General features: G+C 66.4%; 47 protein-coding genes (1 of these 47 running past the window's edge). 16 read left to right on the top strand and 31 right to left on the bottom strand.

The genetic code is table 11. The annotated features are described in order from the left end of the window. Together QX073_RS32625 and QX073_RS32620 are read left to right on the top strand one after the other, a co-directional pair. A protein-coding gene (locus tag QX073_RS32625) for a glutathione S-transferase family protein (RefSeq protein WP_315751149.1) crosses the window boundary here: on the top strand, positions 1-534 show its 3' portion. Its footprint begins 123 nt before the window's first position; only the last 534 of its 657 coding nucleotides appear in the window; the start codon falls outside the window, past its left edge; the stop codon is at positions 532-534. 177 nt (positions 535-711) lie between these two features. After that, positions 712-1,503 (top strand): helix-turn-helix domain-containing protein, encoded by a 792-nt coding sequence (locus QX073_RS32620; RefSeq protein WP_315827916.1) that lies wholly within the window; start codon positions 712-714, stop codon positions 1,501-1,503. Here the strand turns inward: QX073_RS32620 and QX073_RS32615 are convergent. Then, positions 1,473-4,055: a cation-translocating P-type ATPase gene (locus tag QX073_RS32615; RefSeq protein ID WP_316226989.1), complete on the bottom strand. Its 2,583-nt coding sequence runs from the start codon at positions 4,053-4,055 to the stop codon at positions 1,473-1,475. The two genes, QX073_RS32620 and QX073_RS32615, sit on opposite strands and share 31 nt — an antisense overlap. A 186-nt stretch (positions 4,056-4,241) precedes the next feature. On the opposite strand from QX073_RS32615, the gene QX073_RS32610 reads away from it, so the two are divergent. From QX073_RS32610 to QX073_RS32595, 4 genes are all read left to right on the top strand, one after another. Further along, a complete protein-coding gene (locus QX073_RS32610) occupies positions 4,242-5,108 on the top strand; it encodes a 3-keto-5-aminohexanoate cleavage protein (protein ID WP_316195105.1) in 867 nt (288 codons plus the stop codon). 119 nt (positions 5,109-5,227) lie between these two features. Further along, a complete protein-coding gene (locus QX073_RS32605) occupies positions 5,228-6,823 on the top strand; it encodes an AMP-binding protein (protein WP_316165650.1) in 1,596 nt (531 codons plus the stop codon). Positions 6,824-6,963: 140 nt separating this feature from the next. Next, complete coding sequence (locus QX073_RS32600; RefSeq protein WP_316185575.1) at positions 6,964-8,580, top strand: acyl-CoA carboxylase subunit beta; 1,617 nt, start codon at positions 6,964-6,966, stop codon at positions 8,578-8,580. A gap of 17 nt (positions 8,581-8,597) precedes the next feature. Next, positions 8,598-10,553 carry an acetyl-CoA carboxylase biotin carboxylase subunit gene (locus tag QX073_RS32595; RefSeq protein WP_316227007.1) on the top strand — a complete coding sequence of 652 codons (1,956 nt, stop codon included), beginning with the start codon at positions 8,598-8,600 and terminating at the stop codon, positions 10,551-10,553. A 227-nt stretch (positions 10,554-10,780) separates the two neighbouring features. On the opposite strand, the gene QX073_RS32590 is transcribed toward QX073_RS32595, so the two are convergent. The 5 genes from QX073_RS32590 to QX073_RS32570 all read right to left on the bottom strand — a co-directional run bounded on the left by QX073_RS32590 (position 10,781) and on the right by QX073_RS32570 (position 15,565). Continuing rightward, positions 10,781-11,143, bottom strand: coding sequence for a response regulator (locus tag QX073_RS32590; RefSeq protein ID WP_315717065.1), 363 nt, complete (start codon positions 11,141-11,143; stop codon positions 10,781-10,783). Continuing rightward, positions 11,130-12,512 carry a PAS domain S-box protein gene (locus QX073_RS32585; protein ID WP_316165647.1) on the bottom strand — a complete coding sequence of 461 codons (1,383 nt, stop codon included), beginning with the start codon at positions 12,510-12,512 and terminating at the stop codon, positions 11,130-11,132. Before QX073_RS32585 ends, QX073_RS32590 begins: the two co-directional genes overlap by 14 nt. Before the next feature lie 331 nt (positions 12,513-12,843). Beyond that, positions 12,844-13,149 (bottom strand): cytochrome c, encoded by a 306-nt coding sequence (locus QX073_RS32580; RefSeq protein ID WP_316226988.1) that lies wholly within the window; start codon positions 13,147-13,149, stop codon positions 12,844-12,846. Positions 13,150-13,161: 12 nt separating this feature from the next. Further along, positions 13,162-13,911: a CBS domain-containing protein gene (locus tag QX073_RS32575; protein WP_316226987.1), complete on the bottom strand. Its 750-nt coding sequence runs from the start codon at positions 13,909-13,911 to the stop codon at positions 13,162-13,164. 91 nt (positions 13,912-14,002) lie between these two features. Continuing rightward, positions 14,003-15,565 (bottom strand): AMP-binding protein, encoded by a 1,563-nt coding sequence (locus tag QX073_RS32570; RefSeq protein ID WP_315717069.1) that lies wholly within the window; start codon positions 15,563-15,565, stop codon positions 14,003-14,005. A 319-nt stretch (positions 15,566-15,884) separates the two neighbouring features. Between QX073_RS32570 and QX073_RS32565 the strand changes: the two genes are divergently transcribed. After that, positions 15,885-17,072 carry an ABC transporter substrate-binding protein gene (locus QX073_RS32565; RefSeq protein ID WP_316226986.1) on the top strand — a complete coding sequence of 396 codons (1,188 nt, stop codon included), beginning with the start codon at positions 15,885-15,887 and terminating at the stop codon, positions 17,070-17,072. 59 nt (positions 17,073-17,131) lie between these two features. Here QX073_RS32565 and QX073_RS32560 read toward each other — a convergent pair whose 3' ends face one another. Genes QX073_RS32560 through QX073_RS32545 form a run of 4 tightly spaced genes read right to left on the bottom strand, consistent with a single transcriptional unit; the run spans position 17,132 to position 21,741 of the window. Continuing rightward, on the bottom strand, positions 17,132-17,524 hold the full coding sequence (locus QX073_RS32560; RefSeq protein ID WP_316226985.1) for an MAPEG family protein: 393 nt from the start codon (positions 17,522-17,524) through the stop codon (positions 17,132-17,134). 26 nt (positions 17,525-17,550) lie between these two features. Then, positions 17,551-18,633, bottom strand: coding sequence for a lipocalin-like domain-containing protein (locus QX073_RS32555; RefSeq protein ID WP_316226984.1), 1,083 nt, complete (start codon positions 18,631-18,633; stop codon positions 17,551-17,553). Beyond that, positions 18,623-21,085: an ABC transporter permease gene (locus QX073_RS32550; RefSeq protein WP_316226983.1), complete on the bottom strand. Its 2,463-nt coding sequence runs from the start codon at positions 21,083-21,085 to the stop codon at positions 18,623-18,625. Before QX073_RS32550 ends, QX073_RS32555 begins: the two co-directional genes overlap by 11 nt. Next, the gene (locus QX073_RS32545; protein ID WP_315717075.1) at positions 21,082-21,741 is read right to left on the bottom strand and encodes an ABC transporter ATP-binding protein; all 660 of its coding nucleotides are present in this window, start codon (positions 21,739-21,741) and stop codon (positions 21,082-21,084) included. Before QX073_RS32545 ends, QX073_RS32550 begins: the two co-directional genes overlap by 4 nt. 256 nt (positions 21,742-21,997) lie before the next feature. Here QX073_RS32545 and QX073_RS32540 point away from each other — a divergent pair, with 256 nt between their 5' ends. Further along, positions 21,998-23,302: an MFS transporter gene (locus QX073_RS32540; protein ID WP_315717076.1), complete on the top strand. Its 1,305-nt coding sequence runs from the start codon at positions 21,998-22,000 to the stop codon at positions 23,300-23,302. Between the two features lie 60 nt (positions 23,303-23,362). Next, on the top strand, positions 23,363-24,238 hold the full coding sequence (locus tag QX073_RS32535; protein ID WP_316226982.1) for a tetratricopeptide repeat protein: 876 nt from the start codon (positions 23,363-23,365) through the stop codon (positions 24,236-24,238). 4 nt (positions 24,239-24,242) lie between these two features. On the opposite strand, the gene QX073_RS32530 is transcribed toward QX073_RS32535, so the two are convergent. From QX073_RS32530 to soxX, 9 genes are all read right to left on the bottom strand, one after another. Next, entirely contained in the window at positions 24,243-25,958 is a 1,716-nt protein-coding gene (locus QX073_RS32530; RefSeq protein ID WP_316226981.1) for an N-acyl-D-amino-acid deacylase family protein, read from the bottom strand. A 206-nt stretch (positions 25,959-26,164) separates the two neighbouring features. Then, positions 26,165-27,382, bottom strand: a complete 1,218-nt coding sequence (locus tag QX073_RS32525; protein WP_315751164.1) for an MFS transporter — start codon at positions 27,380-27,382, stop codon at positions 26,165-26,167. Positions 27,383-27,844: 462 nt separating this feature from the next. Next, on the bottom strand, positions 27,845-28,882 hold the full coding sequence (locus QX073_RS32520; RefSeq protein WP_315751165.1) for an MBL fold metallo-hydrolase: 1,038 nt from the start codon (positions 28,880-28,882) through the stop codon (positions 27,845-27,847). A 105-nt stretch (positions 28,883-28,987) separates the two neighbouring features. Next, entirely contained in the window at positions 28,988-30,736 is a 1,749-nt protein-coding gene (soxB, locus tag QX073_RS32515; protein WP_315827931.1) for a thiosulfohydrolase SoxB, read from the bottom strand. Positions 30,737-30,871: 135 nt separating this feature from the next. Then, positions 30,872-31,174, bottom strand: coding sequence for a hypothetical protein (locus QX073_RS32510; protein ID WP_315801652.1), 303 nt, complete (start codon positions 31,172-31,174; stop codon positions 30,872-30,874). A 23-nt stretch (positions 31,175-31,197) separates the two neighbouring features. Further along, positions 31,198-32,046, bottom strand: a complete 849-nt coding sequence (gene soxA, locus QX073_RS32505) for a sulfur oxidation c-type cytochrome SoxA (RefSeq protein WP_316226980.1) — start codon at positions 32,044-32,046, stop codon at positions 31,198-31,200. Then, the gene (gene soxZ / locus QX073_RS32500) at positions 32,043-32,354 is read right to left on the bottom strand and encodes a thiosulfate oxidation carrier complex protein SoxZ (protein WP_315717084.1); all 312 of its coding nucleotides are present in this window, start codon (positions 32,352-32,354) and stop codon (positions 32,043-32,045) included. The genes soxA and soxZ overlap by 4 nt, the downstream gene beginning before the upstream one ends. A 15-nt stretch (positions 32,355-32,369) precedes the next feature. Further along, positions 32,370-32,864, bottom strand: a complete 495-nt coding sequence (soxY, locus tag QX073_RS32495; protein WP_316226979.1) for a thiosulfate oxidation carrier protein SoxY — start codon at positions 32,862-32,864, stop codon at positions 32,370-32,372. Positions 32,865-32,882: 18 nt separating this feature from the next. Further along, a complete protein-coding gene (gene soxX / locus QX073_RS32490) occupies positions 32,883-33,176 on the bottom strand; it encodes a sulfur oxidation c-type cytochrome SoxX (protein WP_315717170.1) in 294 nt (97 codons plus the stop codon). A 186-nt stretch (positions 33,177-33,362) separates the two neighbouring features. On the opposite strand from soxX, the gene QX073_RS32485 reads away from it, so the two are divergent. Then, positions 33,363-34,040 (top strand): DUF938 domain-containing protein, encoded by a 678-nt coding sequence (locus QX073_RS32485; protein WP_316226978.1) that lies wholly within the window; start codon positions 33,363-33,365, stop codon positions 34,038-34,040. A gap of 120 nt (positions 34,041-34,160) precedes the next feature. Here the strand turns inward: QX073_RS32485 and QX073_RS32480 are convergent, their stop codons facing one another. After that, on the bottom strand, positions 34,161-36,227 hold the full coding sequence (locus tag QX073_RS32480) for a prolyl oligopeptidase family serine peptidase (RefSeq protein WP_316226977.1): 2,067 nt from the start codon (positions 36,225-36,227) through the stop codon (positions 34,161-34,163). A 210-nt stretch (positions 36,228-36,437) separates the two neighbouring features. On the opposite strand from QX073_RS32480, the gene QX073_RS32475 reads away from it, so the two are divergent. Further along, on the top strand, positions 36,438-37,655 hold the full coding sequence (locus tag QX073_RS32475) for an MFS transporter (RefSeq protein WP_316226976.1): 1,218 nt from the start codon (positions 36,438-36,440) through the stop codon (positions 37,653-37,655). Positions 37,656-37,952: 297 nt separating this feature from the next. Here QX073_RS32475 and QX073_RS32470 read toward each other — a convergent pair whose 3' ends face one another. Next, entirely contained in the window at positions 37,953-38,498 is a 546-nt protein-coding gene (locus QX073_RS32470; protein WP_316165627.1) for a carboxymuconolactone decarboxylase family protein, read from the bottom strand. A 174-nt stretch (positions 38,499-38,672) separates the two neighbouring features. Between QX073_RS32470 and QX073_RS32465 the strand changes: the two genes are divergently transcribed. Both QX073_RS32465 and QX073_RS32460 read left to right on the top strand, forming a co-directional pair. After that, entirely contained in the window at positions 38,673-39,857 is a 1,185-nt protein-coding gene (locus tag QX073_RS32465; RefSeq protein WP_316193465.1) for an acyl-CoA dehydrogenase family protein, read from the top strand. Between the two features lie 152 nt (positions 39,858-40,009). After that, positions 40,010-41,149: an acyl-CoA dehydrogenase family protein gene (locus tag QX073_RS32460; protein ID WP_316193464.1), complete on the top strand. Its 1,140-nt coding sequence runs from the start codon at positions 40,010-40,012 to the stop codon at positions 41,147-41,149. Positions 41,150-41,364: 215 nt separating this feature from the next. Here the strand turns inward: QX073_RS32460 and QX073_RS32455 are convergent, their stop codons facing one another. The 10 genes from QX073_RS32455 to QX073_RS32410 all read right to left on the bottom strand — a co-directional run bounded on the left by QX073_RS32455 (position 41,365) and on the right by QX073_RS32410 (position 52,884). Beyond that, complete coding sequence (locus tag QX073_RS32455) at positions 41,365-41,820, bottom strand: fasciclin domain-containing protein (RefSeq protein ID WP_315828017.1); 456 nt, start codon at positions 41,818-41,820, stop codon at positions 41,365-41,367. A 1,064-nt stretch (positions 41,821-42,884) separates the two neighbouring features. Beyond that, positions 42,885-43,922, bottom strand: a complete 1,038-nt coding sequence (locus QX073_RS32450) for an amino acid ABC transporter substrate-binding protein (RefSeq protein WP_315827938.1) — start codon at positions 43,920-43,922, stop codon at positions 42,885-42,887. Positions 43,923-43,988: 66 nt separating this feature from the next. Then, complete coding sequence (locus tag QX073_RS32445; protein WP_315717095.1) at positions 43,989-44,582, bottom strand: L,D-transpeptidase; 594 nt, start codon at positions 44,580-44,582, stop codon at positions 43,989-43,991. Positions 44,583-44,693: 111 nt separating this feature from the next. Then, positions 44,694-44,819, bottom strand: coding sequence for a DUF2474 family protein (locus tag QX073_RS32440; protein ID WP_315827939.1), 126 nt, complete (start codon positions 44,817-44,819; stop codon positions 44,694-44,696). Beyond that, positions 44,819-45,829 (bottom strand): cytochrome d ubiquinol oxidase subunit II, encoded by a 1,011-nt coding sequence (gene cydB / locus QX073_RS32435; RefSeq protein ID WP_315751177.1) that lies wholly within the window; start codon positions 45,827-45,829, stop codon positions 44,819-44,821. The genes QX073_RS32440 and cydB overlap by 1 nt, the downstream gene beginning before the upstream one ends. Continuing rightward, on the bottom strand, positions 45,826-47,232 hold the full coding sequence (locus QX073_RS32430; protein WP_315827940.1) for a cytochrome ubiquinol oxidase subunit I: 1,407 nt from the start codon (positions 47,230-47,232) through the stop codon (positions 45,826-45,828). Before QX073_RS32430 ends, cydB begins: the two co-directional genes overlap by 4 nt. A 368-nt stretch (positions 47,233-47,600) precedes the next feature. Continuing rightward, a complete protein-coding gene (locus QX073_RS32425) occupies positions 47,601-48,212 on the bottom strand; it encodes a sigma-70 family RNA polymerase sigma factor (RefSeq protein WP_315751179.1) in 612 nt (203 codons plus the stop codon). 231 nt (positions 48,213-48,443) lie between these two features. Beyond that, positions 48,444-49,187 carry a response regulator gene (locus QX073_RS32420; protein ID WP_315717100.1) on the bottom strand — a complete coding sequence of 248 codons (744 nt, stop codon included), beginning with the start codon at positions 49,185-49,187 and terminating at the stop codon, positions 48,444-48,446. Next, positions 49,184-50,929 (bottom strand): DUF3369 domain-containing protein, encoded by a 1,746-nt coding sequence (locus QX073_RS32415; protein WP_315751180.1) that lies wholly within the window; start codon positions 50,927-50,929, stop codon positions 49,184-49,186. Before QX073_RS32415 ends, QX073_RS32420 begins: the two co-directional genes overlap by 4 nt. Then, a complete protein-coding gene (locus tag QX073_RS32410; RefSeq protein WP_410051870.1) occupies positions 50,899-52,884 on the bottom strand; it encodes an ATP-binding protein in 1,986 nt (661 codons plus the stop codon). The genes QX073_RS32415 and QX073_RS32410 overlap by 31 nt, the downstream gene beginning before the upstream one ends. A 520-nt stretch (positions 52,885-53,404) precedes the next feature. On the opposite strand from QX073_RS32410, the gene ugpB reads away from it, so the two are divergent. The 3 genes from ugpB to QX073_RS32395 all read left to right on the top strand — a co-directional run bounded on the left by ugpB (position 53,405) and on the right by QX073_RS32395 (position 57,529). Then, positions 53,405-54,730 carry a sn-glycerol-3-phosphate ABC transporter substrate-binding protein UgpB gene (ugpB, locus tag QX073_RS32405; RefSeq protein WP_316165621.1) on the top strand — a complete coding sequence of 442 codons (1,326 nt, stop codon included), beginning with the start codon at positions 53,405-53,407 and terminating at the stop codon, positions 54,728-54,730. Between the two features lie 2 nt (positions 54,731-54,732). Continuing rightward, positions 54,733-55,683, top strand: a complete 951-nt coding sequence (locus QX073_RS32400; protein ID WP_315717103.1) for an aminoglycoside 3'-phosphotransferase/choline kinase family protein — start codon at positions 54,733-54,735, stop codon at positions 55,681-55,683. A gap of 223 nt (positions 55,684-55,906) precedes the next feature. Beyond that, positions 55,907-57,529, top strand: a complete 1,623-nt coding sequence (locus QX073_RS32395) for an ABC transporter substrate-binding protein (RefSeq protein WP_316165620.1) — start codon at positions 55,907-55,909, stop codon at positions 57,527-57,529. Positions 57,530-57,671: the final 142 nt, after the last annotated feature.

Here is a 57,671-nt window from a genome sequence, read left to right as displayed (position 1 = left end):
TATCTGGCGATCAATCCGCTCGGCACGATCCCGTTCATGATCGACGGCGAGACGAAGATGACGGAGTCCTCGGGCATCTGCCATTATCTCGGCATCAAGCACGGCCCGACGCCGCTGATGGTCGGGCCTGAGGAAAAGGACTACGGCGCGTTCCTGAACTGGATGTATTTCTCCGACGCCACGCTGACGTTCCCGCAGACGCTGGTATTGCGATACACTCAGCTCGAGCCGGAGGAGCGTCGCTCGCCGCAGGTCGCCACGGATTATGCCAAGTGGTTCCTGGGACGGCTGCGCGCCGTGGAGGCAGCGACCGCGAATGCCGAGTTCTTGTGCGGGGGTCGTTTCACCGCGGCCGACATCGTGATCGGCTATGCATTGCGTCTCGCAGACACGCTTGGGCTCGCCAAGGATTTTGGGCCGAATGTGGCTGCCTATTGGGTGCGATTGCAGCAGCGCGAGGGCTATCAGAGGGCACGCGCCGCCGAGCAGCGCGCGGGCGTGGAGCAGGGCATCGAGCCGCGGGTAAGGCCGTAGCTTTAGGCACGTCATTCCGGGGCGATGCTCACGCGCGCCCCGGAATGACGATCATCTCGGATCGGTGAGTTAACCGCGACAAAAATCGGCAATCGTCGCCGATGACAGGGGCGCGAATTGCGCTATGGTTCTTCTCCAAAGAAGCGGCCGACAGAGCCGCGCCTCAGGAGGAAGACCATGGATGTGACCCGCCGGGACTCCGGCCATCTCATGCTGATCACGCCCGAGCGCGTCTTCTACGCCGGGCTGCTCGGCCGTCCGCGCCAGCGCTGCTCGGGCGCGTGCCATATCTACGTCGCGCTCACCGGCAGCCTGCGGCTGATTCCCGATGGCGGCGAGGAGCGTCGCGGCGAGCTGCTGGTCGTGCCGCCCAACAGGCCGCACACGATCGAGAGTGACTATCGGACCGTCATCGTCGTAACGATCGAGCCGGAGAGCGTGCCGATCGGCACCTTGGATCGCTTCGCGAGCAAGGTCACCCGCGAGGCGGAGGCCTATGCTGGCCGCATCCGCGCCGCCTATGAGGAGCTGGTGCAGCGGCCGCTGAGCGGCGACGTCACCAGCGCCGTGTTCGACCGGCTGTGCTTCGGCGAGGTGCTGCCGCAGCGGACGCTCGATCCCCGCGTGGTCAAGGCGATCGGCCTGATCAGCCGCTTCTCCGGCGAGCCGGCCACGGCCGAGAGCTGCGCCGCCGCCGTCGGGCTCTCGACGTCGCGCTTCCTGCATCTGTTCAAGGAGGAGACCGACATCTCCTTCCGCTCGTTCCGCGCCTGGAAGCGCGCGCGGCATCTGCTCAACTACGCCAACCAGGACCTCAACCTGGCGCATCTCGCGCAGGACATCGGTTATCCGGATTCCACGCATTTCAGCCACTCGATCCGCCGCTTCTACGGGCTGAAGCCGCGCGCGATCTTCTCCGGCTCGCGCGATCTCGCGATCTACCGCGCCGGCGAGGTCGCCTTGACCTGACCTTTCCTGGCTGCGTGCCGCGCGAGCGCGGCGCGCAGCGGAAACTTCGACAGTTCGAGCAGGATCAGCGTGGTCAGCGCGGCTGTCGCGGTCAGGGCGAGATCGTCGGCGTGCAGCGGTCCGAACCGGAACAGCGCCGCGGCGGCGGGCAGCGTCAGGCTGGTCGCGAGCACGGCGACGACGAAGCCGATCACCAGCAGCAGCATGCGGTTCGGCCGCAGCAGCGCCTCGCGCAGCGAGCTCGAGAACGAGCGGTTGACGAAGATCAGGCTGACGATCACCGACACCAGGGTGAAGAACACCAGCGCGCGGAGCTCGTCGTCCGGCATGCCGTTGCGGTGTGCCAGCAGCAGGACGCCGCCCGTGGTGAGCATCGCCAGGATGCCCTGCAGCGCCCCCCACAGCACCAGCGGCCGCGGCAGCAATGGCTCCTGCGGATCGCGCGGCGGCCGCCGCATGATGTCGCTTTCCTCGGTCTCGGCCTCGAACACCAGCGAACAGACGGGATCGATGATCATTTCGAGAAAGGCGATGTGCACGGGTCCGAGCAGCAGCGGCAGGCCCGTGACGAGCGGCAGCAGCGCCAGCCCGGCGATGGGAAAGTGCACGGCGAGGATGAAGCTCATCGCCTTGCGCAGATTGTCGTAGATGCGCCGGCCGAGCCGGATCGCCTTGACGATCGAGCCGAAATCATCGTCGAGCAGCACGATCGCCGAGGCCTCGCGCGCGACGTCGGTGCCGCGGCCGCCCATCGCGATGCCGATATGCGCGGCCTTGAGCGACGGCGCGTCGTTGACGCCGTCGCCGGTCATCGCGACGATCTCGCCACAGGCCTTGAGCGCGGTGACGATGCGCAGCTTCTGCTCCGGCATGATGCGCGCGAACGCCGTCGGCGCGCGCGCCGCAAGCGCCAGGGCGTCGTCGTCGAGATCGGCAAGCTCGGGGCCCGCGATGACGCGCTCGGGATCGATCCCGGCCTGCCGCGCAATGGCGGTGGCCGTCGCGGGATAGTCGCCGGTGATCATGATGACGCGGACGCCGGCGGAGCGGCACTCGGCGACGGCATCCTTCACCTCCGGACGCAGCGGGTCGGCGAAGCCGACGAGACCGCGGAACGAGAACGCGAAGTCCTGCTGTGTGTCGGGGAGCGCCTCGCCGCTCCAGCTCGCCTGGGCGACGCCGAGCACGCGCAGGCCCTCGGCGGCGAGCGTCTCGACGCGCGCCTGCAGCGCCGCCAGCTCGCCGCCATCGACGCCGCAGAGCGATGCGATCGCTTCCGGCGCGCCCTTGGCCGCAGCGACGCCGGCGCCGTCGCGCGACCAGACGTTGGTCATCGCCAGCAGGTCGGGGCGCAGACCGTAGCGCCGCTGCAACGTGGCGCCCGCGGTGGCGTCGGCGCCGAGCGCGTGCAGCGCCTGCTCCATCGGATCATGCGACTGCGGGTCGCAGGCGAGCACGGCGGTGGCGACGAGATCGCGGAAGGGCGGTGCGATGGCGTCCGGCGTCGCCGTCGCAGGCTGCAGCGCGCCGCCGTCCGGCAGCACCAGCCTGGCCACCATCATGCGGTTCTGCGTCAGCGTGCCGGTCTTGTCGGAGCACAGCACGGTGGCGGCGCCGAGCGATTCGATCGCCGAAGCGCGCCGCGTCAGCACCCGCGCCTGCGAGATGCGCCAGGCGCCCATCGCCAGAAACACCGTCAGCACCACCGGGAATTCCTCCGGGAGCATCGACATGCCCAGCGCGATGCCGGCGAGGATTCCCTCCAGCCAGCCGCCGCGGTACACCGCATAGAGCACGACCGTGACCGCAACCACGATGGCGCCGGCGATCGCGAACGCCAGCACCAGGCGCCGGGTCTGCTGCCGCAACCGCGGCGTCTCGGTCTCCAGGGCGGTCACCGACTGGCCGATCCTGCCGATCGCCGTGTGCGGCCCGGTCGCCATCACCTCGGCAATGCCGCCGCCGCGCACCACCAGGCTGCCGGAGAACACGAAGGGCTGGTCGTCGCCGCCGGCCACGGTTGCCGCGTCCATCGCTTCGCCGGCGGCCGGCCGCTTGCGCACCGGCACGGATTCGCCTGTCAGCAACGATTCATCTGTCAGCAGATCGTCGCATTGCCGCAGCACCGCATCGGCTGCGACGCGATCACCTTCCGCCAGCACGATGAGATCGCCGCGCACCACCTCGCGGCCGGCGATGCGGATGCGCTCGCCGTCGCGGATCACCAGGGCGCGCGGGCTTGACAGGTCGCGCAGCGATTCCAGCACGCGCTCGGTCCGCGCCTCCTGCACGATGGTGATGAAGACGGAGGCCGAGGCGAACACGCCGAGCAGCATCGCTTCCGCCGCGTCGCCCAGCGCGAGATAGATGCCGGCGCCGCCCAGCAGCAGGAGAAGCATCGGTTCCTTCAGAACGTCGGCGACGAGGCGCAGGATCGAGCGCGAGCCCGGTTGCGGCAGCTCGTTGAAGCCTTCCGTCCGCAGCCGGCGCGCTGCCTCCGCCGCGCTCAAGCCATTGGGAAACATCGGCGCAGGTTGTGGGTCGATCGACATTGCACGCCCGTGAGGAGAAGCAGGAACCGCTTAGCGCCGTTTCCGGCCGCGGACTTGATGCAAAGCAATATCCGGTTGCGCCGCATGTCACCAGCGAGTCAACGCAAGCAGATCCCGGCGTGCGGCCGTCATATACGGACCCTGTCAGCACAGCGCCGCCTGCGCGCAGCCCATCGAACGAGTGCCATGAGCGACAAAGCCGTCATCACCTGCGCGCTGAACGGCGTGCTCACCGATCCCAGGCAGCATCATGTGCCGGTCACGCCCGAGGAGATGGCGCGCGAGGCGCGGCGCGCCTATGACGCTGGTGCTGCGATCATGCACATTCATCTGCGCCAGCAGGCGCCGGGCAAGGGGCATCTGCCGTCCTGGGACGTCGACGTCTCCCGCGAGATTCAGCAGGCGATCCGGGAGGCCTGTCCCGGCGTGATCATCAATCACACCTCGGGCGTGTCCGGACCGAACTATCAAGGCGCGCTCGACTGCATCCGGCAGACCCGGCCGGAGATCGCGGCCTGCAATGCCGGCTCGCTGAACTATCTGAAGGTCAAGGCCGACAACAATTGGGCCTGGCCGCCGATGATGTTCGACAACTCGGTCGAGAAGATCCAGGACTATCTCGCCGCGATGAAGGACGCGCACACGATCCCGGAATTCGAATGCTTCGATGTCGGCATCGTCCGCTGCGTCGGCATGTATCGCCAGGCCGGCATGTATGACGGCCCGCTCGAATACAACTTCGTGATGGGCGTCGCCTCCGGCATGCCGGCCGATCCCGAGCTGCTGCCGATCCTGCTCAAGCTGAAGCTGCAGGAAGCGCACTGGCAAGTCACGGCGATTGGCCGGGCGGAGATCTGGCCGCTGCACCAGCGCTGCGCCGAGCTCGGCGGCCATCTCCGCACCGGGCTGGAAGACACGTTCTATCTCGCCGACGGCACCAAGGTGACCTCGAACGGCCAGCTGATCGAGGCCATCGCGGCGTGCGCGCGGCGCGCCGGCCGCGAGATCGCAAGCCCGGACGAGGCGCGGCAGATGTTCGGCACGGTGAACTGACGCAGGCAGACGCCGTCATTGCGAGCGCAGCGACGCAATCCAGAGTTCTGCATGACGCCCTGGATTGCTTCGTCGCCTTCGGCTCCTCGCAATGACGTGAATGGGGAGGGAACAGACCAATGACCAATCTCGACGCCACCGGCGGCGTGTCCGGTCCCGGCCGCATCGGCCGGGTTGCGATCGGCGACCTCCTGAAGCGCGCGGCGCGCCGCTTTCCCGAGCGGGTGGCGATCACCGATGGCGCCCGTCAGGTGACGTTCACCGAGCTCGAGCGCGATGCCAATCGGTTTGCGAACCATCTCGTCGCCAAGGGGCTGAAGCCGGGCGAGAAGATCTCGACCGTCTGCAACAACTCGATCGAGTTCGTCAAAGCGCTGTTCGGCATCCATCGCGCCGGTCTCGTCTGGGTGCCGATCAATACGATGCTCGGGCCCGCCGACATGGATTACATCCTCGGCCATGCCGAGGTGCGCTTCGCGCTCGTCGATGACAATCTGTTTGCGCAGCCGGAGCGGCGGGCGGCGCTGGAACAGCGCGGCGTCGAGCTGGTCGCCGTCGATCTCACCGGCACGGCGAGGACCGCGGGGCTCGCCAGCTTCACCGACCTCATCCAGGGGCATTCGGACGTCGAGCCCGAGATCGAGATCAACGATCGCGATCTCGCGATGATCATCTACACGTCGGGCACGACGTCGCGGCCGAAGGGCGCGATGCACTGTCACCTTGCCGTGGTGATGGCCGTCATGAGCAACTGCATCGAGATGCAGCTCTCGCGCGACGACGGCATCACCGGGCAGTTCCCGCTGTTCCACTGTGCCGGTCACGTGCTGCTGCTCAGCTATCTCTCGGTCGGCGGCCGCATGGCGCTGATGCGCGGCTTCGACCCGGTCGCCTGCATGGAGGCGATCGTACGCGATCGGCTGACCGTGTTCGTCGGTCTGCCGCTGATGTACCAAGCCATCCTCGATCATCCGCGGCGGAAGGAGTTCGATCTTTCGCATCTGCGCACCTGCCTCTACACCATGGCGCCGATGGGCCGGCCGCTGCTGGAGCGCGCGATCAAGGAGCTGTGTCCGAACTTCGCGCTGACGAGCGGTCAGACCGAGATGTATCCGGCGACGACGATGTCGCGGCCCGAGGTCCAGCTCGACCGCTTCGGCAACTACTGGGGCGAGTCGCTGTTCGTCAACGAGACCGCCATCATGGACGATGCCGGAAATCTGCTGCCGCCCGGCGAGATCGGCGAGCTGGTGCATCGCGGGCCCAACGTGATGTTGGGCTACTACAAGGATCCGAAATCGACCGAGGACGCCCGCAAGTTCGGCTGGCACCACACGGGCGACCTCGCGGTCATCGACAAGGGCGAGGTGCTGTTCCTCGATCGCAAGAAGGACATGATCAAGTCCGGCGGTGAGAACGTCGCCTCGGTCAAGATCGAGGAGACCCTGCTGGCGCATCCGGCGGTGCAGAATGCCGCCGTCGTCGGCCTGCCGCATCCGCAATGGGGCGAGGCCGTCTCGGCCTTCGTCAAGCTCAAGCCCGGCGCGCGGGCCAGCGAGACCGAGCTGCTCGAGCACTGCCGCAAGTCGCTTGGCGGCTTCCAGGTGCCGAAGCTGGTGCGGGTGCTCGAGGAGATGCCGATGACGGCCACCGGCAAGCTGCGCAAGGTCGAGCTGCGCCAGGCCTATGGCGAGCATTTCGCGAAGAGCGCGTGAGCCGTATCAACGACTTCCGCCGTCATTCCGGGATGGCCCGAAGGGCCAGGCCCGGAATCCATAACCACCATCGGGAGTATGGATTCCGGGCTCGCGCTCCGCGCGCCCCGGAATGACGGCCAAAAGAGAGAACCTCGTTCGTGGCAGTGATCGACAACACCATCTCTCCCGCCGGCGCGGCCTTCCAAGCCAACCGTGACGGCATGCTCGACCTGATCGCGCGGATGCGCGATCTCGAGGCGCGCACGCGCAATGCCTCGGCGGCGGCAAAGGAGCGCTTCCATCAGCGCGGCCAGTTGTTGCCGCGCGAGCGCGTCGCCTTGGTGCTCGATCCCGGCGCGCCGTTCCTGGAGCTATCGACGCTTGCCGGCTACATGTTCGATACGCCGGACCCGGCCAAGAGTGTGCCGGGCGGCGGCGTCGTCGCCGGCATCGGCTTCGTGTCCGGCGTGCGCTGCATGGTCTCGGCGAACGACGCCGGCATCGATGCTGGCGCGCTGCAGCCTTACGGCCTCGACAAGACCCTGCGCGTGCAGGAGCTGGCGCTGGAGAACAAGCTGCCCTACGTGCAACTGGTCGAGAGTGCCGGTGCCAACCTGCTGCGCTACCGCGTCGAGGATTTCGTCCGCGGCGGCAACATCTTTCGCAATCTGGCGCGGCTCTCGGCGGCGGGCCTTCCGGTCGTCACCGTGACGCATGGTTCGTCGACCGCGGGCGGCGCCTATCAGACCGGATTGTCCGACTACATCGTGATGGTGCGCGGACGCACCCGTGCCTTCCTCGCCGGGCCGCCGCTGTTGAGGGCCGCGACCGGCGAGATCGCCACCGAGGAGGAGCTCGGCGGCGCCGAGATGCACACCTCGATCTCCGGGCTCGGCGACTATCTCGCCGAGGACGATCGCGACGCGCTGCGCATCGCGCGCGAAATCATGGGCAAGCTCAACTGGGACCGGCCATCGCAGGAGTCGTCGCCGGTACAGCCGCCGCGCTACGATCAGGAGGAGCTGCTCGGCATCATGCCGCTCGACCACAAGCGCCCCGTCGACATGCGCCAGGTCATTGCGCGCATCGTCGACGACAGTGACTTCGTCGAGATGGCGCCGAACTACGGGCCTGCGACGGTGTGCGGCCATGCCCGCATCGAGGGCCAGGCGATCGGCATCGTCACCAACAATGGCCCGCTCGATCCGGCGGGCGCCAACAAGGCGACGCACTTCATCCAGGCCTGCTGCCAGACGCGCACACCGATCCTGTATCTCAACAACACCACCGGCTACATGGTCGGCCGCGCCTATGAGGAGGCCGGCATGATCAAACACGGCTCCAAGATGATCCAGGCGGTGACGTCGGCGACCGTGCCGCAGATCACGATCTATTGCGGGGCCTCGTTCGGGGCGGGCAATTACGGCATGTGCGGCCGCGGCTTCCACCCGCGCTTCTGCTTCTCCTGGCCCAACGCCAAGACCGCCGTGATGGGTGGTGAGCAGGCGGCGGAGACGATGGCGATCGTGACCGAAGCGGCCGCAGCGCGCCGCGGCAAGCCGGTGGAACGCGAGAAGCTCGACGCCATGAAGGCGCAGATCATCGGCGTGTTCGACAGCCAGATGGACGTGTTTGCGACTTCGGCGCGCGTGCTCGACGACGGCGTGATCGATCCGCGCGACACCCGCGCGGTGCTGTCGGAGGTGCTGGCGATCTGCCGCGAGGCGGAAGCGCGGCAGCCGCAGCGCATGCAGTTCTCGGTGTCCAGGCCATGAGCGGAGAGATGACGGGAATGCAACGCAGGCCGTTCCACAAGGTGCTGATCGCCAACCGCGGTGAGATCGGCTTGCGGGTCATGCGCACCGCGCGCCGGCTCGGCTACGGTGTGGTCGCAGTCTATTCCGATGCAGATTTTGAGGCGCCGCATGTCCGGCTCGCCGATCAGGCGGTCCGCATCGGCGCGCCGCCGCCGGCACAGTCCTATCTCAACATCGCAGCGATCATTGCCGCCGCAAAGGCGACGGGCGCGGATGCCGTGCATCCCGGTTATGGCTTCCTCGCCGAGAACGAGGATTTTGCGCAAGCGTGCAAGGAGGCCGGTCTGGTGTTCATCGGGCCATCGCCCGAGGCGATCAAGGCGATGGGCAACAAGGCCGGCGCCAAGGTGATCATGAGTTGCGCCGGTGTGCCCTGCGTACCCGGCTATCAGGGGGAGGACCAGGGCGACGACGCGATGCTGCGCGAGGCGCGCCGCATTGGTTTCCCGGTAATGATCAAGGCCGTCGCCGGTGGCGGCGGCCGCGGCATGCGGCTCGTGACAGACGCCGGCGCGTTCCCCGATTTGCTGCGCAGTGCGCGCTCCGAAGCGGCCGCCGCGTTCGGTGACGGCACCGTCATCCTGGAGAAGGCGATCGCCAATCCGCGCCACATCGAGATCCAGGTGTTCGGCGATCGGCACGGCAATGCCATCCATCTCGGCGAGCGCGACTGTTCGGTGCAGCGCCGGCACCAGAAGCTGATCGAGGAGGCGCCGTCGCCCGCGGTCGGGCCGGAGCTGCGCGTGCGCATGGGCGCCGTGGCGGTGCAGGCGGTGAAGGCGCTCGGATATGAGGGCGCCGGCACCCTGGAATTCCTGCTCGACGGCGACGGCCAATTCTACTTCATGGAGATGAACACGCGGCTGCAGGTCGAGCATCCCGTGACAGAGGCACTGACGGGACTCGATCTCGTCGAATGGCAATTGCGCATCGCCGCGGGCGAGCCCCTGCCGTTGCGCCAGGAGCAGATCAGCTTCTCGGGTCACGCGATCGAGGTGCGACTGTGCTCCGAGGATGCGGCGCACGACTTCATGCCGCAGTCCGGGCGGATGACGCTGTGGCAGATGCCCGGGACGATCCGGGTCGAGCATGCGCTGGAGTCCGGCGCGGAGATCCCGCCCCATTACGATTCGATGATCGCCAAGCTGATCAGCCATGCTGCGACTCGTGAGGAGGCGCGCGCAAGACTGATCGCCGGATTGGAGCAGGCCATTGCCTTGGGCGTCCCGACCAACCGGGCCTTCCTCATGTCCTGCCTGCGGCATCCGGCCTTCTCCGCGGGCAAGGCGACCACCGCATTCATCGCGGCGCATCGTGACGAGCTGCGTGCGCCGGCGGTCGAAGCGGCAGACCTCGCGCTGGGTGCGTTGCTGCTCTCCGTCAGCCATCCGCTCGCGCATCCCGTCCGCCGCGGCCGCTCGCTCGCGGCAGCCTTCGCGACGCCGCTCCGGTTTGAGATCGCCGGTGAGGTGGCCGAGTGCGAGCTGCTGCGCGAGCGTGACGGAATCTATCGCGTGACGCGTGGCGATGCAGAGCATCGCTTCGAGATCGTGTCGCTCACGGATGATGCGATCCGCGTTCGTCACGCCGAGATCGTCGAGAGCGCGCGCTTCGTCCGCGACAACGATCGGCTGTTCGTCCAGCATCGCGACCAGACGCTGGCGCTGCGCGACGTGACGTTGGCGAGGCCGCAATCCTCAGCCGCTGGCGGCGGTGATGGCAGGGTTCGCGCGGCGTTGAATGGTCGTGTGGTCGCGGTGCTGGTGAAGCCGGGCGACAGCGTGGCTGTGGGACAGCCGGTGGTGACGCTCGAGGCGATGAAGATGGAGCACGTCCACACCGCCGGCATCGCCGGAACGGTGACCGCGATCGAGGTCGCCGAGGGCGACCAGGTGACGACGGGGCGGATCGTGGCGGAGATTGCGGCCTGACCGTCGGGCAGGTGGGCGTGAGTTGCCTGCGTGCGTCCTTTCAGGGCGCGACGTCGATGTGGATGGCCGGGACAAGCCCGGCCATGACGACGTGGAAACAGACGGTCGAAAGACGGAGACCGCCACAAGCGATTGCGCTGGCAGTTGCGGGGAGAGGTCGGCTTGTCTCGAAGATGCAACCGCTGCAGCCACGTCACGCGGAAGCTCGTCTCCCGCTGCAACAGACTTCACTGATGCAATTGCCGCTTCAGTGCGGCTACCAGCCGCGACGTCTGGAACGGCTTCGACAGCAGCGGTGCCGTGGCGAATTCTTCCGGGCATTGATCGACGGAATAGCCGGTGACGGCGACGAAGGGCACGCCGGCCGCGACCAAAGCGCGCGCGATCGGCGCCGATGTTTCCTGCCCGAGATTGACGTCGAGCACGGCGAGATCGCAGTGATTCCGCTCCAGCAGATGGAGGGCTTTGTGCACGGTCGCCGCCACGCCGACGACCGTGAATCCGGCGGCTTCGAGCTCGACCGCGAGGTCGAAGCCGATCATGGGATCGTCCTCGACGATCAGGAGATGAGTCTTCTCACTGTCGCGCATGATGACGGTCGCGGCAGAGGCGTTGCAGGGGGCACCTCAGGTGCCAGCGTAGTCCGGTCGGCAGGAACTCGACCTCGACCGTTCCATCCAGGCCGGCGCGTACCAGATCGGAAATCACCCGGCTGCCGAAGCCGGTGTGCTCCGGCGGCGCGACCTCAGGTCCGCCGCTTTCGACCCACGTCATGTCGAAGCTGTCGTCGATGCGCGTCCAGCGGACCGCGATCCGTCCCTCGTCGTTCGACAGTGCGCCATATTTGGCGGCGTTGGTGGCGAGCTCGTGGACTGCCATGCCGATCGACTGCGCGGCCTCCGGCGTCAGCTCGATCGGCGGCCCGTCGATCGCGATGCGGTCGCCGATCAAGTCGCTGAACGCCCCGAGCTGCGAGCGGACCAGGCCGCCGAGTGGAATGAAACGCCAATCGTTCTGGATCAGGAGATCCTGATTGCTCGCGATCGCCTGCAGGCGCTCCAGAAAGCGGTTGAGGTCGAGCTGGCGGCCGTGACGGGTCATCTGCCGGGCGATCGCCTGCACCAGCGACAGCAGGTTTTTGCTGCGGTGGTTCACCTCGGCCAGCAAGGTGCGCAACTGCTCCCTTGTCTGGCGCTTGTCGGTGATGTCACGCACGATCTTGGAGGCGCCGATGATGCGGCCGCTGGAGTCCCGGACCGGCGATACCGTCACCGACACGTCGATGAGCGCCCCATCCTTGCGCAGGCGGATGGTCTCGAAATTGTCGATGATCGCGCCGGATAGGACGGTGGCGAGGATCCGGTCCTCCTCGGCCTGGCGCTCCTGCGGGATGATCGTGCGGATCGAGCGGTTGATCATCTCGCCTTCCGAGAAGCCGAAGATGCGTTCGGCGCTCTTGTTCCAGCTGGTGATCGTGCCGTCCAGCGTCTTGCTGACGACGCCGTCCGAGGACGAGGCGACGATGGCCGCGAGCATCGCCGCCGCACGCTCGGTCTTCTTCGACAGCGTGACATCGCGGATGACTTTGGAGATGCCGACAATCACGCCGGTGCTGCTGCGGATCGGCGAAAACGTGATGGAGACCTCGATCGGGCGTCCCTGCTTGGTCAGCCGGACGGTCTCGAAGCTCTCGATCGCTTCGCCCGCGTTGACCCTGGCGCGCAAGGCGCTCGCTTCTTCCGCCAGCTCGGGGGGGATGATCTCGGAGACGGATCTGCCGATCATTTCAGCCGCGGTGAACCCCAGCATCCGTTCGCTGGCCGCGTTCCAACTGCGGATGACGCCGTCGGCGGTGGTGCCGACAATGGCGTCGGCCGAGGACTCCACGATCGCCGCCAGATAGGCCGTATCGTCGTCGGTTACGCGTGGGGCGGGGGAGGCGCCGGGCATTCCGTGCACGTCGCAGGCTCCTTGCTAACAGGTCGGCAGAGAAGACGCCGTGCACCGGATTACCAACTTGTTTGTGTACAAATGCAAGGGCTATCTCGATCGCTGCTTGTTGTTGGTTTTTCCGGCAACGAGGACAGGACGATTTGCCGTCAGCAGACCCCCTTGGGGCCGTGCGACGTGCTCCAGCTCACGACGGCGAACACGGAGAACGCAGGCATGGGCGTTTTGTTCCAGGAGATCCTGCTAAATTGCCGCCGAACGTTCGGCGCCAGGGGTCCGCTTGCATCCGGACGCCGCCGACCGGGGGGGCGGCTCAACCCATTGGCGAATGTCGCATCAACTACTTCCTCAGGCTGAGGATGTAGCCTGCCAGGTCGGCCGCATCATTCGCACTGAGCGGATTGTTGGCCATCGTCGCGTGGGGAAGCAGGAGGAACTTGGCCAGCATCTCCTTCGTCACGTCATCCCTGGCCGCGATGGCGACGAACGGCCGGGCGCGCCGGAACTTGGTCGGCTCTGTGGCCACGGCGTGGCAGGCGGCGCACCAGCGCTCGGCGAGCTGGCGGCCGTGATCGAGATCCTCGGCGGCCGCCGGGGCGGACAGCAGGACCGGCAGCAGCAGCGATGGTACGGAGGCACGTCGCACGCCCGGCTCTCCTCACAGCGGCTGGTCGTCGTCGGTCGACGGCTGGTCCTGCAGCGAGACGATGTCACCGCCGCCGAACTCGTCCTCTGGCGGCGGATAGACCCACATGTGGTCGCGCACGTTCCTGACGCTCTGGACGCTCTTGGCCGCCACGATCGCCGTGGCCCGCTCCTTCTCGCTGCGCACCGCGCCCGTGAGATGCGCGATACCGTTGCGGACGACGACGTTGAAGCGGCAATGCTTGCAGGCGGCCTGGTCGAGTGAATCGAGGATGGCGTTGCGGATCCCGTCATCGTCAGGGGTGGGGCCTGGAACGGCAGTGGCGAGGTCGGCCACGGTTTGCAGGAAATCCGTATGGGTCACCACGCCGGCCAGCCGGTCGCCACTCATCACAGGGAGACGCTTGATGTTGCGCTTCTCCATGATCTCGGCGATCTCCGCCAGGCTGGCATCGACGCTGACCGTGACCGGAGGCTGGCTCATGATGTCGCCAACCGTACGGCCGTGGGAATGGACGAAGTCGGCGCCGATGCGGCCGCGGCCGACCAGGAGGTCGAGCCAGCGGCCTTGCCTGCGTTCGGTGCCGAGCTCGGCGCGGCGCAGGAAATCACCGTCCGTGACCATGCCGACGAGCGTGCCGGACGCGTCGACCACAGGCAGCCCGCCGATGTGGTTGCGCAGCATGATCCGCGCTGCCTCGGCCACCGGGGTTCCGGGCGTCACCGCGATCACGGATCTGGTCATGATTTGATGAGCGCGCATGTCGTCGTCTCGTGCTGCGATCGCAATTGGCGGAGAATAGCTGCGCGGCACCGCGCGCGCTTGACCAGGATCAATCCGAGGTCGTGCCGCCCTATACGATCCTTGACGTCTTGTTGCCCCAATAGCGGTCGCGCAGCAGGCGCTTGTAGAGCTTGCCGGTCGGCAGCCGCGGCAGCTCCTTCTCGAAATCGATCGAGCGCGGCACCTTCTGCCGCGACAGCGACTGCCGGCAGAACGCGATCAGCTCCTCTTCCAGCTCGGGCCCGGGCATGATGCCCGACATCGGCTGGACCACCGCCTTCACCTCCTCGCCGAGATCGGGGTTGGGCACGCCGAACACGGCGGCATCGGCGACCTTCGGATGCGTGATCAGCAGGTTCTCGCATTCCTGCGGATAGATGTTCACGCCGCCGGAGATGATCATGAAGGTGGCGCGGTCGGTGAGATAGAGATAGCCGTCGGCATCGACATAGCCGACGTCGCCCACGGTGCTCATGCTGCCGTCGGCCGAACGGGCCTCCTTGGTGCGCTCGGGGTCGTTGAAGTACTCGAACGGCGATCCCGTCTTGAACCACACCGTGCCGGCCGTTCCTGTCGGGCACGGCTGCATGGTCTCATCGAGAATGTGCAGGTCGCCGAACAGCACCTTGCCGACGGTGCCGCGATGCGCGAGCCATTCCGCGCTGTCGCAGGCGGTGAAGCCGAGGCCTTCGGTGGCGCCGTAATATTCGTGGATGATCGGCCCCCACCATCTGATCATGTCCTCCTTGACCTGTGCCGGGCAGGGCGCGGCGGCATGGATCGCGACCTCGAGCGAGGAGAGATCATAGCGCGTGCGGATCTCTTCCGGCAGTTTCAACATGCGCGAGAACATCGTCGGCACCAATTGCGTATGCGTGATGCCCCATTGCTCGACCAGTTGCAGGTAGCGCTCGGGGTCGAACGTCTCCATGATGATGGCGGTGCCGCCGACGCGGATGGTGAGGTTGACCGCGGCCTGCGGCGCGGAGTGATAGAGCGGCGCCGGCGACAGGTAGATCATGCCTTCGCGGTAGCGCCACAGCCTTTCCAGGAAGTCGAAGATCGGAAGCTGCTGAACCGGCGGCTGCTCGGGCAGCGGCCGCAGGATGCCCTTCGGCCGGCCCGTGGTGCCGGAGGAGTACAGCATCGCGGTGCCGACGCATTCGTCGGCGATCGGCGTCGCCGGCAGGCCGGCCGTGGCCTCGGCGAGGCCGACGATCCGCTCGCTCTCGCCAAGTTCGTCCCGTCGGCCATCGGCGACGATGCAGAGCTCGATGTCGGGCGCCTCCTTCAGCGCCTCGCGCGCGACGTCGAGCTTGGCGAGGGAGGTGATCAGAAGCCGCGACCGGCTGTTATTGAGGATGTAGGCCAGCTCGCCAGGCGTGAGATAGGAGTTCACGCAGGTGAAATACAGCCCGGAGCGCTCGCCGGCGCCGCACGCCTCCAGATAGCGGCTGTTGTTCTCCATGAAGATCGAATAGTGGTCGAGCCGCTTCAGGCCGCGTTGGCGGAACAGATGCGCCAGCCGGTTGCTGCGCGCCTCCAACTCGCGATAGGTCACCGCCTCGCCGGTCGAGGCCATGATGAAGGCGGGCTGCAATGGGCGCAGCCGGGCGTGCTTGCCGGTGTACATGTGTCCTCCTGCCGATGCGCGCAGCTCGCCGCGGCGCGGCGCGCAGGCGGGAGGCGCCTGCCGCGGCACCTCGGCATGGCGACGCGATGCAGACGGTGCTGCCTCACGCGTCCAGGCGGTTTCCTTCCCTGCGCACCATCCCGGCGGGACGGCTCGTTGTTTGGACGCGAATGTAGCGGAGGAGCCTGCGTCTCTCAACATGGCTGTCAGCCGATTGACTGAGGCGGGAAGGGATGGGCGTGGCCGGGGTTCTGGCATAACATGAGCGCGCATTCCAACGAATGACATCTCAAGACCAAGAAATGCGGGGAGAGACCATATGAAATCGGGTTTGCTGGCTTTTGCGGCCGTCGGTGCGCTGCTGGCGGCGGCGCCGGCGTCGGCGCAGGTCAAGATCGGCATCCTCAACGACCAGTCCGGCGTCTATGCCGACTACGGCGGCAAATATTCCGTCGAAGCGGCCAAGATGGCGATCGAGGATTTCGGCGGCGAGGTGCTGGGGCAGAAGGTCGAGCTGGTCACCGCCGACCATCAGAACAAGCCCGATCTCGCCTCGTCGATCGCGCGGCGCTGGTACGACACCGAGGGTGTCGACATGATCACAGAGCTGACGACCTCCTCGGTCGCGCTGGCGATCCAGGATCTGTCGAAGGAGAAGAAGAAGATCGACATCGTCGTCGGTGCCGCGACCTCGCGCATATCGGGCGATGCCTGCACGCCCTACGGCTTCCACTGGGCCTATGACACCCGCGCGCTCGCGGTCGGCACCGGCGGCGCGCTGGTCGAATCCGGCGGCGATACCTGGTTCTTCATGACCGCCGACTACGCCTTCGGCTATGCGCTGGAGAAGGACACCAGCGACATCGTGACGTCGAAGGGCGGCAAGGTGCTGGGCTCGGTGCGCATCCCGCTCAACTCGTCGGACTTCTCCTCCTTCCTGCTGCAGGCGCAGAGCTCGAAGGCCAAGATCATCGGGCTTGCCAATGCCGGCCTCGACACCACCAACTCGATCAAGCAGGCGGCCGAGTTCGGCATCGTCAAGGGCGGGCAGAAGCTCGCCGGCCTGCTGATGACCCTGTCCGAGGTGCATGGTCTCGGGTTGGAGGCGGCGCAGGGCCTGATCCTCACCGAAGGCTTCTACTGGGATCGCGACGACAAGTCCCGCGCCTTCAGCGAGCGCTTCATGAAGCGCACCGGCCGGATGCCGAGCATGATCCACGCCGGCACCTATTCCGCGACATTGTCCTATCTGAAGGCGGTGAAGGCCGCCGGAACCAAGGACGCCGACGCGGTGGCTGCGAAGCTGAAGGAGCTGCCGGTCGACGACGCCTTCGCGCAGGGCAAGGTGCTCGCCAACGGTCGCATGGTCCACGACATGTACCTGTTCGAGGTCAAGAAGCCGTCGGAATCGAAGAAGCCGTGGGACTACTACAAGCAGCTCGCCACGGTGCCCGGCGACAAGGCGTTCTTCACCGCCAAGGAGAGCGGCTGTCCGCTGACGAAGTGATCGTCACACTATCGCCGTCGTCGCGGCGAAAGCCGGGGCGACGGCGATGGGTGCAGCAATCAGCCGTGCAGCATCCGCCACAGGATGGCGATCAGCGCGCCGGCGAGGAGTACGGATGCGGCGAGCGCCTGCACGCCGAAACCGGGGCCGCGCTTCTCCGCGGCCTTCGCATAGGACACCATGTATATCGCGCGGCCCGCGATCCAGACGAGGCCGATCAGGGCCGCGATCGGGTCGCTGACATAGATCGCGAACAGCCACAGCGCCGGCAGGAAGATCGGCATCCATTCCAGCGTGTTCACCTGCACGCGATAAGTGCGCTCGAAATCGAGATTGCCGGTGACGGCCGGCGCCTTGACGCCGAACCTGGCGCGCGCTTGCGCGACGCGGACCCCCATGTAGAAATACAGCATGAGCGCGAGCACGGTGACGAGTGCGGTGAAGTGATACATGCGCGGTTCCCCCTGATGACGGCTTGTTAATATCCCGTCAGCTCGAGATAGCCCACCCCGGTGTGGCTGCCCTTGAAGCTGATCGGTCCCTCCCAATATGGCACGCGGGTGCCCATCCAGGCCCTGGGGTTGAGCGGCGTCGAGTCGATGGCGATGCCGAGCGCTGATATCTCGACGCGCCAGCCGACCGGCAGCCTGCGCTCACCGATCGCAACGATATCCTTTGGCGTCATCACGATGCCCCCGGGGCCGAGCGCGCGCGAGACGCCGTCGGCCGTGATCCAGGTGCCGGACGTGTAGTCGCCATTGCCCTGCCGCATCCGGTACAGCATCAGCTTCTCGCCGCCGGAAAAATGCAGCGCGAACCAGTCCCAGCCGCTCTGGTCGGCGGCTAGCGGCTGGCTGCTCCATTCGCGGTCGAGCCAGGCCACGCCTGTCACCTCGACCGGCGTGTCGTCGAAATTGATCTGGCCGCGGGCGCGGTAGAACGGCTGGCTGTAATAGTAAGACGCCTGGCCGCGCTCGGATTTGCGGCTGTAGCCGCCGATGCCCTGCAGCACCGCCGGACGGTCCGCCTCCAGATGCAGCGCGTAGGAGAAGTCCGGCCCGGCGGCGGTCATGTCGAGCGGCGCCAGCGATCGATCGTCGGTCGCGGCGGTGCCGCTCAGCTGCCAGTCGTCGATCCAGGCCTGGAACGGCTTGGCCTCGACGCCGGCCTGGCCGACGCCGCCGCGCGCGAATTTCTCGGTGGAGCGATGGATGTCCGCGCGCGTCACCGCGGCATGCGCCATCCAGAGCTGCTGATTGTCGAACCCCTCGGCTTGCGGTCCGGGCCGCGCCGCCGAGCGGAACAGCGTCCATTGCAGGCCATAGGCCTTGCCGCTGCTATCGCTGAGGTTTGCGGTGACGTACCACCACTCGATGCGGAAATCGTCGTGCGGCCCGTGATCCGCAGGGAAGCCGAACGCTCGTCCGGGCGTCACCGGTGCAAAGCCGTCGGCGCTGTCGCTCAGGCCCGCAAAGCCCTGTGCATGTGCGAGGCGCGGCAGGGCCAGCAGGCCGAGCCCGCCGATCAGGCCGCGCCGCGTGATCGTCGTTCTAGCGCTCAATGGTGAAGGTCCTGACCAGATCGGCCGGCTGCATCCGGGCCAGCCGCAGCACCGGCAGCAGCGAGGCGATCACCGCCGCGACCAGCGTGACGACCAGCAGCCGGATGAGCTGCAGCGGGAACACGTCGAACGGCAGCCGCCAGCCGAACGCTTTGACATTGACGACCGCGATCAGGCACCACGCCACGACGAGCCCGAGCGGCAGCGCGAGCAGCGCGGTCAGGCCGGCGAGCGACAGCGTCTTCAACAGCTCGACTTCGGCGAGCCGCCGTCGCGTCAGCCCGATGGCCCATAAGGGTGCGAGCTGCGGCAGCCGCGAGTTCGCCAAGGTCAGCAGGCTGGTCAGCAGCGCGATCGCGGCGACGCCCAGCGTGAAGGTGTTGAGCGCGCCGGTGACCGCGAAAGTGCGGTTGAAGATCTGCTTCGACTCCTGCTTCACGGTGGCCTGGTCGATGACGTTGCGGCCGTCCAGGCCGAATTTGTCGGTCAGCGCGCTGATCAGTCCCGGCACGTCGGCCGGCGCTACGCGCACGGCCATGCGCGTGATGGGCGTCGCCGGGAAGCGGCGCGTCAGCGCGGCGACGTTGACCGTGACCTGGCCCTTGGGATTGCCGTAGTCGGCATAGATGCCGGCGATCGTGATGCGCCAGTCGCCGCCGGATGCGGGGAGGTCGATGCTGTCACCGACAGACAGATGGAGCCGGCGCGCCAACTGCTCGCTGACGAAGCCGGCGTCGCCGCGCACCAGCTGCTTCCAGGCGCTGTCGCCGGCCTGCAGCAGCGGCCAATGGTCGCGATAGGTGTCGTGATCGGGCAGGCCGAGAATGTCGATCGGCGCGCCCGCCAACTGCGTTTCGGCGCGTCCGCCCGGCAGCACGGCCTGGACATCGGGCCGCGCGCGCAGCCAGGTCTGGATGTCGCGCGCCTGCGCTTCATCCGCGGCGCTGACGTAGACGTCGGCGGCGAGCCGGCCATCGAGCCAGACCAGGAAGGTGCGGCTGAAGGTCTCGACCATCGTGGCGACGCCGACATTGACGGCGAGCGCGAGCAGCAGCGCCATCAGCGCCAGCGACAGGCCCGAGATCTGCTGGCGGCTGTCGGCCCAGAACCATTGCGCCAGCGCCGCGCGCGCGCCGCGCTCGCCGAGCCGCAGCACCAGCTCCAGGATCGCGGGCAGCAGCAGCGCCGCGCCGAGCATCATCGCCGCGAGCACGCCGAAGCCAGCCAGCAGCGACTGCCCGAGCCACAGCAGCAGGCCGGCGGCGACGAAGAAGGCGAGCGCGACCGCGCTCTGCAAGCGCAGCCAGCGCCGCTGCGCCTCCTGCCACGCATAGGGCTGCGCGGTGGAGAGGATCGGCAGCCGCATCGATTTGATCAGGCTGGTCGTCGCGGCTGCGAGCGCGCCGGCGATGCTGATGACGAGGCCCGCAAACCACCATTCCGGCTGCAGGCTGAGCTCGCCCGGCACCTGCGCGCCATACAGCCCGCGCAGCGATGCCGCCACGTTCGGCAGCAGCGCGGCGGCGATGACGTAGCCGCACACCAGCCCGACGAGCCCCGCCACCAAGGCAAAGGCGATGAGCTCGCCGATCAGCACGCCGTTGAGCTGGCGCGCCGACACGCCGCAGGCGCGCAAGGTGCGCAGCACCGGCAGGCGCTGCTCGAAGGCGAGGCCGATGGCGGAATTGACGATGAACAGGCCGACGACGAAGGACAGCAGGCCGAAGGCGGTGAGGTTGAGGTGGAAGCTGTCGGTCAGTCGCTCCAGGTCGGTCTCGGCCTCCGGCTGCACGAGCTGTAGCCGGCCGCCCGCGAACGACTGCAACGGCGGTCGTTGGACCGACGTCTTGCCGACCAGCAGCCGCGAAATCTGGCCGGGCCTGTCGAGAAGCCGCTGCGCGTCGCTGATATCGACCACGAGCACGCCGGGCGCGAGCTGCTGCTGCGCCATCAAGGGTGGCAGCAGGGCGTCGTTGCTGAGCCGCGGCGCCGTGCCGTCTTTCAGTCCGAGATCGGCCAGCGTCTCCGGCGAGATCAGCGTGCGATGTGGCGGTGTGAGAAAGGCCTCGAGCTCGCTGCGCCCGACCATCGGCGCATTGCCGACCTCCCGGGGGATGCTGAACGGCTCGATGCCGAGCAGCCGCACCGAGTGGCCGTCGATCTGCACGCGGCCTTCGAGCACCGGCGACACCGGCCAGCCGGCGCGGCGCAATTCCGCGAACACGCTCTGCGGCAGCATCTTGCCGTCGGTCGCGACCAGCATCGGCGTGCGCGCGCCGCCGAAGATCGCCGCGGCGCGATCATAGGAGCTGCGCGCCTGCTGGTTCAGCGCCTGCACGCCGCTCCACAGCGCGGTCGCCGAGATCAGCCCGATCAGCAAGGTCGCGAGCTGCATCGGATGCCGGCGCCAGTGGCTGAGCAGCACGGCGAGAATCCACAGCGCGCGCCTCATGCGATGCGCCCGCCATGCAGGTGGACGCGGCGGTCGAGCATCGCCGCGAGCCGCGCGCTGTGCGTCACCATCAGGAAGCCGCAGCCGGTGCGCGCGACGAGGTCGCGCGTCAGCGCCATCACCTCGTCGGCGGTGTCCTCGTCGAGATTGCCGGTCGGCTCGTCCGCGAGCAGCAGGGCCGGCTTGACCGCCAGCGCGCGGCCGATCGCGACGCGCTGCTGCTGTCCGCCCGACAGTTGCTCCGGATAGCGCTTGAGCAGCGACTTCAGCCCGAGCCGCTCGACGAGCTCGGTGTGCCACGCCGGATCATGCCGACCGGCCAGCCGCGCCTGGAAACTGAGATTGTCCTGAACCGACAGGCTCGGCACCAGATTGAACTGCTGGAACACGAGGCCGAGCCGCTCGCGCCGGACCGCCGCGCGTGCCGAATCGTCGAGCGCCCCGACCGAAACGCCGTCGAGCAGGATGTCGCCGCCGTCGGCGGCATCGAGCCCGGCGATGAGATGCAGCAGCGTGCTCTTGCCGGAGCCGGATTCACCGGTCAGCGCGACGCGCTCGCCGGAGGAGACGTCGAGGTCGACGCCACGCAGGACGTGGATCGGCTCGCCGCCGGATCGATAGGACTTGGTGAGATGACGGACGCTGAGCACGAGCATGATCGGGGTTGTTGCGTCACAACATAACAAGGGCCAGCGCGAACATCACGCGCTCGTTCTTCATGACGCCCCTGATGTGATGCCGGCCGCGCGCAATCAGGTTGCGAGGGTATCGCGATGCAGCCCAAGAGGGCGGATTCCCGCGTTGCAGCAATAACTTAGCGCGCCAGCCGGTTGCCTGCGAAGCCGCTTCGTGGGTAGCATCGTCAAAACGCCCGGACGACAGGGGCGGATCATGACAGAATGGGGAAGGACCATGGCCGCGCCAACGACGCTGAAGGGCACATCCCGCGCAAGCGCGACGCCGAAAGGCGCCTGGAAGATCACCTTCCTGCTGTTCCTGTTCATGCTGGTGAACTTCGCCGACAAGATCGTGGTCGGGCTCGCCGGCGTGCCGATCATGACCGAGCTCAATCTGAACGCCGAGCAGTTCGGCCTGCTTGGATCATCCTTCTTCTTCCTGTTCTCGATCTCGGCGATCGTCGTCGGCTTCGTCGTCAACAAGGTGCCGACGCGCTGGGTGCTGCTGGTGCTGGCGCTGATCTGGGCGCTCGCGCAATTCCCGATGGTGGGCACCGTCGGCTTCACCACGCTGCTGATCTGCCGCATCATTCTCGGCGCCGGCGAAGGTCCCGCGGCGTCCGTCGCCGTTCACGCGGTCTACAAATGGTTCCCCGATGAGAAGCGGGCGATGCCGACCGCGATCCTGTCACAGGGATCCGCCTTCGGCGTCATCCTCGCCGTGCCCGCGCTGAACTGGATCATCGTGAATCACGGCTGGCACTATGCCTTCGGCGCACTCGGCGTGGTCGGGCTGATGTGGAGCGTGGCGTGGCTGTGGCTGGGCAAGGAAGGGCCGCTGGCGGAGGTCGAGCTCGCCGGCTTGCGCGAGCGGCGCGTTCCCTATCTGCAACTGCTGACGTCGCGGACCTTCGTCGGCTGCGTCGCCGCGACCTTCGGCGCCTATTGGGCGCTGTCGCTCGGGCTGACCTGGTTCACGCCGTTCCTGGTGAAAGGCCTCGGCTTCTCGCAGCAGCAGGCCGGCTTCATCTCGATCCTGCCCTGGATCTTCGGCGCGTGCGTGGTGCTGACCACGGGCTTTGTGTCGCAGACGCTGATGGCGCGTGGCGTCTCCACGCGCATGGCCCGTGGCGTGGTCGGCGCGACGCCGCTCGTGATCGGCGGCGGGCTGATGGCGATGATGCCGCATGTCGACGCCGCTTCGGCAAAGATCGCACTGCTCGTGGTCGGATCAGGATTGTGCGGCTCGATCTACGTCGTCTGCCCGCCGATGATCGGCGAGTTCACCCCGGTCACGCAGCGCGGCGCCGCCATGGCGATCTACGGCGCGCTCTATACGCTCGCCGGCATCGTTGCGCCCCTCGTGATGGGCAAGATGATCCAGGCCTCTGGCAGCCTGCTTGAAGGCTACATGTCCGGCTTCACCATCAATGCTGTCATCATGGTGATCTCCGGCCTGCTGGGTCTGGCGCTGCTCTGGCCCAACAGCGAGCGTGCCCGCCTGCAGGCGCAGCAGGGTGTGGCGCCGGAATTTGCGTGATACAACCCCCGCCCGGGGTCATCAGGAGGCGGCCTCGCATTCACCCGCGTGAGGTCCCGCATGATGCGCCTGTTCTCTCATATGCTGCAGTACTGGCGCGGCGTGCGATGCCTGACGATCGAGGACTTCTCGGGCGCCATCTTCCACTTCAGCAAGGTGGTCCAGCTCAACCCGCGCAACCATTACGCTTACCACAATCGCGGCGTGGCGCTCCAGGGCATGGGCAGCTACGCCAGCTCGATCGAGGATTTTGGTCTCGCGCTCAAGCTCAAGCCCAACGCGCAGACCTACGGCGCCCGCGGCGTGTCACGCAAATTCCTCGGCGACTTCGACGGCGCCATTGACGATCAGACGCGTGCTCTCGCGCTCGAGCCCAGGCTCGCGGCGGCTCATGGCGAGCTCGCGTACCTTCATCATGTGAAGGGCGATCTGGATCGCGCGATCGCCCAGAGCACGACAGCAGTCGGCCTCGCGCCCAAAGACCCGGTCATGCATCGGGGACGTGGCTATATTCAGTTCTGCTGCGGCAGGTTCGAAGCCGCGGCAGCTGACATGGAACGATCGCTCGCGCTCCAGTTCGAGCCCTATGCGGCCCTGTTTCGTTACCTGTCGCTGGCTCGGTTGCCGGGGCGCGCCAGGCCAGATCTCGCTTCTTTCGCGGCGTACTGGGCGGCGGGGCAGTGGCCCTGGCCCGTGTTCGATCTTCTCATGGAGCGTTCGACGGCGCAGCAGCTGTTGAACGCGGCGGCAACGGCTCCAGAACAGGCTGAAGCCTATTTCTACATCGGTGAGTGGCATCTCCTGCACGGCCGCAAAGACGAGGCCGGCAGGGCACTCGAGATCGCGCTGCGCTCGTTGCCACCCTGGTTCAACGAGCATCCCGCCGCGCAAGCCGAGCTTGCAAGGCTTGCCGAGACAGTCGCCGCGGCCAGTTGACGTCTCAGCGCAGCTGGCGCGCCCCCCTGACCAGCCGTCCCGGGCGTGCGCCGGTGGCCTCGCCGTGGCGGCGCGTCACCACGCCCGACACGATCGTCGCCTCATAGCCGTCGACCTCCTGCATCAGCCTGCGCCCTCCGACCGGCAGGTCGTAATGTACCTTGGGCGGATGCAGGTGCAGCCGTCCGTAGTCGATCACGTTGACGTCCGCCTTGTAGCCCGGTGCGATCAGGCCGCGATCGTCGAGGCCGACGGAGAGCGCGGTCTTGCGCGACTGCGCGGCGACGACGAAGGGAATCGACAGTCTGTCGCCACGCTTGCGGTCGCGGGTCCAGTGCGTCAGCAGATAGGTCGGGAAGCTGGCATCGCAGATGATGCCGCAATGCGCGCCGCCGTCGCTGAGGCCGGGCACGCTGCGCGGGTCGCGTAGCATCTCGTAGGTGGCATCGAGATTGCCGTCGGAATAGTTGAGGAACGGCACGTAGAGCATGCCGCGCCCGCCGTCCGTGAGCATCGCGTCATAGGCCAGTTCCTCGGGACGACAGCCGCGCGCGCGGGCCTGGGCGCCGAGTGACCGCTCCGGCGGCTGCTCATAGTCCGGCGGATCGCCGAGCAGATACATCTTGTCGTAGTTCGGCTTGAAGAACAGCGGGTCGTCGGTCGCGCTGGCCTGCTCGCCCAGGATGGCCGCGCGCAGCTCCGGATCGCGCATCCGCGCGACGCGCTCATCCAGCGGCAGATGCGCGATCGCCTGGTAGCTCGGATGCGTCTGCAGCGGGTTGCGCGACAACTCCAGCCCAAGCAGCAGTCCAACCGGGCGCGCCGCGATCTGCGCCGTCACCGACAGGCCACGCGCGGCGGCGGCGTTGATTTCGGCCAGCGTCTGCCGCCAGCGTTGCGGCGCGCGGTCGTTCTGCGTCACCGAGAACGAGATCGGGCATTTCGTCGTGTCGGCGATGCGCAGCATCATCGGCAGGTCTTCGTGGATGGTGGAGATGTCGAGCACGAATTGCAGCACGCTGCGGCCGGCGCCGTGCATGGCCTGCGCGATCGTCGTCAACTCGTCCTCGCCCGCCTTGAGCGTCGGCGTGTAGTCACCGGTCGATGTCCGATGGTTGAGCGTGCGCGAGGTCGAGAAGCCGAGCGCGCCGGCGTTGACCGCATCGCGTGCCAGCGCCGCCATGGCGCGGTTGTCGTCGGCGGTGGCCGGATCGCGGCGCGCGCCGCGCTCGCCCATGACATAGACGCGCAGCGCCGCATGCGGCAGCTGCGCGCCGATGTCGAGATCGAATTCACGCTTGCCGAGCCACTCCATGTAATCCGGAAAGCTCTCCCATTCCCAGGGAATGCCGGCTTCGAGCACCGGTTCGGGGATGTCCTCGACGCCCTCCATCAACTGGATCAGGCGCTGATGATCGGCCGGCCGGCACGGCGCGAAGCCGACGCCGCAATTGCCCATGATCGCGGTGGTGACGCCGTTCTGCGACGACGGCGAGATGTCTTGGCTCCAGGTCACCTGGCCGTCGTAATGGGTGTGAACGTCGACGAAGCCTGGTGTCACGAGTTTGCCGCGCGCGTCGATCTCCTCCCGGCCGGTCGCATTGACCTTGCCGACGGCGACGATACGGCCGTCCGCAATCGCCACATCAGCTTCGTAGAGTTCGCCGCCCGAGCCATCGGCAACGGTTCCGCCGCGGATCACGAGATCTGGCTGCGTCATGGCGTGTCTTCCCCGGGTGTTGTTGTTGGCCGCATCATCGGCGGGAAGGCGATGATGTCAACACGCGGGGATCAGGCAGCAGCGTTGCGCCGGCGCAGGTGACGCGAGCGCCGTAGGGTGGGCAAGGCGGCGCGCGCCCACCATTCTCAGCGGTGATTTCTGGCGGACGGTGGGCATGCTTCACGTTGCCCACCCTACGAAGACTGCTACGCCTTGGCCTTTTTCGGCTCGGTGAAGAACGCGAGCACGATCGTCAGCAGCATGAACACGACGGAGGCGCCGAACACCCAGCGCGGCGCGTTCATGTCCATGATCCAGCCGAACAGCAGCGGGCTGACCACGCCGGCGAAGTTGAAGCCGGTCGACACGATGCCGAAGGCGCGGCCGGCGGCACCCGGCGGGGCGGCATTGCGCACCAGCATGTCGCGCGACGGCGCGATCACGCCGCTCATGAAGCCCGCAACCAGCATGATCGCCGTGAGCAGCACGGTCGGCAGGTTGATGAAAGTGATCATCAGCACCAGCACGGCGTTGATCGCATAGGCGACGGCCGCGACCAGGTTGTGATGGCGGATGCGGTCGGCGAGCTGGCCGCCGGCGAGCACGCCGACGGCGCTGGCGCCGAGGAACGCGGTCAGTGCGATGTTGGCGGTCGAGAACGAGATGCCGTAGCCGTTCATGAGCGCGACAACGCCGAAGCTGGCGATGCCGGCGTTGGACAGGCTGAGCAGCATGAAGAACACGGTCAGCAGCATCAGCATCGGCGTCAGCAGGCTGGGCTGTTTGACCTTGCTGCCGTCGGCGCTGGTGTGATGCGGATGCGGCGGCACCTCGGGCACGTTGCCGACGAGCAGCAGCAGCGCGGCGAGCGGTCCGACCAGGCCGGCTGCGATCAGCGCGCCGGAGCCGCCGACGGTGGTGACCAGCGCCGCCATCACGGCGGGCGCGACGGCGCCGCCGAGATAGCCGGCGAAGGTATGCACACCGAACGCGCGGCCCATGCGCTTCTCTTCCATGTGTGCGGCCAGCAGCGCGTAGTCGGAAGGATGGTAGACCGCGTTGGCGAGGCCGAGCAGCACCGCCGAGACGACAAGGCTGGCATAGCTCAGGTAGACGCCGAGCATCGCCAGCGACAGGCCACCGAGCGTCAGGCCGATCAGCAGGATGCGGCGGGCGCCGGCGCGGTCGACCAGATAGCCGACGGGCGCCTGGGTCAGGGCCGAGACGACCGCGAACACGGTGAGCGGAAAGCCGAGCTCGATGTAGCCGACGCCGAGCTTCTCCTTCAGGTAGGGAAACAGCATCGGCAGCACCAGCATGTGCAGATGGCTGACCCAGTGCGCCAGCGAGATCAGCGCCAATGTGCGCAGCGGCGAGGCGGTCCGGACCGGAGCATGTTGCGGTGCGGCGAGAACGTCAGCCATGGTCGATCCGTTGGCCCCCGGCGTCAGCGATGGAAAGGAGGGCGCGTTGCCGGCAAACCGCCGATGCTCCCGAAATCAGGGGCGCGCGCGACACAACGCCACACTATCGGAATGCGGTTCATTGTCCATGAACGCCCGCGCATGGCACCTGCGCGCCGCGGCCGGCGTTTGCGGGCTGGGGTAGAGGAAACACGGCAGGGTGTCGGCTTTGCATGCATCCGCGCTGAGGGAGCCACTCCGCATCGTCAACCTCGGTGTCATCCCCGCACACGGGGATCCATAACCACCGGCGGATGTTTGTTGCGATGCAGGTTCAACGTGCAGCCTGCCTCAAGACAGATCACGCGGTATCGGTCCCGGGTCGGCGTCCACCGACGCTTCGCGTCCGCGGGCTTGCCCGGGACGACAGCGGAGTGTGAGGGCGCCGCCAAGGGCTGCCGAAAGGTGGGAGAGCGTGACCTCCTACGGCACCACCGGCCCGCCGGCCTTTTTCCACGCGTCCAACCCGCCTTCAATATGCGCCGTATTCGCCAGCCCCGCCGCCTGTGCCGTCTGCACCGCCATCGCCGAGCGCTCGCCATAGGCGCAGAAGAACACAATGCGGCGGCCGGTGGCGGCGGCGACCTCGCGCAGCATGCCGCCCGGCTTGAGATTGTCCTCGATCGCAGGATAGGGCGCGTGCAGTGCGCCGGACAGCGTGCCGTGCTTGGCGCGCTCCGCGGCTTCGCGCAAATCGACCAGCAGCACGTCGGGGCGTCCCAGGCACTCGATCGCCTCGCGTGCCGACAGCGACAGGCCCCGCTTCGCCAACTCCTCCTGATGCAGCCCGACGCGCATGTTGGCGGGCACCGCGACATCCATCATCTTCGGGTTCGGCAACTTCAGATTCGCCATCAGCGCGACGTAGTCGTCGACCGACTTGACCTGCAGGCGCGGATTGTAGCGGCGCTCCTCGCCGATCGTGGAGACGGTGTCGCCCTTGTAGTCGTGTGCGGGATAGACCAGCGTGTCGTCGGGCAGCCGCAGCAGCTTGTTGAAGATGGAGTCGTACTGCTGCCGCGCATCGCCGTTCTGGAAATCGGTGCGGCCGGTCCCTCGGATCAGCAGCGTGTCGCCGGTGAAGACGCGGTCGCCCAGCGAGAAACTATAGGAATCGTCGGTGTGCCCGGGCGTGTACATTACTTCCAGGCTGATGCCCTCGATGGCGATCCGGTCGCCCTCGCTGACACGCATCGCCACCACGTCGGCCTTGGTCTGCTCGCCCATGATGGTGACGCAATGGGTTCGGTCGCGCAAAGCGCCGAGGCCGGTGACGTGATCCGCATGCAGGTGGGTGTCGACGGCCTTCACCAGGCGCAAATCGAGCTCGCGCAAAAGCTGGCAGTAGCGCTCGACCTTCTCCAGCACGGGATCGATGATGACGGCCTCGCCGCCGCTGCGGCTGGCGAGGATGTAGCTGTAGGTGCCGGAGACGCTGTCGAACAATTGGCGGAAGATCATCAGCGCCTCCTTCCGATCTGGATCATCGTGGCATTAGCACGACCGGCCCGATGTCACCAATGCGGCGAACGCTCGGTAGGTCGGATTGCATCGCGCAATCCGCTGTCACGACTGCGATGCAAATCCGGGATTGCCGTCGACACCCGAGAGCGTGACCTTGTTCGTTCCGACCAGCACCAGTTGGCCGTTGCGCAGGTGGTTGGCCACCACGTCCCACACCGGCTTGCCGTCCTGCGCGTTCATCGAGGCCCAGCCGGCGACCTTGTAGCTCTTGCGGGCGTCCAGCGGCCGGCCATCGTCGAGCGTGAGATCGGAGATGCGGCGGCCGATCGGCTCGGCGGGCGCGCAGCGGTAGGATAGCCCTCCGGTTCGCACCATGTCGCCGCCCTGCTGCAGATAGGGGTCGGCGTTGAACAGGTTGTCGCAGACGTCCTCGAGCACGTCCTTGATCTCTGCGCCGGACATCCGCTGCACATAGGTCTCGGGATAGGTGATGGCGGTCTGCGCCAGCACGTCCTCGAGCAGGATGGATTGGTTCGCAAGCAAGGTCGGACCCCAGCGGAATCCGGGAGACAGCGCAATCTCGGCATCGAGCTCGCGGCGCAGCGCCGCGCAGATCAGGTCGTCGGTCGCGCCTTCGAAATTGCCGCGCCGGTAAAGCAGCCGGTCGGACGTCGCGAGCTTCTCGCTCCAGGCCGCGACCTGCGGCTGCTGCGTCTGATCGATCAGCGCCTGCATCGCCGGGTCCGGCTTCAGCAGCTCCGAGTAGACGGGCAGCAGCCGGTAGCGCGCATCGGCGACGCGGCCTTTGCCGACGTCGAGATCGAGCACGGCGAGGAATTTGCCGTTGGAGCCGGCATTGGTGACGAGCGTTGCGCCCTTGGAATTGCTGACCGCGACCGGCTGCGGAACCGCGTCATGGGTATGGCCGCCGAGGATGACGTCGATGCCGGTGACGCGGCTCGCCAGCTTGAGGTCGACATCCATGCCGTTGTGCGACAGCAGGATCACGGCATCGACCTTGTCGGCGCCGCGGAGGCCATCGACCAGCTTCTGCAGTTCCTCCTCGCGGATGCCGAACGTCCAGTCCGGCGTGAAGCGGCGCGGATGCGCGATCGGCACGTAGGGAAAGGCCTGGCCGATCACGGCAATGCGTGCGCCGCCGATCTCCTTGATGGTGGCCGGCTTGAACACGCGGCCGGAGCCGGGATCGAACGCCTTGGCGTCGTTGAACGCCGCCTCCTCCGTCAGGAACACGTTCTGCGCCAGGAATTCGCCCTTGAAGCGGGCGAGGTTGGTGCGCAGCGCCTCCTCGCCATAGGTGAACTCCCAATGCCCGGTCATGGCGTCGATGCCGAGCAGGTTGGCGGCGCTCACCATGTCGGCGCCGCGCATCGCATTGGCGAGCCCGGTGCCCTGCCAGAGGTCGCCGCCATCGAGCAGCACCGAGCGATGGTCGCCGGCATCGGCGCGCAGCTTGTCGACCAGGGTCTTCAGATGCGCGAATCCACCCATCCGGCCGAAGCGGACGGCGTACTTCTCGAACTCGAACGAGGTGAACGCATAGGCCTCGGCGCTGTCGGGCCGGATGCCGTAGCGGTCGAGGAAGGCGCGCTCGACCAGATGCGGCGGTCGTCCCCACATCTCGCCGATGCCGAGATTGACGCTGGGCTCGCGGAACAACAGCGGGCGAAGTTGCGCGTGCGTGTCCGTGATGTGCAGGATGCGCGCGTTGCCGAACTTCTCGATGTCGTAAAGGCTGACGGTGTCGGCGGCGCGGGCGCTGCGCAGCAACGCCGGCGCGGCGAGCGTGGCGACAACTGATGCCTTCAGAAAGTCCCGGCGCCGAATCATGGCTCGCGTCCTAGATCATGATGCGATTCCACGGAATCGCATCATGATCCATCCCTTTGTTTGAGCATGATCTCCACAAACGCCTTCGGCGTTCGTCGCGAGGGAAAACCGGTTGCCACTTCTCCGGATCATGCTCTAGCGGATCTCCATGTCCTTCCAGCGCTGCTTCTCGCTGGTGGCCTGGACGATCGAGGCCTTGGCGAGCGCCTCGGCCTCCTGCGCCGACTTCAGCGCAGAATCGAAATTGCCGGAATCCGCTGCCTTCTTCGCAGCGGTGAGTGCGGCCTGGGTCACGGTCCATTGGTTGCGCAGACGTCCGGCTTCCTTGTTGGCGCTCTCGGCCGCCGCGACAGCCGCGAGATAGTCGGCCTCCGACGCGGCCCGCGCGGAGCCGGCGCCGACCGCTGATACCATCATGGCGAACACGATCTTTTTCATGACGCTTGCTGTCGTGACGTTTTTCATGGCCGCGCTCCAGGTCCTGAAACTGGCAGGCCGTTCGACACGTAGGACAGGTAATATTCGAGGTTGCGGTATTCGTCCGATTGCGGCTCCAGCGGCACGGCGCGTGTCTGGCTGTTGCAGGTGACGAAGCGCCGGCTGATCGTGCCCATGCCGCTCCATTCCGAGCGGTAGATCGGCATCGCGTTGAGGATGCCGAGCGCCGGCGCCAGGATCTCGGCGCGGATCCGCTCCCCCGGGCTCTGCACGTGGCAGCTCGCGCAGGAGAAGTTCAACTGGCCGCGGCGGGTGTAGAAATACTCCTTGCCCTTTTCGAAGGCCTCGAGCGCACGCGGGTCGTCGGGGATCTTGATGTCGAAGCGCTTGCCGCGCGACGTGTACGCCATGTAGGCGGTCAGCGATGCCATCTCGTCCTTGACGTAGGAGTAGGGCTGCTCGCCATTGGCCTCGCGGCAGCGGTTCAGCGCCAGCTCGAGGGTGATGACCTTGCCTTCCTTGTCGTCGAAAGTGGGATAGTTCTGGCGGATGCCGATGCCGCCGTTCGGGAAGCAGTCGGCATAGGTCTTGCCGTTCTTGAACGGCTTGGCGAACATCTCCTTGCCGGCATCGAGCGCGAACTCGTAGGGCGGAAACTGCTCCTTCTCCTCCCATTGCTTGCGCATGTCGGCGTTCATCGAATACGGCCCGTTGACGAAATCGTCGAACGCCACCTTCGGAAACTTCTTGACGAAGTAATCCTGGAACGCCTTGGCGTCGGCGGCCGGGTTCGGCTTGTCCGCGGCCGCGACGCCGGAGGCGCCGAGAGCGAGCGCGGCCGCCACGGTCAGCGCGAGGCGCGGCGCCCTCATTGGATCGTCGCCGTCAGGCTGTCGGTCGCGCCCTTGCTGTCGACCCAGCTCACCTTGAGCTCGTCGCCCTTGGCCGCGCCCTTGAAGGCGAACTTGACATAGGGGTCCTTCGACACCGCGGTGCCCCAATCGGCCAGGAACACCGTCTTGTCCTTGTGCACGAAGGTGACCTGCTGGATGTAGTGCGCCGGGATCACTTCGCCCTTGGCGTCCTTGACCAGGCCCGTATCCATCGGGTGCTGGATCAGTGTCTGGACCTCGGCGATGTCGCCATTCAGGACGGCGCGGACGCGGATGCTCGATGCCATGATGATCTCCTGACCTTAGCCGCCGCAGCCGCCGACGGTGACCTTGACCTCCTTGGTCGCGCTGTAGAGCTTGCCGCCGGATTCGACGAGCGCGATCACGTTGGAGGTCTTGGCCATCTTGAGCCGGTTCGCCACCGCGGGCACGGTGCCCTCGGGGATGTGGTACGACGCCGCCAGCGCGAACGGATTCTCGCTGACGATGAAGGCGATCGAGGTGACGTTCGGCAGCGACGTCGTCACCGCGATCGGCACCACGCCGCCGTTCTCGGCGATCTCCGGCGCGTCGAGCTTGATCTTGTCGGACGCCTCGTGGTCGCGGCCGTACAGCGCCTTGACCGCGTCGCCCGCATTCTTCTGCTTGAAGGCGTCTTCCGGATATTTGTTGTCATTGGTCGCGGCAAACACGGGGGTCGCGTGCAGCACGGCGTTGCCGAGGCCGATCAGCGCGACGAGGCCGGCGCCCTTGAGTAACAGGCGGCGGTGGGCCAACGGGCCGAACGAGGCAGTCATGGCGGTCTCCAAACGGAATCAGAGGGTCTGCAGGAAGTCGACGATGGCGCTGATTTCCTGCTCGGTCAGGATGCGGTTGCGGCCGAACGGCGGCATCACCGTCAGCGGATTGCGCCTGGTCTCGTCGTTGAGAATCGCGATCAGCTCGGCGCGGTCGTATCTCGCCTTGAGGTTCTCCAGCTTCGGGCCGATCGAGCCCGGCAGGTCGCCGCCCTTGATCTCGTGGCAGGTCAGGCAGTTGCCCTTGCCGCGGTCGAAGGCGAGCTTCTGGCCGTCGACGGCACCGGACTGGGCGTGAGCGGCCATGGACATGGCGAGCGAGAGCCCCATCGCCAGGGCGGTACGCAGGACAGGTGTGATCAAGGTGGAGTTCCGACGTCTCGGTGATCTCGGCAATATAGGCGCTGCAAAGCATAAAGACCATCGGCTGACAATGCAGCTATGGTGGCCGCAACGCGGTTAACGAGGGCCGTTCATGGGGCGGCCGGGAGAATGGGCATGGCGGAATATGTCGTGGAGTTCGGCCGGGACGGTCGGCCGGTGGAACCGGACGGACGGCTGGACGCGGCCGCGTTCCACCGCAACCATCAGGCGATCTGGGCGGTGCTGGAACGGCTGCTGGCGGGCAAGACCGGCGATGTGCTGGAGGCCGGCAGCGGCACCGGCCAGCACGTCGTGCATTTCGCTTCCCAGCGGCCGGACCTGACGTGGTGGCCGAGCGATCTCAACGCCAACCACCTCGCCAGCATTGCGGCGTGGCGCAGCCATGCCGGGTTGTCCAACATCCGTGATGCCCAGCGCATCGACCTGTCAGATCCCGGCTGGCCGGCGGCGTTCCGCGCCGCGGGCGGGCCGTCGCAGCTCGCCGCGATCTTCTGCGCCAACGTGATTCACATCGCGCCGTGGTCGGTGGCGGAGGGATTGTTCGCCGGCGCCGGGCAGGCGCTGTCGGCGGACGGCGCACTGGTGCTCTACGGCCCGTTCAAGCGCGACGGCAAGCACACGGCGGTCAGCAATGCCGTGTTCGATACGTCGCTGCGCGAGCGCAATCCGGAGTGGGGCGTGCGCGACATCACCGACCTCGAGGCGCTCGCCGCGCGCCACGGGCTCGCCTTGCGCGAGACGATGGAAATGCCCGCCAACAACATGATCCTGGTGTTCGGTCGGACTTCGTAGGTTTGCGACGGCGCCTCGCCGATCTCCGTCATTGCGAGCGAAGCGAAGCAATCCAGGGCCGCGTTGGGACTCTGGATTGCTTCGTCGCTTCGCTCCTCGCAATGACGGAAGATGGGCCGCTCACTTCGCCTCCAGCCCGACATGCCGCGCCAGAAACCGCGTGCCCAGCGTGATGAAGCTGGCGCGCTCACGGTTGTCGGTGCCGTAGCCATGGCCGCCGGCGGCGGGTTCGTAGAACCAGGCGTCGTAGCCCATGGCCTGCAGCTTGGCGGTCATCTTGCGCGCGTGGCCGGGATGGACGCGGTCGTCGCGCCGCGTGGTCGCGATCAGGATCGGCGGATAGGGCTGGCCGGGCGTTGCGGTGTGATAGGCCGAGTAGGTCGACAACCAGCTCCAATCCTGGTCGCTGTCGGGATCGCCATATTCGGCGATCCAGCTCGCGCCGGCGAGCAGCTTGGTGTAGCGGCGCATGTCGATCAGCGGGATGGTGCAGAACAATGCGCCGAAGCGCTCGGGGTAGCGCACCAGCATGTTGGTGATCAGGATGCCGCCATTGGAGCCGCCTTGCGCCGCGATGCGCTTCGGCACCGTGACGCCGCGGCGAACGAGGTCGGCGGCGACCGCTGCGAAATCATCATGCGCGAGCCGCTTGCCCGCATAGCGGCCGGCGTCGTGCCAGGCGGTGCCGAACTCGCCGCCGCCGCGGATGTTGGCCTCCACGAGCGTGCCGCCACGCTCGAGCCACAGCTTGCCCAGCGCCGCATTGTAGGCCGGACGGAGCGTGTGACCGAAGCCGCCATAGGCGCTCATGTGCACCGGCGCGTCGCCTGTGAGCTCGGCCGGCCCGGTCTGGGTGTAGGGAATACGCTCGCCATCCACCGAGATCGCCTCGTGTCGCGTGACGACGTGCCCCTCGGCGCTGAAGGTGCGAGGCGCCTGCTTCAGCACGATCGGCGCGGCCAAGCCCTCGATCAGTAGCAGCGACGGCGGCGTCAGCGGATCCTGGATGTTGGCGAGCAGGTCGCCGTTGCTTTCGGCCTCGTCGGTGTCGAGACGCCAGACGTCCACCGTCGCGATCTCCGGCAGGCCGGGAAGCCGCTCGCAGCTCCACTCCGCCGGTGACGGCGTCCACACCTCGAACCTTGCCCTGAGCTCGTCGAGGATCGACAGCACCAGCCGGTCGCCGGCCCAGGACAGGCCCTGCAGCGCGCGTCGCGGCGCGGGCTCGAACACGCGGGTGAAATCGCGGCGCCCGGCAAGGAATGCCGAGAGCTGGAGACCGAGCACCACATCTGCGGGATGGGTGACCTCGCCGACGGTCCAGGGCTGGCGTAGCTTGATGGCCATCCAGTCGCCATGCGCTGACATCCAGCAGTCGGTCGGCAGGTCGAGCCTGGTCCGCGCCCCGCCGCGGTCACCGAGCCATAGATATTGGTTGAAGAAGTCGATGCCCTCGGCAAACCACACCCGCGCCGGCGCGACGCTGCGATCGACACCGACATGCACCCATGTCGACTGGCTGCCTTCGGCGGCGAAGATCACCTCCGCCTGCTCGACCGGCTGGCCGCGCCGCCAGCGCCGCACCGCCCGCGCGTAGCCCGACGGCGTCGCCATGCCGGCGCCGAACGCGCTCGCCAGCAGCAGGGTGTCGGCATCGAGCCAGGCGGCGCCGCCCTTGGCCTCCGAGAGCGTGAAGCCGCCCGTCACGAAGCGCTTCGTCGCGAGGTCGAACTCGCGCAGCACCACGGCGTCGCTGCCGCCCCGCGACAGGCTCAGGATGGCGCGCTCATGCGCCGGCGGCAGGCTCGAGACCCCGTTCAGCGCCCAGTCCTCGCCTTCGTCGGCCGCGAGTCGGTCGATGTCGAGCAGGTCCTCCCATTGCGGTTGCGCCTTGCGGAACTCCGCGATCGTCGTGCGCCGCCACAAGCCGCGCGGATGCGCCGCGTCCTTCCATTGATTGTACAGCAGCCCGCCGCGGCGGCTGACGAACGGGATGTTGTCCGGCCGATCCAGGATGGCGGCCAGCGTGTCGCGGTCGCGTTCGAAGGCCGCATCGCCGAACGCGGCGAGCGTGCGCTGGTTCTGCGCCGCGACGAAGGCGAGTGCGCGCTCGCCGTCGATCTCCTCGAGCCACAGATACGGATCGTCATCGGGCGCCGCGATGGTCGGACGATCGTCGATTGACATGGCTCAAGCTCCGCGGGCGCCGTTGACGCGAGAATACCGCCAGCTTGATTAGCCGGGCCCATCGGGAGTGTCGAATCACGCTCGGTGGCGCGTTCGCTGCCGCATGGCTTGTCTCCGTTCGCGCCCGTTGCCTCGGGCGCGCGCTTCCCGCAATAGTGCGGCTGAACCAGCAAGGCGGGAGCGTGCGCGCCACGCCTCCGGATACCTGAGATGATCGATCTGACCGTGAGCGAAGACACCTCCGATGATGCCCGCGCTCGCCGTAACGTGGCGCGGCTCGCGGCCGCCCAGGCGCTGACCGGCGCCAACTCGGCCGTGATCTTCGCCACCGGCGCGATCGTCGGTGTCACCATTGCCCCGAACATCGGGCTCGCGACGGTGCCGATCTCGATGTACGTCGTTGGCCTCGCCGCCGGCACCTTGCCGACCGGCGCGATCTCGCGCCGCTATGGCCGCCGGGCGGCCTTCCTGATCGGTACCGGCTGCGGCGCCGTCACCGGCGTGCTCGGCTGCCTCGCGATTCTGCGCGGCTCGTTCGCACTGTTCTGCCTGGCGACGTTCCTCGGCGGCGTCTATGGCGCCGTCGCGCAATCCTATCGCTTCGCGGCGGCCGATGGCGCCAGCGCGACGTTCCGGCCCAAGGCGGTGTCGTGGGTGATGGCGGGCGGCATCTTCGCCGGTCTGCTCGGTCCACAGCTCGTGCAATGGACCATGGACGTCTGGCAACCCTATCTGTTCGCGTTCAGCTATCTGGTCCAGGCGGCGGTCGCGCTGGTCGCGATGGGGATCGTCGCCGGCGTCGATCTGCCGAAGCCTGAAGCTGCCGATCTCCATGGCGGCCGGCCGCTGTCCGAGATCGTGCGCCAGCCGCGCTTCATCGCAGCTGCCCTGTGTGGCACCATCGCCTATCCGGTGATGAACCTGGTGATGACCTCGGCACCTTTGGCGATGCAGATGTGCGGGCTCACCGTGTCGGATTCCAATTTCGGCCTGCAATGGCACATCGTCGCGATGTACGGCCCGAGCTTCTTCACGGGATCGCTGATCGCGCGCTTTGGTGCGCCTGCCATCGTCGCGGTGGGCCTGGGGCTTGAAGCGGTCGCGGCCGTCATCGGCCTGTCGGGCCTGACCGCGATGCACTTCTGGGCCACCCTGATCATGCTCGGCGTCGGCTGGAATTTCGGCTTCGTCGGCGCCTCCGCGCTGGTGCTGGAGACACATACATCCGCCGAGCGCAACAAGGTGCAGGCGTTCAACGATTTCCTGATCTTCGGCCTGATGGCGCTGGGCTCGTTCTCCTCGGGCCAACTGCTCGCCAATTTCGGCTGGTCGGCGGTGAACCTCGTGGTGTTCCCGCCGGTGCTGCTGGGATTGTGCGTGCTTGCACTGGTGTGGTCGTCGAAGCGGCGCGAGGCAGCGGCGGGCTGACTAAAACGGGCGTAGTAGTAACGAGGTCGCGCCGCACCCACGGTGCGCTCCCCTCCCCCTTGCGGGGAGGGGGTGGGGGTCCACGAACCGTGCTCTCTCAGATTACAAGGATCAAAGTCTCTCGCTCGGCCGAGCGGTGGATGCCCAGCCTTGAGAGCCGATAGCAGTGCAGATTGATAAGGTCGCACCTCACTTCGCGCAGCGCCCGGAGACCCCCACCCCCGACCCCTCCCCGCAAGGGGGAGGGGAGTGCACCGGCATCGTGGCGACAGCGGCGCATCGCAGCTCACGCGCTTCTCACTTCAACTCCGACACCTCGCCCTCCGGCAGGTCGAACTCGAACGCGTTCAGCGTCATCGACACCATCGTGTAGTAGCCGCACAGGCCGATGATCTCGACCAGGCCGCGTTCGCCGAGCAGCGCGATCGCTTCCTTGTAGAGCGCATCCGTCAGTCCATGGCCCTCATGCAGCGACTTGGCGACGTCGTAGATCATCTGTGCCTTGGGATCGGAGAATTCCGGCGTGCGACGGTCGCGGATGTCCTCGATGATCTTGATGTCGAGCCCGCCGGCCAGCGCCAGACGCTTATGCGCGTACCATTCGTAATGCGCGGTCCAATGCCGCGCCGTCACCAGGATCGCGATCTCCGAGAGTGCTGCCGGAAACACCGTGTCGTAGCGCAGGAAGGCGCCGAGCCGCGTCGCGTGCCGCGCCATCTCCGGGCTGTTCAGCCAGGCCATCATCGGCGGCGGCGGCGAGCCGCGCTTGCTGGCGATCGACTCGTCATAGGTCTGGCGCTGGTCGGCGCTCATTTCGCCAGGCGAAAGAAGTTTCAGGCGCATGTTCGTTTCCTCGTATTTCACGCGGTGGCATCATGACCATAGAACGCCTGGCAAGGCGAGGGCGCCCGCGGCGACGCCGTTGCGCCGTGCGGCGACATCGATGTTGAATTCCGGGGATGGCTGAGGTTAGGTCTCCCCAACGACAGCAATCATGGAAACGCGCGAGGACCAGACATGGCCGATCTCGACACATTCCGCCGCGAAACGCGCGCTTGGCTCGAGGCCAATTGTCCGCCGGAGATGCGCCGGCCGATGACCTCCGAGGAGGACACGTTCTGGGGCGGCCGCAACGCGAAATTCTCCTCCGAGCCGCAGCGCATCTGGTTCGAGCGCATGCGCGACAAGGGCTGGACCGTACCGCACTGGCCCAGGGAATATGGCGGCGGCGGTCTCGACGGCGAGGAGGCCAAGATCGTGCGCCAGGAGATGGCGGCGATCGGGGCGCGCGCGCCGATCACCTCGTTCGGCATCTCAATGCTCGGGCCGGCGCTGCTGAAATACGGCACGGACGACCAGAAGCGCGAGCACCTGCCGAAGATCACCGCCGGCCTCATTCGCTGGTGCCAGGGCTATTCCGAGCCGAACGCCGGCTCCGATCTCGCCTCCTTGCAGACGCGGGCCGAAAGCGACGGCGACGACTACATCATCAACGGCCAGAAGATCTGGACCTCCTATGCCAACTACGCCGACTGGATCTTCTGCCTGGTGCGCACCGATCCGGCGGCGAAGAAGCATGACGGCATCAGCTTCATCCTGTTCGACATGACGTCGAAGGGCGTGTCGACCAAGCCGATCCTCCTGATCTCCGGCCGCTCGCCATTCTGCGAGACCTTCTTCGACAATGTCCGCGTGCCCAAGGCGAACGTGCTGGGTACCGTCAACCGTGGTTGGGACGTTGCGAAGTACCTGCTGCAGCACGAGCGCGCGATGATTTCCGGCATGGGCGAGCGCGGCGGCAGCCGGCCGCTCGGCCAGGTCGCGGCTGACACCGTCGGCAGCGATGCGCAGGGGCGGCTCGACGACGCGCTCTTACGTGCCGATATCGCGACCTTCGACGTCGACGAGGCCGCGCTTGCCGCCGCCGCCGAGCGCATGGTCGATCTCGCCAAGGCGGGGCAGGGGCATCCGGCGTTCTCGTCGGCGATGAAGTACTACGGCACCGAGCTCAACAAGCGCCGCCACGAGCTGCTGATGGCGGCCGGCGGCATCGACGCGCTCGAATGGGAGAGCGAGCGCTCCCACGAAGGCGCGCGTCCCCGCGCCTGGCTGCGCACCAAGGCCAACTCGATCGAAGGCGGCACCTCCGAGGTCATGCTCGGCATCGTCGCCAAGCGCATCCTCGATCTGCCGGGGGCGTAGTTCGCACCCACGCCGTCATTCCGGGGCGCCGCGACGCGGCGAGCCCGGAATCCATAACCACGATCGTGAGTATGGATTCCGGGCCTGGCCCTTCGGGCCATCCCGGAATGACAAGACCAAAATTGATTGCCATCGTTGCAACGGGATCTCCCATGCCTCTCCTCCTCACCGAAGAACAATCCATGCTGCGCGACAGCGCGCGCGGCCTCATCAGCGATCACGCACCGATCGCGCACCTGCGCAAGCTGCGCGATGATCGCGACGCGACCGGCTTCTCGCGCCAGCTCTGGGCCACCTTCGCCGAGATGGGCTTTGCCGGACTGCTCGTGCCGGAGGAGCACGGCGGCTCCGGCCTCGGCGCGGTCGAAGCCGGCGTCGTGATGGAGGAAATCGGCCGCACCTTGATGCCGTCGCCGTTTCTGGCGACGTCGGTGCTGTCAGCCTCGGCGCTCGCCCGCGCCGGCTCGGCGGCGCAGAAGTCCGAGTATCTGCCGAAGATCGCCAGCGGCGCGCTGCTCGCCGCGCTGGCGCTCGACGAAGGCGCCAAGCATCGTCCTTTGCACACCGCCCTGCAGGCCGTGCGCTCCGGCAACGGCTTCAAACTGAACGGCGCCAAGGCGATGGTGGTCGACGGCCACGTCGCTGATCTCCTGCTCGTCGTCGCGCGCAGTGCGGGCTCGCCTGGCGATCGCGATGGCCTCACGCTGTTGCTGGTCGATCCCAAGGCCAAGGGCGTGGCGATCGAACGCACCATCATGGTCGACGCGCACAACGCCGCGCGGGTGACGCTCGACAACGTCGAGGTCACCGCGGATCACGTGCTCGGCGATGTCGATGGTGGCGCTGCCACGCTCAGCGCCGTACTCGATCTCGGCCGGGGCGCGGTGGCCTCCGAGATGGTGGGACTGAGCGAGGAGGTGTTCGGCCGCACCGTTGCCTATCTCAAGGAGCGCAAGCAGTTCGGCAAGGCCATCGGCGAATTCCAGGCGCTGCAGCACCGTGCCGCGCAGCTCTATATCGAGATCGAGATCACCCGCGCCGCGGTGCTGAAGGCGCTGCAGACGCTCGACGCCGATTCCGCCGGCGCGACGGCCGCCGTGGCCGTCGCCAAGGCCCGCGCGGGGGCGACCGCGACCCGCGCGGTGCAGGAGGGCGTGCAGATGCATGGCGGCATGGGCATGACCGACCAGTTCGACATCGGCTTCTTCATGAAGCGCGCCCGCGTCTGTGAGGAGCTGCTCGGCGATGCGAACTATCACGCAGCGCAGCTGGCTCAGCTCAGGGGGTACTAAGCAAGGCCGCTTGTCGGCACCCGCCGACTCCACACGCTCAGCTGTCATCGTCCGCGAAGGCGGACGATCCAGTACGCCGAGCGAGTTGTGATTGACCGACAAGCCCGCAGGGTACTGGGTACCCCGCCTTCGCGGCGTACCCAGTAACTATCGACGACAACAGCAGAGTTCGCAAAAAAAGAGCGCGCCATCACCGATGGCGCGCTCTCGTTCGATCAATGATGCATCGCGGTCTTGGCCGGTGGCAGCAGCACCTTGTCGATGACGTGGATGACGCCGTTCGAGGCCATGACGTCGGCCTGCACCACATGCGCGTCGTTGACCTGCACGCCGAAGAAGGTGCCGTCGACGGCCACCGGCTGGCCTTGCGCCGTCTTCACGCTCAGCTTCTTGCCGGCGACCTCGCCGGCCTTCACCGCGCCGGGGATCACGTGATACTTCAGGATCGCGGCGAGCTTGCCCTTGTTCTTCGGCTTGAGCAGATCCTCGACGGTGCCCGGCGGCAGCGCGGCGAACGCCGCGTCGGTCGGTGCGAATACGGTGAAGGGACCCTTGCTCTTCAGCACCGGCACGACACCTGCGGCCTTGGCGGCGGCGACGAGCGTCTTGAACTGACCGGCGCCGACGGCGGTGTCGACGATATCGGCGGCACGTGCCGCGACTGCTGACATGGAGAGCGCGCCCAGCATCAACGCGCCGGCCACGAACGAACGGAATCCCAGCGTCATTCGAGTTTTTCCCTGTGAACTGAACTGATGAGTTGGCTGATGCGCAAAGGGATTTCGGTCCCCCTTGTTCTCCCTGTTGTGCAGGGGCGCATCACCCGACCGGATTGGTCAGGCTCGTTACGATCGCTGCGATTGGCTGGATTTGAGAATGAGTTCACGAACTCGTGAGCGGCTCCCCGAGCCTCCCGGGCAGATCGCGCGAGAGCCATGAATCCCGGGACTAATTGCTTTGCGGGAGCATCCGCAGTGCCCGTCGGGCCATTTTGTCGCAACCCGACGGGCGTTGTCTCGTCGGGCAAATCAGCCGCACATTCCCCGCCGTCACGGCCCGCAAGAGGGACGCTTCGCGATCGTTACGAAACGTGGGCCAGTGACGCGATGGACGCATCGGATCGCAGCGCGAGTGATCGCGCCGACGAACGATAGCGATGCGGACGTGAAAGCGCGTGGTCCTGGCGCCCCGATGCTGGCGTCAAGTCGACGGGGGATGATCCCGGGCGGCGACGGTGGCTAACAAGCCGGACACCGAGGAGAGCGCGCCATAAGCGTTAACACCATCGCGCAGGGAAGGCCGGGTTGTCCCGGCTGAGCCTGTGGTTCTGCCGCCTGCATTTTTTTAAGCAGGCGGACCGCAGGTGCCAGTCGGCACCTGGCCTTCCCTGCGCCCTCGATTTTCGGAGGGTGGAGAATTTGGCAAAGCTCGGGCGCGGAAGACGTCGCGGGGATGATGATGTTTGTTCTGCTCTAAGCACCGGAAAATCAGCCCTCGCGGTGCATATGAATGCGCCTCTCCCCTTGTGGGAGAGGGCTACACAGAAGCCAACTCCAAGCTTGCTTGGGTAAGGGCCTGGTGCGGCAAATGCAGGTCTGAGTTCGTGGCAACCCCTCACCCGGTTTCGATGCTGCGCATCGAAACCACCCTCTCCCACAAGGAGAGAGGGTGCACCGTTCGTGTCGCGAGAGGTGTGAGACCCGTCGAAGCGAAGCCGACAATTCCGACCGGCGTCCTACCTGATCGGCGGCGCGTACTGGACGCCGCCGGCGTTCCACAGCTGGTTCATGCCGCGCGGGATCTTCAGCTTCGACTCGCTGCCGACGTTGCGCTCATAGACCTCGCCGTAATTGCCGACGTGGCGGATGATTCGCGCCGCCCAGTCCTTCGTCAGCCCGAGATCCTCGCCGTAGCTGCCCTCGTTGCCGACCAGCCGCATCACGTCCGGCTTCTTCGACTTCAGCGCCTCGTCGATGTTCTTGGAGGTGACGCCGAGTTCCTCGGCATTGATCATCGCGTACAGCGTCCACTTCACGATCATCATCCAGTCGTCGTCGCGCTGGCGCACCACGGGCGCGAGCGGCTCCTTGGAGATCAGGTCGGGCAGGATGTCGTGATCGCCGGGCTTCGACAGCGTCAGGCGCAGCGCGTAGAGCTGCGAGACGTCGGCGGTGAAGGTGTCGCACTTGCCACTGTCATACGCCTTGATGACGTCGTCGAGCTTGGGAAACTTCACCTCCTCGTACTTCATGTTGTTGGTGCGGAAATAGTCGCCGAGGTTAAGCGCGTTGGTGGTGGAATCCTGCACGCAGACCCTGCTGCCGTTGAGGTCGAGCGCCGTCTCCAGCTTGCGCGACCGCGGCACCATGAAGCCCTGGCCGTCGTAATAGGCGACCGCCGGGAAATACAGGTCGTAGTTCTGCTCGCGCGCCATCGACCAGGTGGTGTTGCGCGACAGGATATCGACCTTGCGGCTCTGCAGCTCCTTGAAGCGCTCATTGGCGTCGAGCGGCACGAACTTCGCCTTCTTCGGATCATCGAAGATCGCGGCCGCCACGGCGCGGCAGAAGTCGACGTCGAAGCCGCTCCAATTGCCCTTGTCATCGGGAATCGAGAAGCCGGGCAGGCCGGCATTGACGCCGCACAACACCTCGCCGCGGCGGATGGTCCGCTTCAAGGTGCGGGTGTCGTACATCTCATAGGTGACGGCGAGCGCCGCGACGAGGACGGCGACGGCGAGCCCGATCAGCAGGCCGCCTCGGAAAGTGCGCATGGTCAATCTCTTTCGAAAAATCTCAGGACAAAGCGATGGCTGAATGTCCGGCGGCGGGCGCCGGCGTCACAGTTCCGGCTTCTGCCGCACGACCACCTTGGTGCCGACCGGGACGCGGTCGAACAGGTCGGCGACATCGGCATTCACCAGCCGGAAGCAGCCGGAGGAAATCTTGCTGCCGATCGTCCAGGGCTGGTTGGTGCCGTGGATGCGGTACACGGTGGTGCCCAGATACATCGCGCGCGCGCCCAAGGGATTGCCGGGGCCGCCGGCCATGAAGCGCGGCAGATAGGGCTGGCGCTGGATCATCTCCGGCGGCGGCGTCCAATCCGGCCACTCGGCCTTCTTGGTGATCGACAGCAGCCCCTGCCACTGGAAGCCGTCACGGCCGACGCCGATGCCGTAGCGGATGGCACGTCCGCCCGGCTGCACCAGATAGAGGTGGCGTTCGGCGGTGGACACGATGATGGTGCCCGGCGGCTCGGTGGTGCGGAAATAGACCACCTGCTTGCGCCATTCGGGATCGAGCTCGTAGCCGTCATCGGCGACGAGACCGGGCTGATCGCCGGGGTCCTCGGACTGGGCAAAACTATGCGATGTGGACAGCGCCAGCGCGATGATGGCGCTGGCCGCACAAAGCAGGCGACGGAAACTCGGCATTCAAAGCTCTCCTCAACGGACCCCTGCGAAGCTTGCCCGATCAAATCCACCCGTCAAATTTCAGGAGCATATTCGCAGCAAAGTCAAGGTGAGCGCAGGGCGCACCCGTTGTCATCCGAGCTTCATCCAGAGCCGCAGCAGGAAGGCCACCGCGCCGACGGTCGCCACGCCGGCGAGCCAGAGCGCAACGAACCAGGCGAGGCGCTTCGCGAGGGACGCGGGCTCGGGAGCGGGCATCAATGATAGCCGCTGTCGTGCCCGACCTTGCCGCGAAACACCCAATAGGCCCAGCCGGTGTAGCCGAGGATCAGCGGCACCAGCACCAGCACGCCGGGCAGCATGATCAGTTGGCTGCGTTCGGGTGCTGCCGCCTGCCAGATCGTGATGCTCTGCGGCACGACGTAGGGATACATGCTGATGCCGAGGCCCGCGTAGGAGAGGAAGAACAGCGCGAGTGCGAGAAAGAACGGCCAGCTATCGTGCCTCTGGGCGAGGTTCTTCATCATCAGCACGGTGACGCCGACGACGGCGAGCGGCACCGGCGCGGTGAGAATGATCGCCGGCCACCTGAACCAGCGGTCCGAATATTGGATCGTGAGCAGCGGCGTCCACAGACTGACGGCGGCAATGGCGAGCAGCATCGCGAACAGCAGGACCCAGCTGATGCGATAGGCCTTGTCGCGCAGGTCGCCCTCTGTCTTCAGGATCAGCCAGGTTGCGCCGAGCAGCGCGTAGCCGACCACGAGCGAGACGCCGGTGAGGAGGCTGAACGGCGTCAGCCAGTCCCACCAGCCGCCGGCATAGTGCCGGCCCTCGACATGCACGCCCTGCAGGATGGCGCCGAGCGCGATGCCCTGCGCGAGCGCCGCGACCCATGACCCGCCGGCAAAGGCGATGTCCCACAGATTGCGTGTGGCGCGGGTGCGCCAGCGGAATTCGAAGGCGACGCCGCGGAAGATCAGGCCGACCAGCATCGCGATCAGCGGCGCATACAGCGCCGGCATCAGGATGGAATAAGCGAGCGGGAACGCGGCCATCAGGCCACCGCCGCCGAGCACCAGCCAGGTCTCGTTGCCGTCCCACACCGGCGCGACGGTGTTGGTGATGACGTCGCGGTCCTGCTTGCCTGGAAACAGCGGGAAGAGGATGCCGAGGCCGAGATCGAAGCCGTCCATCACGACGTAGATGAACACGGCGAGCGCGATGATGAAGGCCCAGAGGGTGGCGAGATCGATGGCGACGCTCATGATCCGACCACTCCCTGCACGACGCCGGCGGCCGGCGTGATGCCGGCAGTGCGGACCGGCTGCTCGCTGCTCGGGCCCGGCTCGCCGGGATGCGGCGGCTCGGCCATCAGGCGCAGGATGTACAGCACGCCGGCAGCGAAGATGATGAAATACACGATGATGAAGGCGAGCAGCGAGGCACCCACGGCCGGGGCCGCGAGCGGCGAAACGGAATCGGTGGTGCGCAGCAGCCCGTATACGGTGAACGGCTGCCGGCCGGTCTCGGTGGTGATCCAGCCGGCCATGACGGCCATGAATCCCGCAGGTCCCATCGCAATCGCGAAGCGGTGCAGGCCGCGATTGATGTACAGCCGCCCGCGCCAGCGCTCCCACAGGCTGAACAGGCCGAGCGCCAGCATCAGCAGGCCCAGGCCGACCATGATGCGGAACGACCAGAAGGTGATCGGCACCGGCGGCCAGTCCTGCCGCGGCACGGTGTCGAGCCCGGCCATCGGCGCGTCGATCTGGTGCTTGAGGATCAGCGAGCCGAACTTGGGGATCCCGAGCGCCCATTTCAGTTCGCCCTTGGCCTGGTCGGGCCAGCCGAACAGGTATAGCGGCGCGCCGTCCTTGTGGCTCTCGAAATGGCCTTCCATGGCCATGATCTTCACCGGCTGGTGTTCGAGCGTGTTGAGGCCGTGCTGATCGCCGACCAGGATCTGCAGCGGCGCCACCAGCGCCGCCATCCACATCGCCATCGAGAACATCACGCGCGGGCCCGGCAGATGCGGATTGCGCAGCAGATGCCAGGCGCCGACCGCGCCGACCACGAGCGAGGTGGTGAGATAGGCCGCCAGCACCATGTGCACGAGGCGGTAGGGGAAGGACGGATTGAAGATGACTGCGAGCCAGTCGACCGAGACGAACTGGCCGTCGGCGTTGACGGCATAGCCCGCCGGCGTCTGCATCCAGGAATTGGCCGAGAGAATCCAGAATGCCGAGATCAGCGTGCCCACGGCGACCATCAGGGTGGCCAGGAAATGCAGCTTCGGGCCGACGCGCTTCAGGCCGAACAGCATGACGCCGAGAAAGCCGGCCTCGAGGAAGAACGCCGTCAGCACTTCATAGGCCATCAGCGGGCCGATCACCGGTCCGACCTTGTCGGAATAGACCGACCAGTTGGTGCCGAACTGGTAGGACATCACGATGCCGGAGACGACGCCCATGGCGAAGGTAATGGCGAAGATCTTGAGCCAGTAATTGAAGACGTTGAGATAGACGTCGCGGCCGGTCCACAGCCACAGCGCCTCGAGCACGGCGAGGTAGGACGCGAGCCCGATCGAGAAGGCGGGGAAGATGATGTGGAAGGTGACCGTGAAGGCGAACTGCGCGCGCGCCAGCTCAACCGCATCCAAACCGAACATCAGCACCGTCCGTCATTGCCGTGGGGCTTGTAGCACCGCCCCATGACGGAAGATTGCACCGGCAACGCGCGATATCAAATGGTCAAATCGCCCTATTGGCGGGGTGAGCGGTCCCAAACGACGAAGACCCGGCGGGGGCATCCGCCGGGTCTTCGGAGCAACCTTGGAAGGTGGAGGTATCCTTGAATTTGCTCGCTCCAAACCGAGATCAGCTGGGGGACTGAGGCTCGGCTGATGGATAACGTTCTAGCGGCGGAAATTTTCCAGGTGATTTCGCCGATTGTTTCAATTGTTTCGTTCGGCGATTTTGATGCGTCGTCGTCTTTGGAACCCGCCGGGACCGCAGCCCCGGCGAGAATGAAGCTTGGTCAGGCGGCGAGGCTGTGGACGCCGGCACAGCGCAGGAGCTCGGCCAGGTGCTTGCGGGCATAGAACATGCGCGTCTTCACCGTGCTCTGCGGAATGCCGATGATCTGCCCGACCTCCTCCACCGACTTCTCATGGTAGTAGATCAGGGTGATGATCTCGCGATGCGCCGGCGACAGCTTGGCGACGCAGGCGCGCAGGATGGCGCTGGTGGTGGAGCGCTCGAGCGAGGTCTCCGGCGTGTCGGAGTCGTCGGCGATCTCGCGCACCTCGTCCTGGTCGATGTCCTCGAAGCGGCGCTGGCGCAGCGCGGTCAGCGCTTTGAAGCGGGCGATCGACAGCAGCCAGGTCGAGACCTGCGAGCGGCCCTCGAACTGCTTGGCGGTGCGCCAGACGTCCAGGAACACCTGGCTGACGAGGTCCTCGGCGATCGTGGTGTCGCGGACGATGCGCAGGATGAAGCGATAGACCCGCACATTGTGACGCGCATAAAGCGTGTGCATCGCGGTGCGATCGCCATCGGCAATGCTCTCCAGGAGCATGTCGTCCGTGGTCGCCTGGGCGGCGATGATGCCCTGGCTGGCTGCGGAATTGATGGCAACGACGTTCTGCATGGCACTCTCCCGTTCCGCCGCCCCCTTGCGGCGTTTCGACGGGATGGATTGTTAAGGAGTGCCCGTTTCGGGACGTCTGCACGAAAACAGGAAAATGGTTTCGTGCGCCTGCGGAAATGTTTCGTCGCGCCGCACATCGCGAAACAGTCGTGGCGGAATTGTGCCCAATTCCAAGAAGCGGAACGGAATGGGGGTACAGAGGCTGCTTTCGCCGCCGCCGGCCGGCTGTCCTCAGGCCTTCTCGCCGGCCGGGGAGAACAGGTAGCCGCCGCCGCGAATGGTCCGGATCACGGCCGGTTTGGTCGGATCGGGCTCGATTTTGCGACGGATGCGCATGATTCTAAGATCCACGGCGCGATCGAACGCCTCCGCATCGCGGGCATTGGCGAGCTCCAGCAGCCGCTCGCGCGACAGCACCCGCTTCGGGTTGGCGGCGAACACTTTGAGCAGGCCGAACTCGGACGCCGTCAGCGGGTGCTCGTTGCCTTCGTCATCGCGCAGCGCCTGGGCATCGAGATCCAGCCATTTGGTGCCGAACCGCACCAATTGCGGGTCCTTGGCCTGGGCCGGAGCGGTCTCCGTGACGGCCGCCGCAGCCTTGGCCGGTCCGCTGCGGCGCAGCACGGAGCGGATCCGGGCCATCAATTCGCGCAATTCGCACGGCTTGGCGACGTAATCGTCGGCGCCAAGCTCAAGCCCGACCACGCGGTCGATCGGGCTGGCGGTGGCCGTCAGCATGATCACCGGGATGTTGGTGCGGCCCTTGAGATCGCGAATGATCGACAGGCCGTCTTCTTCGGGCATGTTGAGGTCGAGCACGACGAGATCTGCGGGGCCGGTCTCGATGGCGCTGCGCAGGCTCTTGCCGCCGTCGCACAGCGTCACGCTGAAGCCGTGCATCTTGAGGTAATCACCCACCATTTCGCGGGCAGGGGCCTCGTCGTCGACGATGATGATGTGCTGGCTCTGACTCATGACAATTCGGCCGCCGGCAGTGTGATGGTGAAGGTCGATCCGGATCCCGGCCCTTCGCTCCTGGCCGTCACCTCGCCACCATGCATGTCGACGATGCGTTTGACAATCGACAGGCCGAGCCCGGTCGAGCTCTCGCCCGCGGTCGGTTTGGCCGACAGCCGCTGGAACCGCCCGAACAGGCGGCCGAGATCCTCCGGCGACAGCCCGGCGCCCTGGTCGGTGACGGCGATGATGGTGTTGTCGCCGTCATCGGCGGCGTTCACGGTGATCCTGCCGCCGATCGGGCTGTACTTGATCGCGTTGCTCAAGAGATTGTCGATCGCCTCGCGGATCCGGTCGATGTCGCACATGGTCGACAGCAGCGTCGGCGCCGAGACCTCGATGACCTGCTGCTTGTTGAGGGCGAGCGGCTGGTTGGCCTCGACCACCTCATGGATCAGGGCCGTGATGTCGACCGGCTCGCGGCGGATGGTGATGTCGAAGGCGTCGGCCATCGCATCCGAGATCAGATGGTCGACCATCGAGGTCAGCCGCTTGGCGGCATCGCGGATATGTCCGACCTGGCTGGTGATCCCCTCTGCGGAGGCGCCGGTCGCGATCAACTCGGTCAGCATTTCCGTGCGGCCGAGGATGACGCCCAGCGGATTCTTCAGGTCATGGGCAACGGTGCCGAGAATCTCGTTCTTGAAGCCGTTGGCGCGCTGCAGCCGCAGCCATTGCGCCGACAGCCGCCGGTTGGCCTGCATCAGCGCGCGGGTGCGCTGGGCGACGCGGTCCTCGAGCTGGGTGTTGGCCTCATGCAGCTGCTGATACAGGATCACGTTGTCGAAGGCGATCGACAGCCGGCTGGAGAAGATCTCGACCAGCGAACGGTCGGTCTCGGACAGCGGCCGCTCCGCCTGCAGCAGCACCACGACTTCGCGCCCCGAGCCGGTGCGGACATAGAGCACGGTGCGGTGGTCTGCGAATTCGTTGCTGCGCTGCCTGAAGGCGGCCTCAACCATGTCGCGCAGATCCGGATCGAGCGAGCGCGAGGTGACGGCGCCGGAGAAGCGGCTGTAGCAGCCGGAGCCGGCCAGCACCGAAAAATCGTCGGTCTGGCTGCCGTCGTCGCGCAGCACCAGGATCCCCGCGCAATCCACGTTCAGCAGCGACGCGATCTGGGTCAGCACGCCCTCGGCCAGCCGCTGCATCGACTTGAAATCATACAGCGTCGAGGCGGCGTCGATGATGATCTCGAGGCCGCGCCGGGTCTGCACCATGCGCTCGAGCTGCTGGTAGCTGCGCAGCGCCGCCGTCAGCGAGGTGAACAGCTTGTCGGCGGTGAGCTCGGTCTTGGCCTTGTAATCGTTGATGTCGTACTGGACGATGACGCGCCGCTCCGGCGCCTGGCCCGGCTGCCCGGTCCGCAGGATGATGCGGACGGTCTCGTTCTTGATCTCGTTGCGGATGTATTCGACGAGCTCGAGCCCGGCGACGTCGGTCTCCATGATGACGTCGAGCAGCACGGCCGCGATGTCGGTGTGCTCCCGCATCAGCGCGCGGCCTTCGGCCGCCGAATAGGCGGACAGGATTTCGAGCCCCTGGCCGTTCAGGCTGTAATCCGACAGCGCAAAGCGGGTGCCCTCGTGCACGGCATGGTCGTCGTCGATGACGGCGATCTTCCATTTCCGGGCCGAACCGTCGTCCTCGTCGAAACCGGTATCCTCGATCAGTTGGAGGACATCGTCCTGTTCGGCCATTGCGTCGTTCCGTCACCCATTGCTGTCTCGGCGCCGCCCTTGGCGACCCGCGGCATGATAATCCGAAAGGTGGTGCCTTGTCCCTCGCGGGATTCCAGCATCATGCGGCCACCGAGCTGCTGCGTCACCAGATTGTAGACGATATGCAGCCCGAGCCCCGTTCCCCCTTCGTTGCGGCGTGTCGTGAAGAACGGATCGAAGGCCTGGCGCTGCACGTCGGGGGGCATGCCGGCCCCGTTATCGGCGAAAATGATCTCGATGTCATCCGTGCCGCGCGGCCGCGCCGTGATCGAGATGGTGCCCGCGCGGCCGTCGGCAAAGGCGTGGTTGACGGCGTTGAGGAACAGGTTGGTGAGAATCTGACCGTAGAACCCGGGATAGCCGTCGATGAAAAGCCCCTCGGGGACATCGACCGCCAGCGTGATCGGCGCGCGCTTGAGCACCGGCTTGAGGCTGGTGATGATCTGATCGGTCGCCTCGCTCAGGACAAAGGCCCGTCGCTCCGCATGGGAGCGGTCGACCGCGACCTGCTTGAACGACTGGATCAACTCGCCGGCGCGCTGCAGGTTGGCGACCAGTTGCTCGGACGCATCGCGCGACGAACGCACGAACTCCTCCAGTTGCGACCGGCGCAGGCCGCCTTCGGGCGACCGCAGCGCCGCCTCGAACATCTCGACGCGGCGTGCGAAGCTGGAGGCCACCGTCAGGCTGATGCCGATCGGGTTGTTCACCTCGTGGGCGACGCCGGCGACCAGCCCGCCCAGCGCCGCCAGCCGCTCGGCATCGATGAGATTCCGTTGCGCGGCATTGAGCTCGAGCAGCGCGCTCTCGGCCTTTTCCTTCGCGGTGCGCAACTCGTCCTCGGTCTTGCGCTTGGCGATCGCGTTCTCGCGGAAGGTCTCGACGGCGCGGGCCATCGCGCCGACCTCGTCGCGCGCCTCGGTGCCCTGGACCTCGCGGTCGTAGTCGCCCAGCATGATTGCGCGCATCGAGGCCATGATCTGCTGCAGCGGCAGCCGGATCGACAAGGCGATCAGCACGCCCGCGGACAGGATGACTCCCAGGAAGATCACCGCGATCGAGAGGACGCGGCGGGAGATGTCCTTCAACGTCCGATCGAACGTCGCCTGCGCCTTCTGCTCGTGCTGGCGCATCTTCACCGACAGGCCGTCGATGGCGCCGATGGTTTCGGCCTGGCTCGCATCGATGGTGTTGCGCAGCAGTTCGGTGCGGTTGGTGAGCTGATCGGTGAGCTTGGAGAATCCCGCGCGCAGCGCCGCGGTCCGGGCCGACAGCCGCTGCAGCGCCAGCCGCTGCAGATCATTGTCCGCAAGGCTCGACATCACCGGAATGGTCTTCTCGATCGTCTCCGTGTTGCGGCGCGCGTCCTCGGCGGAGGCGGGCGCGAGCGACAGGTAGTAGGAGTTGGCCGCGACCAGCATGGCGGTGAAGGCCTCGCGCGACTTGCCGAGCGAGGGCCATATCTGCGCGTCGCGATGGCCGGTCGCGCCTTCGATCACCGAATAGAGCCCGGCGATGTCGCGGGCGGGGCCGAGAACCTCTTCCTCATAGGTCTTGGAGATCGTCCCCTGCAGACTGCGCAGCTCGCCGAAGCCGTCCAGGAAACGCACGGTGACGCGCTCCAGCTCCTCGACCGACCCCGACAGCATCGGGTCGGTCGAGGCGCGCGTCGTGAGCGTCCCGAGCACGGCCTCGCGCAGCAGCAGGATCTCGGCGAACAGCTCCGGGCTCGGCTGATTGATGTAGCGATGAATGAGGTTCTGCAGCCGGCTCGTCTCGCTTTCGAGCAGGGCCAGCACCTTGTCGGATTCCCGGACCTGGCGAACGTCGTCCCAGGCCGTGCCCAGCACCGTCGCGCCGTTCCAGATCAGCGCCGCCAGCACGATCACGACAGCCGAGTTGAGCGCGGCGATCGAGAGGATGCGCCAGCGAATCGGAACCGCCCGCAGCGCGCGAACGATCCGTGCCCGCCCCAGAACCGCCAGACCGAGCGGCCGCGCGACGGATTTCCGCTGCTCGGATCGCGCCACGATCGCTACCTCGGGCCGGTCGTGCGGAGCCTGCCTGCGTCCGCTCTGCCGCGCGCAGCCGGGCCTGTATGCTGCGGCGCAGCCAGTCGCGCCGCCGAGCATGATGGGCGTGAAAGGGACGAGCGGTACCGCGCGCCCGCCTCAGCGCGCATCAGCACCGGCGTGACGTCCACTCTCGAGATCGACGAAAGATGGGCGCGGTACACAGGCAACACTTTTCCCCCTGATGATGAGGTCGGCCCGGACATGAAAAGGTTCAATGCACTCCCGAACAGGTGCTATAAGGCCATTCTGACGCCAAAGCGATACGCGTCAATGGTTTGCTGATAGTTTGTTGCAGCCTTGGGTTGCTGGACCTGATTTTTCGGTCCGATTGCGATCTCAGCCCGGGCCTATTCATTCATCGGATTGGAGTTGCCTCCTGGTGACGGTCCTTCTGCGTTCTGTTTCGTTTGCAATCCTGCTCTGGACGGTTGTTGGCGCAAGCACGGCCAAGGCCGCGACCGAGATCGTGTGGTGGCATGCGATGTCGGGCGAGCTCGGCAGGCAGGTCGACAGGCTGGCGGCCGACTTCAACGCGTCGCAGTCCGACTACCGCATCGTGCCGAGCTACAAGGGCAGCTATACGGAGACCGTGACGGCGGCCATCTTCGCGTTCCGCTCGCGCAGCCAGCCGGCGATCGTGCAGGTCAATGAGATCGCGACCGCGACGATGACGGCGGCCAAGGGCGCGATCTATCCCGTTTACGAGTTGATGCGCGACGAGCAGGAGAGCTTTTCGCCGTCGGCCTATCTGCCCGCGATCGCCGGCACCTATGCCGACGCCGACGGCAACATGCTGTCGTTTCCGTTCAACGCCTCCACGCCCATCCTCTACTACAACAAGGATCAGTTTCGCGCGGCCGGGCTCGATCCGGGCGTGGCGCCGAAGACCTGGTCCGAGCTCGGCAAGGCTGCCCGGCGGCTGCGCGACAACGGCGTCGACTGCGGCTTCACGACGTCGTGGCCGGCCTGGATCAACGTGGAGAATTTCTCGGCCTTCCACAATCTGCCGATCGCCACGCGGGCCAACGGCTTTGCTGGACTGGACGCCGTGCTGACGTTCAACAATCCGCAGGTCACGCGGCACATCGCCCAGCTCGCGGAATGGCAGAAGAGCAAGGTGTTCGACTATGGCGGCCGCGGTCAGGCTGCCGAGCCGCGTTTCCAGAAGGGCGAGTGCGGCATCTTCATCGGCTCCTCGGCAACGCGCGCCGACATCAAGGCGAATTCGAAATTCGAGGTCGGCTACGGCATGATGCCGTACTGGCCTGACGTTGCGGCCGCGCCGCAGAATTCGATCATCGGCGGCGCGACGTTGTGGGTGCTCCGCGACCGTCCCGCGGCCGAGTACAAGGGCGTGGCCAAGTTATTCGCCTATCTGTCGCGGCCCGATGTTCAGGCCGCTTGGCACCAGAATACGGGCTATTTGCCGATCACCCAGGCGGCCTTCGATCTGACGCGCGCGCAGGGCTTCTACGACCGCAATCCAGGAGCCGCGATCTCGATCGAGCAGGTGACGCTCAACCCACCCACGGAGAATTCGCGCGGACTGCGGCTCGGCTCGTTCGTGCTGATCCGTGATGCCATCGAGGACGAGATGGAGCAGGCCTTCAGCGGCCGCAAACCGGCGCAGGCGGCGCTCGATGCCGCCGTCGACCGCGGCAATCGTCTGCTGCGCCAGTTCGAGCGCGCGAGCCCGGATCGCTGAAAATGACGTTGCCACCGGTCGCCGATGGCGCGCAGCTCCGGCGCCTCCGTGCCGACGTGACGCGCTGGCTGCCGGCTGCACGCGATATTGCGCGCGGCCATGGCTACGACGACGCGCGGCTGGTTCCGTTCGCGGCGGGCACCAATCTGGTCCTCGCGCTGAACGACGGACTGATCCTGAAGGTCTTCCCGCCGTTTCATCGCGGCAAGTTTCAGTCCGAGCGGGCGGCCTTGCGCGTGCTCGCCGGTGGCGTCGGCGACGTCCGTACCCCCGACCTGCGACACGAAGGGGAGCGCGACGGCTGGTGCTATCTGATCATGACCAGGCTCGGCGGCATGCCTGCTTCGGATGTGTGGCGGCAACTCCCGGAGCGGGACAAGCAGCTCTTGCTCAGGCAGGTCGGTCGTCTGATCGCCGCCGTGCAGCGGGTCCCGCCTGGCGAGCTGCTGGCGCTCGGTCCGCGCTGGTCGGATTTTTTGCGGATGCAGATGGCCGGATGTCATGCACGCCATCAGCGGCTCGGCTTGCCGCCGACGCTTCTCGCCGGGCTGGACGATCTCCTGCGCGAGGCCGCAGCACTGCTGCCGCAGGGTCCGCCGCCGGTCATCCTGACCGGTGAATACATTCCGGAGAACTTACTCGTCACGCGCAGCGGTGATGGCTGGCAGCTGAGCGGGCTGTTCGACTTCGGCGACGTCATGACCGGTTTTGGCGAGTATGATCTGCTCGGGCCGAGCGCCTTCATGGCAGCGGGTCATCCCGGGCGCGTGCGTGCCTTGTTCGACGGCTACGGATTTGCGCTGGAGGACATCGACCGGCAGCTGAAGCGACGGCTGCTGGTCCTGCTGTTGCTGCACCAGTACAGCGATCCGCTCCGACACATCTGCATTCCGGATTGGCCGGCCAAGGTCCGCGACTTCGACGAGCTGCAGGCGCTGATCTGGCCGGAGTGATCCCAACCGGGGCGGCGGTCCAACAGGCGTTGCGTAAATCTGTCGCAGGCTAGCTGAGGTGATTATAAACTCAGCAAATATGCAGCTTTGTATGCAATTGGGGGCGCTGAGCTGTGCCGCTCGGTGAAGGCCCCTCGATATTTCAATAGCTTAGCTTTCAGCCGGGCTTGGCACAAAGCTTGCGACCACTGTTCCCGACAGTCGTTATCCTCGGGAGCATTTGATGAAGCGTCGCGATTTTCTGAAATCCGTGTCCGGTCTGGCTGCGGGGGCCGCGCTGCCAATGGCGCCGGCCATCATGTCTTCCGCCAAGGCCGACGCGCGGTCCGAGACGCTGCTGATCGTGTCCGAAGGCGGTCCCAACAACCTCGACATCCACGGCGTCGGCACCAACGTGCCGGGCTACGAGGTGTCCTGGAACTGCTATGACCGCCTGATCAGCCACGAGATGAAGAGCGGCCCGGGCGGGGTGCCGTACTACGACCGCGACAAGTTCAAGCCCGAACTCGCCGAGGACATGACCATCGGCGACATGTCCGCCACCTTCAAGCTGCGCAAGAACGCCAAATTCCACGACGGCACGCCGGTCACGGCCAAGGACGTGAAGTGGTCGCTCGATCGCGCCGTCAGCGTCGGGGGCTTCCCGACCTTCCAGATGAGCGCCGGCTCGCTGACCAAGACCGAGCAGTTCGTCATCGTCGATGACCACACCGTGCGCGTCGACTTTCTGAAGAAGGACCGGCTGACGATCCCCGATCTCGCCGTCATCGTCCCCTGCGTGGTCAACTCGGAGCTCGTGAAGAAGAACGCGACCGACAAAGACCCATGGGGGCTCGAATATACCAAGCAGCAGACCGCTGGTTCCGGCGCCTACAAGGTGACGAAGTGGACCGCCGGTACCGAAGTGATCATGGAGCGCAACGACGACTGGGCGTGCGGTCCGCTGCCGAAGATCAAGCGTGTGATCTGGCGCATGGTGCCGCAGGCCGGCAACCGGCGCGCGCTGCTCGAGCGCGGGGATGCCGACATCTCCTATGAGCTGCCGAACAAGGACTTCCAGGAGATGAAGTCGAACGGCAAGCATACCGTGATCTCGCTGCCGATCTCGAACGGCATCCAGTATATCGGCATGAACGTCACCAAGCCGCCGTTCGACAATCCCAAGGTCCGGCAGGCGCTCGCCTATGCAATGCCCTATCAGAAGATCATCGATGCCGTGATGTTCGGCCTTGCCAATCCGATGTTCGGCGCGCCGGCGGATAAGGCGACCGAGGTGGCGTGGCCGCAGCCGACCAAGTACTTCACCGACATGGAGAAGGCAAAAGCGCTGCTGGCGGAAGCCGGCTACCCCAACGGCTTCGAAACCACGATCTCCTTCGACCTCAATTTCGCACAGGTCAACGAGCCCTTGTGCGTGTTGGTGCAGGAGAGCCTCGCCCAGCTCGGCATCAAGACCACCATCAACAAGGTGCCCGGCGCGAACTGGCGCACCGAGCTGAACAAGAAGGAGATGCCGCTCTTCACCAACATCTTCTCGGGCTGGCTCGATTACCCCGAATACTTCTTCTACTGGTGCTATCACGGCAACAATTCCGTGTTCAACACGATGAGCTACAAGTCGCCGGTGATGGACAAGTTCATCGACGGCGCGCGTGACGCCGCCGCGGCCGGGGACAAGGCGACGTACGATGCCGACGTGAAGGGCTTCGTCGATCTCGCCTTCGCCGAGGTGCCACGCATTCCGCTGTATCAGCCGTTCGTCAACGTCGCGATGCAGAAGAACATCTCCGGCTATCAGTACTGGTTCCACCGTAGGCTCGACTATCGGGCTCTGGTGAAGGGGTGAGACAGTGATGGGGGGATGTAATATGGGCCGAGCTCTCTCATTCCCTCCCCCCTTGTGGGGGAGGGGCGGGGTCTCACGCGATCGTATTCGACCAAACCGATGGCGAAGGATCAATCAGGCCTCCGCACATCACGTTCTCAGC

It is taken from the genome of Bradyrhizobium sp. SZCCHNS3052 (assembly GCF_032484495.1).
Taxonomy (GTDB): Bacteria; Pseudomonadota; Alphaproteobacteria; order Rhizobiales; family Xanthobacteraceae; genus Bradyrhizobium.
Note: the sequence above shows the minus strand (reverse complement) of the source record. Positions and strands in the feature narration are given on the sequence as shown.

Bases quoted from the DNA above. Each gene is read 5' to 3' on its own strand.
- soxZ (WP_315717084.1), bottom strand. From the start codon at position 32,354: ATGGCATCGAGCATCCGCGTCCGCGCCGTCCTGAATGGCGACATCGCC.
- QX073_RS32420 (WP_315717100.1), bottom strand. From the start codon at position 49,187: ATGAGTCAGAGCCAGCACATCATCATCGTCGACGACGAGGCCCCTGCC.
- QX073_RS32570 (WP_315717069.1), bottom strand. From the start codon at position 15,565: ATGTACACCGGCAAGCACGCCCGGCTGCGCCCATTGCAGCCCGCCTTC.
- QX073_RS32565 (WP_316226986.1), top strand. From the start codon at position 15,885: ATGAAATCGGGTTTGCTGGCTTTTGCGGCCGTCGGTGCGCTGCTGGCG.
- QX073_RS32415 (WP_315751180.1), bottom strand. From the start codon at position 50,929: ATGGCCGAACAGGACGATGTCCTCCAACTGATCGAGGATACCGGTTTC.
- QX073_RS32465 (WP_316193465.1), top strand. From the start codon at position 38,673: ATGGCCGATCTCGACACATTCCGCCGCGAAACGCGCGCTTGGCTCGAG.
- QX073_RS32400 (WP_315717103.1), top strand. From the start codon at position 54,733: ATGACGTTGCCACCGGTCGCCGATGGCGCGCAGCTCCGGCGCCTCCGT.
- QX073_RS32520 (WP_315751165.1), bottom strand. From the start codon at position 28,882: ATGATCTTCCGCCAATTGTTCGACAGCGTCTCCGGCACCTACAGCTAC.
- soxY (WP_316226979.1), bottom strand. From the start codon at position 32,864: ATGACTGCCTCGTTCGGCCCGTTGGCCCACCGCCGCCTGTTACTCAAG.
- QX073_RS32425 (WP_315751179.1), bottom strand. From the start codon at position 48,212: ATGCAGAACGTCGTTGCCATCAATTCCGCAGCCAGCCAGGGCATCATC.
- QX073_RS32550 (WP_316226983.1), bottom strand. From the start codon at position 21,085: ATGAGGCGCGCGCTGTGGATTCTCGCCGTGCTGCTCAGCCACTGGCGC.
- soxA (WP_316226980.1), bottom strand. From the start codon at position 32,046: ATGAGGGCGCCGCGCCTCGCGCTGACCGTGGCGGCCGCGCTCGCTCTC.
- QX073_RS32450 (WP_315827938.1), bottom strand. From the start codon at position 43,922: ATGCGCACTTTCCGAGGCGGCCTGCTGATCGGGCTCGCCGTCGCCGTC.
- QX073_RS32510 (WP_315801652.1), bottom strand. From the start codon at position 31,174: ATGAAAAAGATCGTGTTCGCCATGATGGTATCAGCGGTCGGCGCCGGC.
- soxX (WP_315717170.1), bottom strand. From the start codon at position 33,176: ATGTCCATGGCCGCTCACGCCCAGTCCGGTGCCGTCGACGGCCAGAAG.
- QX073_RS32610 (WP_316195105.1), top strand. From the start codon at position 4,242: ATGAGCGACAAAGCCGTCATCACCTGCGCGCTGAACGGCGTGCTCACC.
- soxB (WP_315827931.1), bottom strand. From the start codon at position 30,736: ATGATTCGGCGCCGGGACTTTCTGAAGGCATCAGTTGTCGCCACGCTC.
- QX073_RS32525 (WP_315751164.1), bottom strand. From the start codon at position 27,382: ATGGCTGACGTTCTCGCCGCACCGCAACATGCTCCGGTCCGGACCGCC.
- QX073_RS32475 (WP_316226976.1), top strand. From the start codon at position 36,438: ATGATCGATCTGACCGTGAGCGAAGACACCTCCGATGATGCCCGCGCT.
- QX073_RS32530 (WP_316226981.1), bottom strand. From the start codon at position 25,958: ATGACGCAGCCAGATCTCGTGATCCGCGGCGGAACCGTTGCCGATGGC.
- QX073_RS32605 (WP_316165650.1), top strand. From the start codon at position 5,228: ATGACCAATCTCGACGCCACCGGCGGCGTGTCCGGTCCCGGCCGCATC.
- QX073_RS32395 (WP_316165620.1), top strand. From the start codon at position 55,907: ATGAAGCGTCGCGATTTTCTGAAATCCGTGTCCGGTCTGGCTGCGGGG.
- QX073_RS32540 (WP_315717076.1), top strand. From the start codon at position 21,998: ATGGCCGCGCCAACGACGCTGAAGGGCACATCCCGCGCAAGCGCGACG.
- QX073_RS32430 (WP_315827940.1), bottom strand. From the start codon at position 47,232: ATGTTCGGTTTGGATGCGGTTGAGCTGGCGCGCGCGCAGTTCGCCTTC.
- QX073_RS32455 (WP_315828017.1), bottom strand. From the start codon at position 41,820: ATGTCAGCAGTCGCGGCACGTGCCGCCGATATCGTCGACACCGCCGTC.
- QX073_RS32535 (WP_316226982.1), top strand. From the start codon at position 23,363: ATGATGCGCCTGTTCTCTCATATGCTGCAGTACTGGCGCGGCGTGCGA.
- cydB (WP_315751177.1), bottom strand. From the start codon at position 45,829: ATGAGCGTCGCCATCGATCTCGCCACCCTCTGGGCCTTCATCATCGCG.
- QX073_RS32445 (WP_315717095.1), bottom strand. From the start codon at position 44,582: ATGCCGAGTTTCCGTCGCCTGCTTTGTGCGGCCAGCGCCATCATCGCG.
- QX073_RS32595 (WP_316227007.1), top strand. From the start codon at position 8,598: ATGCAACGCAGGCCGTTCCACAAGGTGCTGATCGCCAACCGCGGTGAG.
- QX073_RS32480 (WP_316226977.1), bottom strand. From the start codon at position 36,227: ATGTCAATCGACGATCGTCCGACCATCGCGGCGCCCGATGACGATCCG.
- QX073_RS32560 (WP_316226985.1), bottom strand. From the start codon at position 17,524: ATGTATCACTTCACCGCACTCGTCACCGTGCTCGCGCTCATGCTGTAT.
- QX073_RS32575 (WP_316226987.1), bottom strand. From the start codon at position 13,911: ATGCGCGCTCATCAAATCATGACCAGATCCGTGATCGCGGTGACGCCC.
- QX073_RS32545 (WP_315717075.1), bottom strand. From the start codon at position 21,741: ATGCTCGTGCTCAGCGTCCGTCATCTCACCAAGTCCTATCGATCCGGC.
- QX073_RS32590 (WP_315717065.1), bottom strand. From the start codon at position 11,143: ATGCGCGACAGTGAGAAGACTCATCTCCTGATCGTCGAGGACGATCCC.
- QX073_RS32620 (WP_315827916.1), top strand. From the start codon at position 712: ATGGATGTGACCCGCCGGGACTCCGGCCATCTCATGCTGATCACGCCC.
- QX073_RS32440 (WP_315827939.1), bottom strand. From the start codon at position 44,819: ATGCCCGCTCCCGAGCCCGCGTCCCTCGCGAAGCGCCTCGCCTGGTTC.
- QX073_RS32470 (WP_316165627.1), bottom strand. From the start codon at position 38,498: ATGCGCCTGAAACTTCTTTCGCCTGGCGAAATGAGCGCCGACCAGCGC.
- QX073_RS32460 (WP_316193464.1), top strand. From the start codon at position 40,010: ATGCCTCTCCTCCTCACCGAAGAACAATCCATGCTGCGCGACAGCGCG.
- QX073_RS32485 (WP_316226978.1), top strand. From the start codon at position 33,363: ATGGCGGAATATGTCGTGGAGTTCGGCCGGGACGGTCGGCCGGTGGAA.
- QX073_RS32615 (WP_316226989.1), bottom strand. From the start codon at position 4,055: ATGTCGATCGACCCACAACCTGCGCCGATGTTTCCCAATGGCTTGAGC.